This window comes from Croceicoccus sp. (assembly GCF_983967925.1).
Map to the genome: position 1 here is coordinate 1 of NZ_CFETID010000011.1, position 56672 is coordinate 56672.

Annotated in this window: 54 protein-coding genes (1 of these 54 running past the window's edge); 26 read left to right on the plus strand and 28 right to left on the minus strand. The window is 66.6% G+C overall.

Features of this window, described 5'->3' with window-relative positions; translation table 11 throughout:
- The first annotated feature begins 219 nt into the window (after positions 1 to 219).
- From AC4FIJ_RS07895 to miaB, 4 genes are all read left to right on the plus strand, one after another.
- Positions 220 to 648, plus strand: coding sequence for a Ros/MucR family transcriptional regulator (locus tag AC4FIJ_RS07895; protein ID WP_490336169.1), 429 nt, complete (start codon positions 220 to 222; stop codon positions 646 to 648).
- 191 nt (positions 649 to 839) lie between these two features.
- Entirely contained in the window at positions 840 to 1259 is a 420-nt protein-coding gene (locus AC4FIJ_RS07900) for a Fur family transcriptional regulator (RefSeq protein WP_490336170.1), read from the plus strand.
- A gap of 6 nt (positions 1260 to 1265) precedes the next feature.
- Positions 1266 to 2015, plus strand: coding sequence for a lysophospholipid acyltransferase family protein (locus AC4FIJ_RS07905; RefSeq protein WP_490336171.1), 750 nt, complete (start codon positions 1266 to 1268; stop codon positions 2013 to 2015).
- A gap of 11 nt (positions 2016 to 2026) precedes the next feature.
- Positions 2027 to 3361: a tRNA (N6-isopentenyl adenosine(37)-C2)-methylthiotransferase MiaB gene (miaB, locus tag AC4FIJ_RS07910; protein ID WP_490336172.1), complete on the plus strand. Its 1335-nt coding sequence runs from the start codon at positions 2027 to 2029 to the stop codon at positions 3359 to 3361.
- On the opposite strand, the gene AC4FIJ_RS07915 is transcribed toward miaB, so the two are convergent.
- Complete coding sequence (locus AC4FIJ_RS07915; RefSeq protein WP_490336173.1) at positions 3358 to 3945, minus strand: hypothetical protein; 588 nt, start codon at positions 3943 to 3945, stop codon at positions 3358 to 3360. The genes miaB and AC4FIJ_RS07915 overlap by 4 nt on opposite strands.
- A 95-nt stretch (positions 3946 to 4040) precedes the next feature.
- Here AC4FIJ_RS07915 and AC4FIJ_RS07920 point away from each other — a divergent pair, with 95 nt between their 5' ends.
- The 5 genes from AC4FIJ_RS07920 (at position 4041) to AC4FIJ_RS07940 (ending at position 8624) form a co-directional block, all read left to right on the plus strand.
- Positions 4041 to 4997, plus strand: coding sequence for a hypothetical protein (locus tag AC4FIJ_RS07920; protein ID WP_490336174.1), 957 nt, complete (start codon positions 4041 to 4043; stop codon positions 4995 to 4997).
- A gap of 229 nt (positions 4998 to 5226) precedes the next feature.
- Positions 5227 to 6210 (plus strand): PhoH family protein, encoded by a 984-nt coding sequence (locus AC4FIJ_RS07925; RefSeq protein ID WP_490336258.1) that lies wholly within the window; start codon positions 5227 to 5229, stop codon positions 6208 to 6210.
- A 24-nt stretch (positions 6211 to 6234) separates the two neighbouring features.
- Entirely contained in the window at positions 6235 to 6738 is a 504-nt protein-coding gene (gene ybeY, locus AC4FIJ_RS07930) for an rRNA maturation RNase YbeY (protein ID WP_490336175.1), read from the plus strand.
- A 60-nt stretch (positions 6739 to 6798) separates the two neighbouring features.
- A complete protein-coding gene (locus AC4FIJ_RS07935; protein WP_490336176.1) occupies positions 6799 to 7737 on the plus strand; it encodes a hemolysin family protein in 939 nt (312 codons plus the stop codon).
- Positions 7737 to 8624 (plus strand): LysR substrate-binding domain-containing protein, encoded by an 888-nt coding sequence (locus tag AC4FIJ_RS07940; RefSeq protein WP_490336177.1) that lies wholly within the window; start codon positions 7737 to 7739, stop codon positions 8622 to 8624. Before AC4FIJ_RS07935 ends, AC4FIJ_RS07940 begins: the two co-directional genes overlap by 1 nt.
- A gap of 249 nt (positions 8625 to 8873) precedes the next feature.
- Here the strand turns inward: AC4FIJ_RS07940 and AC4FIJ_RS07945 are convergent, their stop codons facing one another.
- The gene (locus AC4FIJ_RS07945; protein WP_490336178.1) at positions 8874 to 9155 is read right to left on the minus strand and encodes a hypothetical protein; all 282 of its coding nucleotides are present in this window, start codon (positions 9153 to 9155) and stop codon (positions 8874 to 8876) included.
- A gap of 109 nt (positions 9156 to 9264) precedes the next feature.
- Positions 9265 to 9729, minus strand: a complete 465-nt coding sequence (locus tag AC4FIJ_RS07950; protein WP_490336179.1) for a peptidylprolyl isomerase — start codon at positions 9727 to 9729, stop codon at positions 9265 to 9267.
- Between the two features lie 247 nt (positions 9730 to 9976).
- Between AC4FIJ_RS07950 and mgtE the strand changes: the two genes are divergently transcribed.
- Positions 9977 to 11452: a magnesium transporter gene (mgtE, locus tag AC4FIJ_RS07955; RefSeq protein WP_490336180.1), complete on the plus strand. Its 1476-nt coding sequence runs from the start codon at positions 9977 to 9979 to the stop codon at positions 11450 to 11452.
- 39 nt (positions 11453 to 11491) lie between these two features.
- Positions 11492 to 11884: a DUF1489 family protein gene (locus AC4FIJ_RS07960; RefSeq protein WP_490336259.1), complete on the plus strand. Its 393-nt coding sequence runs from the start codon at positions 11492 to 11494 to the stop codon at positions 11882 to 11884.
- Positions 11885 to 12410: 526 nt separating this feature from the next.
- Here AC4FIJ_RS07960 and nudC read toward each other — a convergent pair.
- The gene (gene nudC / locus AC4FIJ_RS07965) at positions 12411 to 13340 is read right to left on the minus strand and encodes an NAD(+) diphosphatase (RefSeq protein WP_490336181.1); all 930 of its coding nucleotides are present in this window, start codon (positions 13338 to 13340) and stop codon (positions 12411 to 12413) included.
- Positions 13341 to 13463: 123 nt separating this feature from the next.
- Positions 13464 to 14540, minus strand: coding sequence for an A/G-specific adenine glycosylase (locus AC4FIJ_RS07970; RefSeq protein ID WP_490336182.1), 1077 nt, complete (start codon positions 14538 to 14540; stop codon positions 13464 to 13466).
- Positions 14541 to 14572: 32 nt separating this feature from the next.
- Between AC4FIJ_RS07970 and AC4FIJ_RS07975 the strand changes: the two genes are divergently transcribed.
- The 6 genes from AC4FIJ_RS07975 to AC4FIJ_RS08000 all read left to right on the plus strand — a co-directional run bounded on the left by AC4FIJ_RS07975 (position 14573) and on the right by AC4FIJ_RS08000 (position 22229).
- On the plus strand, positions 14573 to 15130 hold the full coding sequence (locus AC4FIJ_RS07975; RefSeq protein WP_490336183.1) for a DUF721 domain-containing protein: 558 nt from the start codon (positions 14573 to 14575) through the stop codon (positions 15128 to 15130).
- Positions 15131 to 15150: 20 nt separating this feature from the next.
- Positions 15151 to 15864 carry a DsbA family protein gene (locus AC4FIJ_RS07980; protein ID WP_490336184.1) on the plus strand — a complete coding sequence of 238 codons (714 nt, stop codon included), beginning with the start codon at positions 15151 to 15153 and terminating at the stop codon, positions 15862 to 15864.
- Positions 15865 to 16039: 175 nt separating this feature from the next.
- Positions 16040 to 16786, plus strand: coding sequence for a thioredoxin domain-containing protein (locus tag AC4FIJ_RS07985; RefSeq protein WP_490336185.1), 747 nt, complete (start codon positions 16040 to 16042; stop codon positions 16784 to 16786).
- Between the two features lie 28 nt (positions 16787 to 16814).
- Complete coding sequence (locus AC4FIJ_RS07990) at positions 16815 to 20246, plus strand: AAA family ATPase (protein ID WP_490336186.1); 3432 nt, start codon at positions 16815 to 16817, stop codon at positions 20244 to 20246.
- The gene (locus tag AC4FIJ_RS07995; protein WP_490336187.1) at positions 20246 to 20713 is read left to right on the plus strand and encodes a PH domain-containing protein; all 468 of its coding nucleotides are present in this window, start codon (positions 20246 to 20248) and stop codon (positions 20711 to 20713) included. Before AC4FIJ_RS07990 ends, AC4FIJ_RS07995 begins: the two co-directional genes overlap by 1 nt.
- Positions 20706 to 22229 carry a PH domain-containing protein gene (locus tag AC4FIJ_RS08000; protein WP_490336188.1) on the plus strand — a complete coding sequence of 508 codons (1524 nt, stop codon included), beginning with the start codon at positions 20706 to 20708 and terminating at the stop codon, positions 22227 to 22229. Before AC4FIJ_RS07995 ends, AC4FIJ_RS08000 begins: the two co-directional genes overlap by 8 nt.
- 4 nt (positions 22230 to 22233) lie before the next feature.
- Here the strand turns inward: AC4FIJ_RS08000 and ftsA are convergent, their stop codons facing one another.
- The 19 genes from ftsA to ccmA form a co-directional block, all read right to left on the minus strand.
- Positions 22234 to 23499: a cell division protein FtsA gene (gene ftsA / locus AC4FIJ_RS08005; RefSeq protein WP_490336189.1), complete on the minus strand. Its 1266-nt coding sequence runs from the start codon at positions 23497 to 23499 to the stop codon at positions 22234 to 22236.
- 5 nt (positions 23500 to 23504) lie between these two features.
- Positions 23505 to 24482: a cell division protein FtsQ/DivIB gene (locus AC4FIJ_RS08010; protein WP_490336190.1), complete on the minus strand. Its 978-nt coding sequence runs from the start codon at positions 24480 to 24482 to the stop codon at positions 23505 to 23507.
- Complete coding sequence (gene murB, locus AC4FIJ_RS08015) at positions 24479 to 25435, minus strand: UDP-N-acetylmuramate dehydrogenase (RefSeq protein WP_490336191.1); 957 nt, start codon at positions 25433 to 25435, stop codon at positions 24479 to 24481. The genes AC4FIJ_RS08010 and murB overlap by 4 nt, the downstream gene beginning before the upstream one ends.
- On the minus strand, positions 25435 to 26877 hold the full coding sequence (murC, locus tag AC4FIJ_RS08020; RefSeq protein WP_490336192.1) for a UDP-N-acetylmuramate--L-alanine ligase: 1443 nt from the start codon (positions 26875 to 26877) through the stop codon (positions 25435 to 25437). Before murC ends, murB begins: the two co-directional genes overlap by 1 nt.
- Positions 26874 to 28094, minus strand: a complete 1221-nt coding sequence (murG, locus tag AC4FIJ_RS08025; protein WP_490336193.1) for an undecaprenyldiphospho-muramoylpentapeptide beta-N-acetylglucosaminyltransferase — start codon at positions 28092 to 28094, stop codon at positions 26874 to 26876. The genes murC and murG overlap by 4 nt, the downstream gene beginning before the upstream one ends.
- On the minus strand, positions 28091 to 29311 hold the full coding sequence (locus AC4FIJ_RS08030) for an FtsW/RodA/SpoVE family cell cycle protein (RefSeq protein WP_490336194.1): 1221 nt from the start codon (positions 29309 to 29311) through the stop codon (positions 28091 to 28093). The genes murG and AC4FIJ_RS08030 overlap by 4 nt, the downstream gene beginning before the upstream one ends.
- Complete coding sequence (gene murD / locus AC4FIJ_RS08035; protein WP_490336195.1) at positions 29308 to 30705, minus strand: UDP-N-acetylmuramoyl-L-alanine--D-glutamate ligase; 1398 nt, start codon at positions 30703 to 30705, stop codon at positions 29308 to 29310. Before murD ends, AC4FIJ_RS08030 begins: the two co-directional genes overlap by 4 nt.
- A complete protein-coding gene (gene mraY, locus AC4FIJ_RS08040; protein ID WP_490336196.1) occupies positions 30702 to 31763 on the minus strand; it encodes a phospho-N-acetylmuramoyl-pentapeptide-transferase in 1062 nt (353 codons plus the stop codon). The genes murD and mraY overlap by 4 nt, the downstream gene beginning before the upstream one ends.
- A gap of 141 nt (positions 31764 to 31904) precedes the next feature.
- Positions 31905 to 32942 (minus strand): hypothetical protein, encoded by a 1038-nt coding sequence (locus AC4FIJ_RS08045; RefSeq protein WP_490336197.1) that lies wholly within the window; start codon positions 32940 to 32942, stop codon positions 31905 to 31907.
- On the minus strand, positions 32939 to 34420 hold the full coding sequence (locus tag AC4FIJ_RS08050; RefSeq protein ID WP_490336198.1) for a UDP-N-acetylmuramoyl-L-alanyl-D-glutamate--2,6-diaminopimelate ligase: 1482 nt from the start codon (positions 34418 to 34420) through the stop codon (positions 32939 to 32941). The genes AC4FIJ_RS08045 and AC4FIJ_RS08050 overlap by 4 nt, the downstream gene beginning before the upstream one ends.
- A complete protein-coding gene (locus AC4FIJ_RS08055) occupies positions 34420 to 36063 on the minus strand; it encodes a peptidoglycan D,D-transpeptidase FtsI family protein (protein WP_490336260.1) in 1644 nt (547 codons plus the stop codon). Before AC4FIJ_RS08055 ends, AC4FIJ_RS08050 begins: the two co-directional genes overlap by 1 nt.
- A 164-nt stretch (positions 36064 to 36227) precedes the next feature.
- On the minus strand, positions 36228 to 36926 hold the full coding sequence (locus tag AC4FIJ_RS08060) for a hypothetical protein (protein ID WP_490336199.1): 699 nt from the start codon (positions 36924 to 36926) through the stop codon (positions 36228 to 36230).
- Entirely contained in the window at positions 36923 to 37891 is a 969-nt protein-coding gene (gene rsmH / locus AC4FIJ_RS08065; RefSeq protein ID WP_490336200.1) for a 16S rRNA (cytosine(1402)-N(4))-methyltransferase RsmH, read from the minus strand. Before rsmH ends, AC4FIJ_RS08060 begins: the two co-directional genes overlap by 4 nt.
- Positions 37888 to 38409 carry a division/cell wall cluster transcriptional repressor MraZ gene (locus AC4FIJ_RS08070; protein ID WP_490336201.1) on the minus strand — a complete coding sequence of 174 codons (522 nt, stop codon included), beginning with the start codon at positions 38407 to 38409 and terminating at the stop codon, positions 37888 to 37890. The genes rsmH and AC4FIJ_RS08070 overlap by 4 nt, the downstream gene beginning before the upstream one ends.
- A gap of 368 nt (positions 38410 to 38777) precedes the next feature.
- Positions 38778 to 39527: an ABC transporter gene (locus tag AC4FIJ_RS08075; protein WP_490336202.1), complete on the minus strand. Its 750-nt coding sequence runs from the start codon at positions 39525 to 39527 to the stop codon at positions 38778 to 38780.
- Between the two features lie 4 nt (positions 39528 to 39531).
- Positions 39532 to 39891 carry a hypothetical protein gene (locus AC4FIJ_RS08080; RefSeq protein WP_490336203.1) on the minus strand — a complete coding sequence of 120 codons (360 nt, stop codon included), beginning with the start codon at positions 39889 to 39891 and terminating at the stop codon, positions 39532 to 39534.
- Positions 39892 to 39895: 4 nt separating this feature from the next.
- On the minus strand, positions 39896 to 40897 hold the full coding sequence (locus tag AC4FIJ_RS08085) for a cysteine synthase A (protein WP_490336204.1): 1002 nt from the start codon (positions 40895 to 40897) through the stop codon (positions 39896 to 39898).
- 80 nt (positions 40898 to 40977) lie between these two features.
- Entirely contained in the window at positions 40978 to 41631 is a 654-nt protein-coding gene (locus AC4FIJ_RS08090) for a heme exporter protein CcmB (protein WP_490336261.1), read from the minus strand.
- Positions 41632 to 41636: 5 nt separating this feature from the next.
- Positions 41637 to 42227, minus strand: a complete 591-nt coding sequence (gene ccmA, locus AC4FIJ_RS08095) for a heme ABC exporter ATP-binding protein CcmA (protein ID WP_490336205.1) — start codon at positions 42225 to 42227, stop codon at positions 41637 to 41639.
- Between the two features lie 75 nt (positions 42228 to 42302).
- Here ccmA and AC4FIJ_RS08100 point away from each other — a divergent pair, with 75 nt between their 5' ends.
- Positions 42303 to 42596, plus strand: a complete 294-nt coding sequence (locus AC4FIJ_RS08100; protein WP_490336206.1) for a 4a-hydroxytetrahydrobiopterin dehydratase — start codon at positions 42303 to 42305, stop codon at positions 42594 to 42596.
- Here the strand turns inward: AC4FIJ_RS08100 and AC4FIJ_RS08105 are convergent.
- Positions 42593 to 43210, minus strand: coding sequence for a DNA-3-methyladenine glycosylase family protein (locus tag AC4FIJ_RS08105; RefSeq protein ID WP_490336207.1), 618 nt, complete (start codon positions 43208 to 43210; stop codon positions 42593 to 42595). The two genes, AC4FIJ_RS08100 and AC4FIJ_RS08105, sit on opposite strands and share 4 nt — an antisense overlap.
- Positions 43211 to 43380: 170 nt before the next feature.
- On the opposite strand from AC4FIJ_RS08105, the gene AC4FIJ_RS08110 reads away from it, so the two are divergent.
- Positions 43381 to 43698: a 2Fe-2S iron-sulfur cluster-binding protein gene (locus AC4FIJ_RS08110; RefSeq protein ID WP_490336208.1), complete on the plus strand. Its 318-nt coding sequence runs from the start codon at positions 43381 to 43383 to the stop codon at positions 43696 to 43698.
- Between the two features lie 135 nt (positions 43699 to 43833).
- Here AC4FIJ_RS08110 and map read toward each other — a convergent pair whose 3' ends face one another.
- Both map and AC4FIJ_RS08120 read right to left on the minus strand, forming a co-directional pair.
- A complete protein-coding gene (gene map, locus AC4FIJ_RS08115) occupies positions 43834 to 44664 on the minus strand; it encodes a type I methionyl aminopeptidase (RefSeq protein WP_490336209.1) in 831 nt (276 codons plus the stop codon).
- 61 nt (positions 44665 to 44725) lie between these two features.
- Positions 44726 to 45529: a DUF4163 domain-containing protein gene (locus tag AC4FIJ_RS08120; RefSeq protein ID WP_490336210.1), complete on the minus strand. Its 804-nt coding sequence runs from the start codon at positions 45527 to 45529 to the stop codon at positions 44726 to 44728.
- 132 nt (positions 45530 to 45661) lie between these two features.
- Between AC4FIJ_RS08120 and AC4FIJ_RS08125 the strand changes: the two genes are divergently transcribed.
- From AC4FIJ_RS08125 to AC4FIJ_RS08155, 7 genes are all read left to right on the plus strand, one after another.
- Positions 45662 to 47059, plus strand: coding sequence for a leucyl aminopeptidase family protein (locus tag AC4FIJ_RS08125; protein ID WP_490336211.1), 1398 nt, complete (start codon positions 45662 to 45664; stop codon positions 47057 to 47059).
- 124 nt (positions 47060 to 47183) lie between these two features.
- The gene (locus AC4FIJ_RS08130; RefSeq protein ID WP_490336212.1) at positions 47184 to 47549 is read left to right on the plus strand and encodes an SH3 domain-containing protein; all 366 of its coding nucleotides are present in this window, start codon (positions 47184 to 47186) and stop codon (positions 47547 to 47549) included.
- 26 nt (positions 47550 to 47575) lie between these two features.
- Entirely contained in the window at positions 47576 to 48520 is a 945-nt protein-coding gene (gene argC / locus AC4FIJ_RS08135; RefSeq protein WP_490336213.1) for an N-acetyl-gamma-glutamyl-phosphate reductase, read from the plus strand.
- Between the two features lie 268 nt (positions 48521 to 48788).
- Positions 48789 to 49127 carry a P-II family nitrogen regulator gene (locus tag AC4FIJ_RS08140; RefSeq protein WP_490336214.1) on the plus strand — a complete coding sequence of 113 codons (339 nt, stop codon included), beginning with the start codon at positions 48789 to 48791 and terminating at the stop codon, positions 49125 to 49127.
- An 85-nt stretch (positions 49128 to 49212) separates the two neighbouring features.
- Positions 49213 to 50622, plus strand: a complete 1410-nt coding sequence (glnA, locus tag AC4FIJ_RS08145) for a type I glutamate--ammonia ligase (RefSeq protein ID WP_490336215.1) — start codon at positions 49213 to 49215, stop codon at positions 50620 to 50622.
- A gap of 204 nt (positions 50623 to 50826) precedes the next feature.
- On the plus strand, positions 50827 to 51963 hold the full coding sequence (locus tag AC4FIJ_RS08150) for a hypothetical protein (protein WP_490336216.1): 1137 nt from the start codon (positions 50827 to 50829) through the stop codon (positions 51961 to 51963).
- Between the two features lie 13 nt (positions 51964 to 51976).
- A complete protein-coding gene (locus tag AC4FIJ_RS08155; RefSeq protein ID WP_490336217.1) occupies positions 51977 to 52522 on the plus strand; it encodes a fasciclin domain-containing protein in 546 nt (181 codons plus the stop codon).
- Between the two features lie 44 nt (positions 52523 to 52566).
- Here the strand turns inward: AC4FIJ_RS08155 and AC4FIJ_RS08160 are convergent, their stop codons facing one another.
- On the minus strand, positions 52567 to 56672 hold the 3' portion of the coding sequence (locus AC4FIJ_RS08160) for a translocation/assembly module TamB domain-containing protein (protein WP_490336218.1). 82 nt of this gene lie beyond the right edge of the window; the window shows 4106 of its 4188 coding nt (coding positions 83-4188); the start codon falls outside the window, past its right edge; the stop codon is at positions 52567 to 52569.

Here is a 56672-nt window from a genome sequence, read left to right on the forward strand (position 1 = left end):
TTTCGTCGCCTCGGGAATCCCCAAAATGAGTCAGCCTCAGCGCAGGCTGGTATAATTGCATTTACCTGCATTTTTCAAATTTTAAATAGGGATTTTTTCACGGATTTATCTGAAGAATAGTTGTAATTTAATATATGATGCATAATAGGTCGCCTGCCGCCGGTGGCTTTCGGGGTGGCCCACCTGGCGAAGAAGAACCGTATTGAAAGGATAATATTCATGGATAATCCCGCCCCCGACGTGAACGAGACATTGATTACACTTACGTCGGATATCGTGGCCGCCCACGTCAGCAACAACAACGTGCAGGTTGGCGACGTTCCTTCGCTGATCAGCAATGTCTATGCCGCGCTGGCCGGTCTTGGCGATGCACGCCAGGAACAGGAAGAGCCGCCGGAACCCGCCGTGTCGATCCGCGCTTCGGTCAAGCCCGACTACATCGTCTGCCTTGAAGACGGCAAGAAGCTGAAGATGCTCAAGCGTCACCTGATGACGCATTACAACATGACCCCCGAGGATTATCGCCAGCGCTGGAACCTTCCCGCCGATTATCCGATGGTCGCCCCCAACTATGCGGAAAAGCGCCGCGAACTGGCCAAGAAGATCGGTCTGGGACGCAAGCCCGGCGCACGCCGCAAAAAGGCCTGAACTGGCCCTGGGCCAACGGCCCGGCATCCCCTGCGAAATATCCGGCCTGTCCATATCCCCCATCCCCGAAACAGGCCGGATCGCACACACCGGTTCAGGGCGGTTGCGTTGACGCTGACGCGGTCTATGATCGCGGCGAAGCGGCGCAGCCGCCCTTTCCGTTTCAACCTGTTATCCAAGGCTTCAACCCCGTGCCCAACCCGATCGACATCGAAGCGATCTGCGCCGAACGCGGACTTCGCATCACCGAACAGCGCCGCGTCATTGCCAAGGTGCTGTCCGAAAGCACCGACCATCCCGATGTCGAGAAACTGCACGAGCGCGCCTCTGCCGTCGATCCGGGCATTTCCATCGCCACGGTCTATCGCACCGTCCGCCTGTTCGAAGAGGCGGGCATCCTCGACCGACACGATTTCGGCGATGGCCGCGCCCGGTACGAAGCGTCTCCCGAAGCGCATCACGATCATCTGATCGATGTCGAAACCGGCAAGGTCGTCGAATTCGTCGACCCCGAGCTGGAGGCGTTGCAGCGCCAGATCGCGGAAAAGCTGGGCTTTCGTCTCGTCGATCACCGCATGGAGCTTTACGGCGTCCGCCTCGACCGGGACTGATCGCCGGTGACCAAAGACGGCTGGGGCTGGCGCGCGCCGGTCAGGCTGGCGGCCATGGCCATCTGGCTGGCCGCCTGCGTCACCGCCTATTACCTGCTGGCCCTGCTGCCGGGGCGCAATCCGGTGCCGCCGGTGTTCCTGGCGGGTCTGGCCTTCATCGCCGGGGTCGACATCCGCATCGAGGGAACCGCGCCCCGCCGCGCGATGCTGCTCGCCAATCATGTCAGCTGGATCGACATCCCGGCGCTGGCGGCGACCGCGCGTTCCGCCTTTGTCGCGCATGACGGGCTGCAGGGTCATCCCGTGCTGCGCAGATTGTGCGAGATGAACGACACCGTGTTCATCGCCCGTTCCCAAAGGCACACGGTATCGCGGCAGGTCGACCAGATCCGCGCCGCGATCGACGAATGCGACGTGCTGACCCTGTTTCCCGAAGGCACCACCGGACCCGGCACCGCCCTGCTGCCGATCAAGAGCAGCCTGCTGTCCGCCATCGACCCGCCGCCGCCCGACGTGCCGGTGGTCCCCGTGCTGCTCCATTACGCGCAGGCCGCCGACATCGCATGGGTGGGCGACGAGCCGGGCGTGGACAATTTCCTGCAGATATTGCGCCGCGCCCGCCCCGTCGAACTGACGGTGCATTTCCTCCGCCCGCTGGAGGGCGAGGAACTGGCCGGACGCAAGGCGATGGCGGCCGCGGTGGAGCAGCGGCTGGCGGCAGCCTTGGGACTCGCAAACAAGGCGACAAAGGCGTAAGGGCGCGCCCCATGACTTCCCTTTCCGAACCCAAGACCTATCGCATCAAAAGCTTTGGCTGCCAGATGAACGTCTATGATGGCGAGCGCATGGCCGAATTGCTGGGCGCGCAGGGCATGTCCGCTGCCCCCGAAGGCGGCGATGCCGACCTTGTCGTGCTGAACACCTGCCACATTCGCGAAAAGGCGGCGGAGAAGGTCTATTCCGACATCGGCCGCTTGCGGCGCGAGGATGGCTCCGCCCCGCTGATCGCGGTCGCGGGCTGCGTCGCGCAGGCCGAGGGCGAGGAGATCATGGCGCGAAGCCCCGACGTGAAGATGGTCGTCGGCCCGCAGGCCTATCACCGCCTGCCCGGCATGATCGAAAAGGCCCGCCGCGGCGAGCGCGTGACCGACACCGACATGCCCGCCAACGCCAAATTCGGCGCGCTGCCGGGCCGCACAAAGCGCGCCCCTTCGGCGTTCCTGACCGTGCAGGAAGGCTGCGACAAGTTCTGCACCTATTGCGTGGTGCCCTATACGCGCGGCGCGGAGACCAGCCGGCCCTTTGTCGATCTGGTCGAGGAAGCAAAGCGGCTGGTGGATGCTGGCGCGCGCGAGATCACGCTGCTGGGCCAGAACGTCAATGCGTGGGACGGCGAGGACGACAAGGGCCGTGCTGTCGGGCTTGACGGGCTGATCCGCGCTTTGGCCGCGCTGCCGGATTTGCAGCGCATCCGCTATACCACCAGCCATCCGAACGACATGAGCGACGCGCTGATCGCCGCGCATGGCGAGATCGACAAGCTGATGCCCTATCTCCATCTGCCGGTGCAGTCGGGCAGCAATCGCGTGCTGGCCGCCATGAACCGCAGCCACAGCGCGGAAAGCTATGTCGAACTGATCGAACGGTTCCGCAGCGCGCGGCCCGATATCGCGATCAGCGGCGATTTCATCGTCGGCTTTCCCGGCGAAACCGATGCGGAGTTCGAGGATACGCTGAAGATGGTCGATACCATCCGCTATGCCGCCGCGTTCAGCTTCAAATATTCGCCGCGCCCCGGCACCCCTGCCGCGACCATGGAAAACCAGATCGCCAAGGAAGTGATGGACGAGCGGCTACAGCGGCTTCAGGCAGCGCTGCAGCGCGACAGCCTGTCCTTCAACCAGAGTTCGGTCGGCAAGACTTGCGAGGTTCTGGTCGAGCGCAAGGGCCGCAAGCCGGGCCAGTGGCTGGGCAAGACCCCGTGGCTGCAATCGGCATGGTTCGCATCCGATCCGGACAGGGCCAATGCCGCGATCGGCGATCTGGTAAAGGTCGAACTGCTGGCCGCCGGACCCAATTCGCTGGAAGCGCGGGTCCTCTAGTCGCCGCCGGTGTCGAGGGGGCGCATGGAATCCCATGCGTCCTCGGCAATCAGGATCTCGCCCATCGGGCCCTGCGCCACCTCGTCCTCTATCGTCGCGGGCGGCACGGTGGGGTTCGACGGATAGGCGTTTCCGTCGAAGCGCATTACGGCATGGCCGCTCTCACCCCCGCCGCCGCCGATGCGGACACCGATGTCGCGCCAGCCCTCGCTGCTGCTATCGAGCACGGTGACCGGCAGGTTCGAGACGCTGGCATCCATGCGCACCGCAAAACCGTCGCCTTCGGGCTGCAGCACCAGCGTGTTGCATCCGCCCGTTCCGCACAGCATCGGCCCGCTGACATAGGCGACGATCTCGTCCACGCCGTCGCCGTTCAGATCGACCGGCGCGGTGGCGACCGAAACCTCGCCGTCTCCGGCAAAGCGCTGCGCGAGAAAGGCATCGACCTGTGCGGTGTCCGGCGCTGCAGCTTCGGCCACATCCGCCGTATCCGCAGGCGCGGCGCTATCGTCGGCGGGCGGCGATCCGCAAGCGGCTACGCCCAGCAGCAGAAGGGCGGCGAAGGGGGCAGTGTTCATACGCATGAGCATCTCCATGGCGCTTGCGGCGCGAAAGCCGACATGCGAACGAGCATGCCGAAGGAGTAACCGCCCTGCAACGCCGACGTCATTTCCGCCGCATGGTGCTGAATAGAGCCGCTTTCGCCGTGCCGGTCATGCTGCTGGCAAGCGGCTGCGATGCCGCGCCCGAACGCGATCCCGCCGCCGAACCGCTTCCCCTGACCGCGCCCGCCGACGCAGAGGAGATGTCCGATACGCCGCCCAACCCTGACGGGTTGCAGCTTGCCCCCGGCTTTGCGCCCCTGCCATTCGGCCTGGCGGGCACGGGCTGGCTGGTTACCGCGGTCGACGGCGTGCCGACCGCCGATCTGCAGGACGACGTGGCCACCGTGCATTTCGGCCAGTCCTATCTGCGCTGGCTGGGCTGCGACCAGATGGAGGCGCTTTACATCCCTCTCACCCGCAGCTTTGCGCTGGGACAGGTGGAGCGCAAGACCAGCACTTGCGGCGACAGCAAGGTGGATGCGGCGCTCGCCTCTGTGCTGGCGGACAAGCCGCTGATCGGACGTAACCGCGAGGGCAAGATCATGCTGGCGGGCCGGGACCACAATCTCACGCTCAGCCAGATCGACAGCGGGCCAAAGGACCCCAAGGCCCCGCCGCTCGACGCAGCGCCGTTCGAGATCATGTCGCCCGGCGCGCCCGATGGCCGCCCGGTCCTGTCGCTGCATGATGGGCGCTTCGCCATCTGGATGGATTGCCCCGCCGCGATCTCGGGCAGCCTGCGTCTGGTCGAGGGACGGCTGCGCACCGGCAATGTGCAGGTGAAGGAATGCGAGACGTTCCGCTCTGCCGCACGTCAGGAACTGGCCGATTTCTTCCGCGCCTCACCCGCGGTGGCGCGCGGACGCAGCGGCGAATTGCTGATGAGCGACGGCGAAACCGTGATCGCGGCGCGGCAATGCGGGCCGCAGTCCTCTGCCTGCCGCCGTACCGCCGCCGCCATTCACGCGGATGAGGCGGTAGAGAACTCTCCGGGCGGCGAACAGGGATCGGTGGATATCCCCTTGCGCTGATCGCGGCGCGGCTTGCCTAAGGGCGCGGCGATCCTATCTTGAACCTTGCAACAGGCCGGTTTTCGTCGCAGTCCGAGTCGGGCCCGGCCTCCGGTCGTGACAAGGAGCACGAGTGAGCCGCAAGAACGCGCGCGTTGCCGCACCCACGGCACCCACGGGCAACTGGCCCGACCGCACCGGACCGACTGGCGACCGAACGGCGAATGCCGCGACCCGCGCCCGGACCGAGATGGAATTCCCCGATGCCGAGATGCTTGGCGCCTTGTTCGGGCAATTCGATCGCAATCTCGTACAGATAGAGGACCGCCTCGGCGTCTATATCTCGGCGCGCGGCAATCGCGTGCAGATCGAGGGGAGCGAGGAAGCCGTCGCCCGCACCCGCGACGTGCTGGCGGGCATGCAGCAGCAGCTTTTGTCAGGCTTCGAACTCGATGCGGGCGCAGTCGATGCGCTGATCGCGATGAGCAGCGAGCCTACGCTGGACGGAATCGTCACCGGCAAGGACGATAACGGGCTTGGCGGCGGGCTGAACCGCAATGGCCGCCCGCAGATCATGATCCGCACCCGCAAGAAGACCATCGCCCCGCGTTCCAAGGCGCAGGAAGCCTATATGCAGGCGCTGGTCAGCAACGATGTCATCTTTGCGCTGGGTCCGGCGGGGACGGGCAAGACCTATCTGGCGGTGGCGCAGGCGGTCGCGCAGTTGATAACCGGCAGCGTGCAGCGCCTGATCCTCTCGCGCCCCGCGGTCGAGGCGGGCGAGAAGCTGGGCTTTCTGCCCGGCGACATGAAGGACAAGGTCGATCCCTATCTGCGCCCGCTGTATGACGCATTGTTCGACTGCATGCCGCCCGAACAGGTCGAACGCCGGCTGGCGAGCGGCGAGATCGAGATCGCGCCCATCGCCTTCATGCGCGGCCGCACCCTGGCCGACGCCTTCGTCATTCTGGACGAGGCGCAGAACACCACGCGCGAGCAGATGAAGATGTTCCTCACCCGGTTCGGCCAGAACAGCCGGATGGTGGTGTGCGGCGACCCCAAGCAGGTCGATATTCCGGGCGGCGACCGCCATTCGGGGCTGGCCGACGCGGTCGACCGGCTGGAAGGCGTGGACGGTATCGCGGTCAGCCGCTTCACCTCTGCCGATGTCGTGCGGCATCCGATCGTGGGGCGTATCGTCGATGCCTATGAGGGATCGGGCGTTGCGGGCTGACCGCTGCCGCGCCTGGGGATTCGCATGACCGCACCGACGCTGGAACTCGACGTATCGCCCGAATGGGGCGACGATGTGGACTGGGACAAGCTGACCCACCGCGCCGCCGAGGCCATCGGGGCCGAGGCGGCGGAGCTGGCCAATCCCGACATGCTGGTCAGCGTGGTCTTTGCCGACGATGCCGAGGTTCAGGTGCTCAACCGCCAGTGGCGGGCCAAGGACAAGCCCACGAATGTGCTGAGTTTTCCGATGCTCTCGCGCGAGGAAGTGCTGCGCGCGAGCGAGATGAAGAACGGCGGCGCGCCCGCCATGCTGGGCGATATCGTGCTGGCGCGCGAGACCTGCATGCGCGAGGCGGCGGAAAAATCAGTTGCACTTGCAGTTCATGCAACGCATCTGGTGATTCACGGATTGCTCCATCTCGCCGGTTACGACCACGAGACCGGGGCAGCCGAGGCCGAGGAGATGGAGGCACTCGAGGTTCGGGCACTCGCCCGGCTCGGGATTGCCGATCCCTATCTTTCGTGAAACTGGCCGCGCCCGGTCCCCCACCGGCCGGACATTGGTAAAGGGTTCGAAAGGCCGGTCATGGCCGAAAGCAGTCACAGTACCGACACCGGCTCTGCGGAGCCGGACAGGCGCCTTTTATGGCACCGAATCCGCGCTTTCTTCGATAGCGGCGACGGCGAGCAATCGCTGCGCGCGCAGATCGAGGAGGCCATCGACGAGCACGAGGAAGAGGAAGGCCGCGAAGGCCCCGCGCATGAGAACGGCGATCTGTCGCAGATCGAGCGGCAGATGCTGCGCAACCTGCTCCATTTCTCGGAAAAGGACGCCGACGACGTGTCGATCCCGCGCGGCGAGATCATCGCGATCGACCGCGCGGCAAGCTGGGACACGCTGGTCGCGACCTTTGCCGAGCACGGCCATTCGCGCCTGCCGGTCTATTCCGAAACGCTGGACCATGTGATCGGCATGATGCTGATCAAGGACGTGTTCCCCTTTCTGGCCGAAAACCGGGCGCCGCCCAAGGACTGGACGACTTTGATGCGCCAGCCGCTGTATGTGCCGCAGGCGCGCGGGGCGCTGGACGTGCTGGCCGACATGCGCTCGCGCCGGGTGCATCTGGCCATCGTGGTCGACGAATATTCGGGCACCGACGGCGTCATCACCATCGAGGATCTGGTCGAGGAAATCGTCGGCGACATCGAGGACGAGCACGACGACGCGCCGGTCGAACTGCTGGTGCCGATAGACGAAGGCATGTGGGACGCCGATGCGCGCGTTCAGCTGATCGACGTGGCGCGCCGCGTCGATCCGCAGCTTGCGGTGGTCGAGGAACAGGTCGACACGCTGGGCGGGCTTGCCTTCGTACTGGCGGAACGCGTGCCCGAAGTGGGCGAGGTGCTGGAACATGCCAGCGGATGGAAGCTGGAAGTGATCGCGGGCGACGAACGCCATGTCGAACGCATTCGTCTGCATCCGCCGGCGGACGAACCCGCCGCAGACGACGAAAGTGCCGATTGATGGCGACACGCCGCCTTCCCCCCCTCCGCTCGCTGGAGGCGTTCGTCCGTATCGTGCGGCTGGGTTCCGCCAAGGCGGCCGCCGCCGAACTGGCGCTCAGCCCGTCGGCCTTGTCGCGCCGCGTCACCGCGCTTGAGGATTATACGGGCCGCAAATTGTTCAATCGCGGCCACCAGACCATGAAGCTGACCGAAGAAGGGCAGGCCCTGTTCGACGCGGTCGCCCCCGCACTGGACGAGCTGGCCGAGCAGGTCGGGCGGCAGATGGCCGACAACAAGATCATGCGCCTGCGGCTCAACGTGCTGCCCCTGTTCGGCGAACAGCGGCTGATGCCGCGCCTGCCCGAGTTGCGGCAGCTGTATCCGGCGCTGCACATCGACATCGACAGCTCGCCCAATCCGATGGCACGGCTGGGGGAATCGATCGACGCGGCGATCGTGATCGCGGACCAGATCGATCCCAGGCTGCACGCAGTGCGGCTGGACCAGAACAAGGTGCACGCCATCGCCTCGCGCAAGACGGTGGACGAGCTGGGCACGGTGCCCGATCCAGCGCGGCTGGAGAAGATGAACTACCTTGTCCATTCGGACATGGATCTCAGTTTCAACGCATGGCGCGCGGCGGTCGGCATCGACACGCGCAAGGAGCCGCTGGTCGACCATTTCGATTCCGGCGCGCTGATCCTGGAAGGCGCGGCGCAGGGGCTGGGCATCGCGATCATGCACGGCGACCACCTTGCCCGCGCGCGCGACGAACGGCTGGCAAGGCTTTTTCCCGAGCTCGAGATCGAGAGCCCCTACAGCTTCTGGTTCGTCTGCCGCCCCAAGGCGCTGGAAACCCGCCCCGTGCGGATTTTCCATGACTGGCTGCAGAGTGCAAAACTGTAGCCCGCGAATTAGGGCGAGCATCGCGAAGCGAGCGGAGACCTAATTCGCCAGTGGCGAAAGTGCGGCCGGCGGCCGCGCGGGCCATCGGGCCCGCAGCGAGCCGTTCGACGTCACAGCCGCGGCTTTGCCGTGGCTGGGGCCAGCGCATCAATAACGAACAGAATTAATGAAGGTCGGCTATCGAGATCGTCGCGAGTTGCCTCGAACGGCGGGAATGGGGTGGGAAGCGGACATCGCGCAGGGGCTAGTCTATGCGAGCCGTCGTGAAACAACGAGCGCAGATATGAACGTGACCGGCAGGCTTAGCAAGCCCAGCAACATAAATGCGATCAGAGCAATTCCGTGCGGATCGTAGTTCCAGAGAGCAACGTAAATAGTCATCAAGAGCAATGGGAAGGTGAATGTTCCAACAAGCATTGCAAGAATGCTACTGGCTCCGAGCTTTCTAGCTGCAAGCAGCGCGAAGGCAGCCACAAGTGCAGCGAGCGCCAGTGCACATGCGATGAGGGGTATGTCGCCAGTGGTCATCATCGAGCGAAGTTACTGCCGCGCCAATTAGTTCGCAATCGGTCGTATCCGGAAAGCACAAAAAAGGGGCACCCAAAGGCGCCCCTCTTTCATACACTACTGACGGCTCGAATTACGAAACGGTAGCCTTGACGATCTTGCCCGGATTGGCCGGCGGCTCGCCCTTGGGCAGTGCGTCGACGTGGTCCATGCCTTCCTCGACCTCGCCCCAGACGGTGTACTGGCGGTCGAGGAAGCGGGCATCGTCAAAGCAGATGAAAAACTGCGAATTGGCGCTGTGCGGCGCGGAGGTGCGCGCCATCGAGCAGACGCCGCGCGTGTGCGGGTGGTCGTTGAACTCGGCCTTCAGGTCGGGCTTGTCCGAACCGCCCATGCCGGTGCCGTTGGGGCAGCCGCCCTGCGCCATGAAGCCGGGGATGACGCGGTGAAACTTCACGCCGTCGTAGAAGCCTTCATTGGCCAGTTCCTTGATGCGCTCGACATGGCCGGGGGCAAGGTCGGGGCGCAGCTTGATCACGACGTCGCCGGTTTCGCCATTGCCGGTGTCGAGCGTGAGGGTGAGTTTATCCTCGGACATGGAATCTCCTTTGTCGCTCCTGTCGGCGGAGCGTTTCTGCGGGGTCGCAACCGCATATAGGGTATCGGCGGCATATGTCACGCCTGCGACTGTCCACCTCTGCCCACAGCCTATGCCGCCCTGCCCACAGGCTTATGCCGCGCTTTCCCACAGCGTGATCCACAGACTCTTCCACAAGCCGTCCACAATGGGGAAACCCAAGTTTCCCGGTTGATTTCGCGGTGCAGCATCCTAGACACCGGCACTGATGGACCGCGACGATCTCCACCCCTCCAGAGAGCATGACGCCGAACAGGCGACGCTGGAGGATATCATCGCCGCGGAAGAGGCCGAGCGGGTCAGCGACGCCGAGGAAGCCCGCGCCGAACGGCTGGACGAGGACGACCGGCTGAAGCCCGAATTCGTCGAGGCGGTGCGCGAGGCGTTGCAGGACGACGCCGAGACCGACGTCCGCGACCTTGTCGAGCCGCTCCATCCCGCCGACATCGCCGATCTTTTCGAAATCCTGCCGCGCGAGGACCGCCCCGCCCTCGCCCGCGGCATCGCCGATCTGATGAGCGGCGAAGTCATTTCGGAAATGAACGATTACGTTCGCGACGATCTGCTGGAATCGCTGCCGCCCGACGCGGTCGCGGGCATTGCCGAACAGCTGGAAACCGACGACGCCGTCGCGCTGATCGAGGATCTGGACGCCAGCGACCAGGCCGCCGTCCTTGCCGAGATGGAGCCCGAGGACCGCGCCGCCATCGAAAGCGCGCTGTCCTTTCCCGAGGAATCCGCGGGCCGCCTGATGCAGCGCGATCTGGTCGCGGTGCCCGAACATATCACCATCGGCGACCTGATCGACTACATGCGCGAGAACGCGGACCTTACCACCGAGTTCTGGGAGGTCTTTGTCGTCGATCCCGCGCATCGGCCGCTGGGCACCTGCCAGCTGTCGTGGATCCTGCGCACCCCGCGCAGCGTGCCCATCGCCGACGTGATGAAGCGCGACCAGACGCTGATCCCCGCCGATCTGGATCAGGAAGAGGTTGCGCTGCGCTTTCAGAAATACGCGCTGATCTCCGCCGCCGTGGTGGACAAGAGCGGCCGCCTGATCGGCCAGATCACCGCCGACGACGTCGCGCATATCATTCAGGAAGAGGCGGGCGAGGATACGCTGCTGCTGTCGGGCGCGGGCGAAGGCGACATCAACGAGCCGATCCGCACCTCCTATTCGCAGCGCGTGCGCTGGCTGATCGCCAATCTGGGCACGGCGCTGGTCGCCTCGCTGATTATCGCGGCGTTCGGCGCGGCGATCGAGCAATTGGTGGCGCTGGCGATCCTGATGCCCGTCGTCGCCAGCATCGGCGGCAATGCGGGCACGCAGACCATGGCGGTGTCGGTGCGCGCGCTGGCGATGAACCAGCTGACGCGGTCGAACACCAGCCGCGTGATCTGGCGCGAGATGCGCGTCGCCCTGCTCAACGGCATCACCGTGGCGGCGCTGATCGGCGCGGCGACGGCGGTGATCTTCACTCCGATGCTGGGCGGGGTGATCGCGGCGGCGGTGGTGGTCAATATCATCACGGCGGGCATGGCGGGCGTGCTGGTGCCGGTGATCTTCGACCGGCTGGATCAGGACCCTGCGGTCGCGTCATCGGTGTTCGTGACGATGATCACCGATTCGATGGGGTTTTTCGCCTTCCTCGGCCTTGCCGTCGCGTCGGGTCTGGTCGGCTGAATTCTTGAGTAGCCGCGCCGGCCCCCTATCTTGGGTTTGATGCCCCTTCACCTGACCAAGATCGCTTTCGGCGCGCAAAGCTATGACGATATCGAGCGCTGGTTCGCCAATCGCCCGCGCCTGTCGCTGAACACGCGTTATTGCCCGAAGCGGGTGGACGAGCTGGAGGGCGGCTCGCTCTACTGGATCCACGAACATGCGCTGGTGGCGCGCAGCCCGATCACCGGGTTCGAGCAGCAGGACAATGGCCGCTGGTGGATCCACCTCGCGCCCGAACTGATCCGCGTCCAGACCCGCCCCCGCCGCGCGCATCAGGGCTGGCGATACCTGAAGGACGAGGACGCGCCCGCCGATCTGGCCGAGGGCGAGGAGCCGGGCGACGTGCTGCCCGGCAGGCTGCTGGGGCAGTTGACCAAGCTGGGATTAGTGTGAGGCGGAGGGATTAGGCTGAAGGACGGGAATGTCGTGGTAAGCAGACACGCCGGTTTTCATTACGTGCGACACTAGGCCGGTCTTTGCACAATCATCATACTTTAATCCATGCATCTGGTGCTCTGCACAGCAATTGTTTCTCAGCGAGGTCGGCAGTTGCGAATATCCCGCTCACCACCCGATCCTCCATCCAATAAGGCTGTGAACCGTCGGGGAGCCGGCTGCCATCGTGAACGATCTGAAAAAACCCGTCCTCACGCTTGCGGATAGAATATCGTATCTCCCCTTTCGAGGAGACGAATTTCCGGACTGGGTCACCTGCGTAGCTCACTGAAGATTCATACGATGTAGTCGGCGCGTCCGCTATCCGGATTTTCAGTCTGGCAGTCTGACTGGTGGAAAGTGGGCCTTCTCGCGAAGGACTGGTTTCAAAAATCGCGACAGAAGGCTACCGTTTCTCAGCCCATTTCACCGCCCCGACGGCCTATCCCAGCCAGTCGCACAGCAAGCGCCTGCCAAACCCGCTCTACGCCGCCAGCCGGTCCAGCCAGTCGCGCAGCAAGTTATAAGCGATGGCGTGGCGCGGCGGTGGTTCGAATGTCTTGCCGGGCAGGTTCTCCATCGCAGCGAACACTTCGGCGCGCGTCGCCCAGAATGCATCGGCCAGTTCGGTGCGGTCGATGGCCAGCGCCGGGTGATCGGTCATGGCATGACATCCGATCATCAGCTGCGAGGGAAACGGCCATGCCTGGCTGAAGCGATAGCGGACCGAGTGGACCTTCAGCCCCGCTTCTTCCAGCACTTCGCGCTGCACCGCCTGTTCGATGGTCTCCCCCGGCTCGATGAAGCCGGCCAGCGCCGAATACATCCCCTCCGGCCAGCCCAGCCCGCGGCCCAGCAGGACCAGCCGCTCGCCATCCTTTGTGACATGTTCGACCGTCATGATCGCCACCGGATCGGTGCGCGGAAAATGCGAGGCGCGGCACGCGCTGTCGGTGCAGTCGCGCTGCCAGCCGCCCTTGCCCTGCACCGTCATCGACCCGCAGCGCGAGCAGTAACGATGCGTCGCATGCCAGTTGGCAAGGCTGCGCGCGGCGGAAAATGTCGCGAAATCCTGCGGATTCAGCAGGCCCGCCCTTTGCCACGCCTTGCCGCGCAGTTCGTCGGCGGTATGGCTGCGCGGAACCGCGGCGAAACAGGCGCGGTCGCTGTCGAGGCCGAGGAACAGCAGCTCGGCCCCCGACGATGCGTCGTCCAGCATGTCCCACAGGAGCAATCCCTCGTCCGTGACCACGGGATCGCAGCCTTCCATGCGCAGCACCAGCGCGCGGTCGCCCATCAGCGCCGACAGCGCATCGGGATCGGCGCGTATATGGTCGGCCCGGTCGATCCTCCGCGAACGCCGCCGGTCGCCGTTTCCATCCGTTTCAACCGCGCCCGTCGCACCGTCGATCATGCACGTTCCCCTTGGGTGAAATCCCTTTGTCGCAAGGGCCTAGACTGCCCGGTGCGTGTTTTGCAAACCCTGCCTGCAAAGACGGCCTGCAAAGCCAGCCCGCAAATGCTGCGCCAGCTTTCCCTACCAATCGGTTTCCTGCATCGCCCTGACTGCATTGGCAAACAATGTCGGCAGCCCCGCCTCGCCCAGCTGCCCGACCGGCCACCATTCGCCGCCAAGCCCGTCGGCAGCGGAACCCGGTTCATCGCGCAGGGCCAGGACGGTCATGGTCAGCGCCGCATGCGTGAACACATGGCGCACGCACACGCCGGTATCGCGCCACTCGCCCCCAAACGGCGGAGACCCGTCACCGTCGCGCCGCGCGGTCCAGCCATCTGCGGGCAATCCGCGCATGCCCGCCAGCATGCCCTTGTCCGGACGCTGGACCAGCAGCACATGCCCGTCACGCTCGATCCAGAAGGCGGTGCCGGTCCTTTCGGGTCTGGGCTTTTTCGCGGGTTTCACCGGCAGGCTTGCGGCGATGCCTTCGGCCTGTGCCCGGCAATCGGCGCGCAAGGGGCAGATCAGGCATTTCGGATCGCGCGAGGTGCAGATCGAGGAGCCGAGATCCATCATCGCCTGCGCGAAATCGCCTGCCCGTGCGTCGGGGGTTATCGTGCCCGCCGCCGCGCGAATAGCCGGGCGCGACGCGGGCAGCGGCTGGGTTATGGCGAAGAGGCGGGACATCACCCGCTCGACATTGGCGTCGACCGCCACGGCGCGCTGGCCAAAGGCGATGGCCGCGATGGCCGCTGCCGTATAGGCCCCCACCCCCGGCAGCGCGCGGAGGCCCTCCTCGCTGTCGGGAAAGCGCCCGCCTGCCGCCGCCACGGCCCGCGCACAGGCGATCAGATTGCGCGCCCGTGCATAGTAACCAAGCCCGGCCCATGCGGCGAGAACGTCCGCCTCGGGCGCGGCGGCCAGCGCCTCGACATCGGGCCAGCGCGTGGTGAACGCCTCGAAATAGGGTTTCACCGCCGCGACCGTCGTTTGCTGCAGCATGATCTCGGACAGCCAGACGCGATAGGGGTCGGCGGGCCGGTTGCTGCCAGGCGGCACACGCCATGGCAGGCTGCGCGCATTCGCATCGTACCAACGCAGCAGATCCTGCGCGATCCGCGTTTGGTCAGCCGGTTTATTCTGCGGGGAACTGGTCACGACAGGGGGCCTATGGCATGGGCTGGCCGGTAATGGAAAGCGACTCCGACAAGCCTGCGAAGACCCGCGCCAAAAAGCCTGCGAAAGGGCCCAAGGCCTATGAACGCCCGCGCGGCGGGGCGGCGAAGCCGATCGGTGACCTGATGCCCCAGATCGGCCGCACCGCGTTCCGCCGCTTCGGCTTCGTGCAATCGAGCGTGGTGTCGCGCTGGGCCGAGATCGTGGGGCCGCACCATGCCCGCGTGTCCGCACCCGAATCGATCCGCTTCCCCCCCGGCGAGAAGGCAGGCGGGACGCTGCATCTGGTGGTGCTCCCCGCCCACGCACCGCTGATCCAGCATGTCATCCCAGAGGTGATCGAGCGGGTGAACCGCTTCTTCGGCTATAGCGCCGTGTCCAAGGTGAAGATCCGGCAGGGACAGGTTCAGCCCGCCGCAAGCATCGCGCAGGAAGGAAAGGCCAAGGCGCCGCCCTCGCTCAAGCCGATTCCGATGGAACTTGGCGATTCCCTGCGCGATATCGGCGATCCGGAACTGCGCACCGTGCTGGAATCGCTGGCGCGGTCGCTGGGCGGCAAGGGTGAGGCGTGATGACGAAAGAAGGTTTGGGGATGGCTTCGAGGATGATCGGGATGCGCGGCAAGTCAGGCTTTCGCATGATGGCGACCGCGCTGGCGGCGGCATGCGCGATGGCCGCGCTGCCCGGCAATGCCGCGGGACCGCAGGGCGTCACGCGCATCGACACGGGCGTCCACCGCATCGGCAAGGCCGAGGCACCGCTGACCCTGACCGAATATGTCAGCTATACCTGCCCGCATTGCGCGCATTTCGAACATGAGGCGGGCAAGGAGCTAATCGTCGCCTATGCCGCCACCGGCAAGGCGTCGGTGGTGGTGCGCAACATGGTGCGCGATCCGGCGGATCTGGCCGCCGCTCTGCTCACCAATTGCGGCGGGGACGACCGCTTCATCGCCAACCATGGCGCGGTGATGGGCGCGCAGGACGAGTGGCTGGGCAGACTGCGCGCGGCGACGCCGGCGCAGCGCGCCCGTTATGAAACCGGCAGTTTCGGATCGCGCATGCAGGCGCTGGCACGCGATGCGGGGCTGTACGACATCATGGTAAGGCGCGGCTATGAAAAGGCGCAGCTCGACCGCTGCCTTGCCGACGAGGCGAAGGCGCGGCAGCTGTCTGCCAATGCCGCTTCCTACCGCGCACAGGGGGTTTCGGGCACGCCCAGCTTTGCCATCGGCGATGTGCTGCTGGCAGGGACGCATGACTGGGCATCGCTGAAACCGCAGTTGGATGCGCGCATCGACCGCTGATTCGCGGCCTCTGACAGGCATTCGGCGGCGTTTCGATCCCTCTTTGCGCGTGAAAACCGTGCGAAACGCTTGGATCGGGTGCGGTGCTTGTGCAAAACCCGGCTGGCAAGCCGTACCCCTGCTTTCACTTGGCGCATGGCCTGCGCTAGATTTTCTTCAGATTGGAAAGACCCCGATGACGACAGCCTTTTCCCGACCGCTTCTGGCCCTGGCGCTGGCACCGCTTGCCGCGCTGGCCGCGTGCAATTCCGCCGATGAAGCGGCGACCGGATCTGTCGAAAGCGAACCGGTCGAGGCCGTCGCCGCACCCGAAGGGCAGAGCTGGTCGCAGATCGTGACGCAGACCGAGCAGGGCGGTTATCTGATGGGCAACCCGGACGCCCCAATCAAGCTGGTCGAATATGGCGCGCTGTCCTGTTCGCATTGCGCGGATTTCGCGGAAAACGCGGGTCCGGAACTACGCAGCGAGTATATCGACAGCGGGCGCGTCAGCTTTGAAACGCGCCTGGTGGTGCTGAACGCGATGGACGTTCCCGCTGGGCTGCTGGTGCAATGCTCCGCGCCCGAGGCGACGGTGGCGCTGGCCGACCAGTTCTGGGCCAACCAGGCTTCGTTCTTCGAGAACGCGCAGCAAGCGGGCGACGGCGCGTTCCAGCAGGCGTCGAGCCTGCCGCCCGAACAGCGTCTTGTCGCGATGGCCGAATTGTTCGGCATGGTCGATTTCTTCGCCTCGCGAGGCATTTCGCGCGATCAGGCGAACGCCTGCCTGACCGATCTGGATGCGGCGCAGGAATTCGTCGATAATTCGAACTCCTACGAAGTGACCTCCACCCCGACGCTGGAAATCAACGGCACGCGTCTGACCAGCGCGCCCACGTGGGAAGAGCTGGAGCCCGCCCTGCAGCGCGCGGGCGCCCGGTAATGGCGCCCGGCGGCGTCACTGTCTGCTGATGCAGTTTCGCCGCCTGCGCCTTTCCGGGTTCAAAAGCTTCGTCGAACCGGCGGAGCTGAGGATCGAGCCGGGGCTGACGGGCGTCGTCGGCCCCAACGGGTGCGGCAAGTCCAACCTTCTCGAAGCGATCCGCTGGGTCATGGGCGAAAGCTCGGCCAAGTCGATGCGCGGGTCGGGGATGGAGGACGTGATCTTCGCGGGCACCGCCAGCCGCCCGCCGCGCAGCTTTGCCGAAGTCTCGCTGCTGATCGACACCGCCGATGGCGACGAGATGGATGTCACCCGCCGGATCGAGCGGGGCGCGGGCAGCGCCTATCGCCTGAACGGCAGCGATGTGCGCGCCAAGGATATCGCGCTGATGTTCGCCGATGCCGCGACCGGCGCGCATAGCCCAGCGCTGGTGTCGCAAGGCAAGATCGCCGCCGTCATCGCCGCCAAGCCCGCAGAACGCCGCCAGATGCTGGAGGAGGCGGCGGGCATCTCGGGCCTGCACGTTCGGCGCAAGGATGCCGAGCAGAAATTGCGCGCGACCGAGGCGAACCTGGCGCGGCTGGAGGATCTGCTGGCGCAGCTCGACAGCCGGATGGGTGCGCTGCGGCGGCAGGCGAAAGCGGCGGAGAAATATCGCGAGCTGTCCGACCAGATCCGCGTGGCCGAGGCGCAAGTTTTGTTCGCCCGCTGGCGCGAGGCCGCTGCCGCCGCCGATGCGGCGCGCACGTTGGCAAAGGAGAGCGAGGCCGCGGTGACTGCGGCGCAGGCCGCGACCAGTGCCGCTGCCGAGGCGCAGCGCGAGAACGCGGTCCGTCTGGCGCAGACGCGCGAGGACATGGCCGACCGGCGCGACGATGTTTCGGCGCAGGCGAACCTCCTCACCATGCTGACCGGCAGGCTGGAAGCGGCGGAGGAAAAACTTGCCGATCTGGACCGGCAATATGCGCGGCTGAACAAGGATGAAGGCGACGCGGAGGAAAGCACCCGCAACGCTGCCGAGGCGATGGGGCGGCTGACCAAGGATATCGCGGCGGCCCAGAAGGCGCTGGCCGAGGACGAGGCTCGCCGCCCCCGGCTCGCCGCCGCACAGGACGATGCCGAACGCGCGGGCCGCGCCGCCGAACTGGCGCTGGCGCAGGCGACCGCCGATCAGGCAAGGGTCGAGGCCGACTGGCGCGTGGCCGAGGCCGCCGTGCAGCAGGCCGAAAACACGCTATCGCGCGCCGAGCGCGAGCTGGAGCGCAGCGAAGCCGAACGCGACGCTCTGGGCAGCGAGGACGAGGCCCGCGACGCCCTGCGCGCCGCCGAGACCCGCTGCGAACGGGCCAGTGCGGCGCGAAGCGAGGCGCGTACCACCATAGACGAGGCGCGGATCGCGCGTGATGCCGCCAGCGCCCGCCGCGATTCCAGCGCCAGCGCACTATCCTCTGCGCGTGCGGAACTGGCGGGCGTGGAGCGCGAGCACGACGCCTTGCTGCGCGACCGCACCGCGCGGGAAAAGGCCGACAAGGGCGCCAAGGGCCGCAGGCGCGCGATCGATGCGGTCAAGGCCGCGCCCGGTTACGAACGCGCGCTCGCCGCAGCCTTGGGGCGCGACGGGGCGGCACTGCTCGCCGCGCCTGCCGATGGCGAGGAAGGGCGGTTCTGGACGGGTTCGGCGGTGCCCAAGCCGCATACCGAGAGCCTTGCCGCCCATGTCACCGATGCGCCGGAGGAATTGCGGGCGCGTCTCGCGCTGGTGCGCGTGGCCGACGCGGATAGCGGACAGGCCCTTGCCCCGGGCGAGTGGCTGGTGACGCGGGCGGGTTCGCTGCGGCGCTGGGACGGCTTCGTGGTGCGCGGCGAGGGTGCGGCGGAAGCGGCGATGCTGGAGGCGGCGAACCGGCTGGATGCGCTGGCGGCACGGCTGCCCGAATTGCGCGATGCCTTGACGAAAGCGGAGCAGGAGCAGGCCGAAGCCAGCGCCGCCTTCGAACGCGCGCGCGAAGCCAATGCCGAGGCCGAACGCGCGATGACGGCGGCAGCGGACGAGGAACGATCGGCCCTGATGGCGCGGGGACAGGCCGAATCCGCGCTCGACCGCCTGCTGCGCGCCCGCGCCGAACTGGCCGAGCGCGTGAAAGAGCTGGCGGGCCGCGTCGCCGCCGCGAAGGACGAACTGGCCGACGCCGCCGCGCAGCGCGAAGCTCTCCCCGATCCGACCGCCCAGCGGCAGGCCAGCGAAGCGGCGCGCACCCGCAACGATGCGGCGCGCACAAGGCTGCAGCAGGCGATGGCCGAACATGCCGCGCTGGAACAGGCCCTGGCCGTCGGGCAGGAGCGCATCAATGCCATGCGCACCGACATGCGCGGCTGGGAAGGACGATCGGGCGATGCGGCGAGGCGGCTGGCCGAAACCGCCCGGCGGCGCGAGGAGATCGAGGAAGAGCGCGCCGTCACCGCCGCCCGGCCCGAGGCTTTGCAACGCGAGATCGAGCAGGCCAGCGCCGCGCGTGACCGGCTGACCGCCGAGTTGGACAAGGCGCAGGCCGCGCATGGCGAAGCTGAAGCCGCCGCGCGTGAGGCTGATGCCGCCTTCGCCGCCGCCAACGAAACGCTGGCCGCAGCGCGTGAGGCCCGCGCCGGGGCCGCCGCCCGCGCCGAGAACGAGGAAGCGCGCCGCGGCGAATTCGCGCGCGCCAGCGGCGAACGCTTCCACTGCCCGCCCCCTCTGCTGCCCGAACGGATCGGTTTCGACGGCGCCGAAGCCGCCAGCCTCTCCGCCGAACGCCATGCGCAGCAATTGGAGAGCCTGAGCGCGTCGCGCGAACGGCTAGGCCCGGTCAATCTGGTCGCTGCCGACGAGCTGGCCGAAGCCGAGGCCGAGCATGGATCGAGCGCCGCCGAGCAGGCCGAACTCGCCGAGGCGGTGCACCGGCTGCGCGGCTCCATCGGCAGCCTCAACCGCGAGGGGCGCGAACGGCTGCGCGCAGCCTTCGACGCGGTGGACGAGCATTTCCGCTCGCTGTTCGCCACGCTGTTCGGCGGCGGACAGGCGCATCTGGCACTGGTCGACAGCGACGATCCGCTGGAGGCGGGGCTGGAGATCTATGCCCAGCCGCCGGGCAAGAAGCTGCAATCGCTGACGCTGCTGTCGGGCGGCGAACAGGCGCTGACCGCGGTGGCGCTGATCTTCGCGCTGTTCCTGACCAATCCGGCGCCGATCTGCGTTCTGGACGAGGTCGATGCGCCGCTCGACGATGCCAATATCGAACGCTTCTGCGACCTGCTTGAGGTGATGGTCCAGCAGACGCAGACGCGTTACCTGATCGTGACGCATAACGCCGTCACGATGAGCCGGATGCACCGGCTGTTCGGTGTCACCATGGTCGAACAAGGCGTCTCGCGCCTCGTCAGCGTGGATCTTGGGGGAGCAGAGGAATTGCTGGCAGCGGAATGATGACCGACGAACTGACACAACTTCACCCGTCGCACCGCACGGCGATGATGATCGAGGGCGCTTTCGTCGCGGTGCCGCTGCTGGTCGCGGGCATCGTGCTTGAAATCGTCGGCCTGCTGCCGACCGGCGTCGTCATCGTGCCCGCCGCGCTGGTGGCGCTATGGTGCCTTGGCTGGGCGCCGATGCGCCGCTATCGGCACAAGGGTTTTGCTCTGGCGGAGGACCGGCTGCGCGTGGTCAAGGGCTGGCTGTTCCACCGCGATACGGTGGTGCCGTTCGGGCGGGTTCAGCATATCGACGTGATTCGCGGTCCGGTCGAACGCATGCTGGGCCTGTCGACGCTGGTGCTGCATACCGCCGGTTCGCACAACAGCTCGGTCGCGCTGCCCGGCCTGCTGGACAGCGATGCGCAGTCGATGCGCGAAGTCATCCGCAGCCATATCACCCGCGAGACGGAAGGTGTCTGATCCGCGCGGCGAAGCACCGCGCCGGACCGAATTGCTGGGCCTTGTGCCGTCGGTGACCAAGGGTCTGGCGCAGGCAGTATTCGCGGTGATCGCGGTTGCGGTCGGCGCGCGGGAAATCAGCTCCAACGCGTTCCTCATGGTCACGATCGCCGTGCTGATCGTCGGCAGCGCGCTGGCGGCCGCTTTTGTGCGGTGGTGGCGCACCGAATATCGCGTCGGCGCCGATGACATCAGGCTGGAAACCGGCCTTCTGTCGCGTGAAGCGCGTTCGGTGCCCTATGAGCGGATACAGGATGTCAGCATCGCCGAACCGCTGCTGGCGCGCCTGCTGGGGCTGGTGTCGGTGACTTTCGAGACGGGCGCGGGCGGCAAGGACGAGATCGAACTTGCCTATGTCACTCGTGCGGAAGGCGAGCGGCTGCGCGCTGTCGTGCGCCGCCAGCGCGAGACGCCGGTCGAGACAGGGGCCGCTGGGGCCGTAGCGCCCGCCGACGCCGCCGAAGAACCGTCCGAGACATTATTCGCGATGGATCTGGGGCGGGTCGTGCATTTCGGCCTGTTCGAATTCTCGCTGGTGGTGCTGGGCGTGATCGGGGCGGCGCTGCAGCAACTCGATTTCCTGCTGCCCTTCGACATATGGAGCGCGGATTTCTGGACCGATTTATTCGCCGTCCAGACCGACACGCTGCGGCACTGGGGTTTTGCCGCGCAAATATTCGGTGCGGTTCTCGCGGCGGTTTCGCTGCTGGTGCTGGGAGTGGTGACCGGAGTCGTGCGCACGGTTTTGCGCGATTACGATTTCCGGCTGGAACGGACCGAGCGCGGATTTCGCCGCCGCCGCGGTCTGCTCAATCGCACCGATGTGGTGATGCCGGTTCACCGCGTCCAGGCGGGCGTGCTGGCGACCGGGCTGGTGCGCCGCCGGTTTGGCTGGCACTCGCTGAAATTCGTCAGCCTTGCCAATGATGCGAAATCGGCCAGTCACGATGTCGTCCCCTTCGCCCAACCGGACGAGATCGCGCCCGTCGCGCGCGCCGCAAGCATCGCCCTGCCGGGTCCGGACACGCGCTGGCATCGGCCCAGCAGGCGGCCCTGGACCGACAGCTTCGTGTTTTTCGCCGCCGCGCTGACCGCGGCGGGCATGGTCATGGCCATCGCGGATGTGCCGTGGTGGCCCGCTCCGTTGGTGGCGATTCCGGTGGCGGGCGTGCTTCACGCGCTGCACTGGCTCCGCCATGGCTGGGCGATGGACGACGGGCAATTGTTCGTCCGCACCGGGCTGCTGGCACCGGTCGTGACCTCCGCCCCCGCGATCAAGCTTCAGAGCGTGGAAATCGCGCGCGGCCCGCTGGGCAGGCTGCGCGGTTACGTCGCGCTGAAATGCGGGCTGGCCGGCGGCAGGCTGGAAATCGACGGATTGATGCACGACACGGCAGAGGCGCTGCGCCAGTCCATCCTGGCCGAGATCGCGCGCGTGGACTTCTCGCGCCTCAACACCCCTGCGGTAAAGCGCTGATCCGTCAGAAATATTCGCGAATGGCGCGCATCAGCCGCGCGGGCATGGTCATGCGCGCGAACCGGCTGGCGCTCTGCCATCCGCCCGCGCTGGTGCGAATATCCAGCGGGTCGGCGGCGGCATAGAGGATCAGGCCGGACAGGCTGGCGAAGCCGGGGGTCGCATGCGCTTCGGGCAGGCCGCTCATCTTCGGGGCCGCGCCGGTGCGGACGGGTTTCGCCAGCGATTGCTGCATGTAATCGGCTAGCCCCGCCAGTTCGCCGCCGCCGCCGGTCAGCACGATCTGCCGCCCGTTGCCGCCGCGCCCGGTGACGAAGCCCAGCGACTTCAGCGTCGCCGCCACGTCCTGCGTCCAGCGCGCCAGCTGGCTGTTGATGACCGCCACCAGATCGGCACGCAAAATTGTCTCCGCGCTTTCCGCGCCATTGCCTAGGGGAATACGCTCGCGGTGGTCGGTCGGGCTGGCGATGGCCGAGCCATAGACGCATTTCAGCCGCTCGGCCTGCGTGCGGCGCACTCCGAAGGCGCTCGCAATGGCATCGGTGATGTCGCCCGAGCCATAGGGCAGCACCGACATGCCGACCAGAATGCCGCCGACATGGACCGAGACATGCGTCACCTCCGCCCCGAAATCGACCATGGCGACGCCCAGCTCGCGCTCTTCGTCCGACAAGCAGGCGTGACCGGTGGCGATGCCGGCTCCAACGACGCCCTCGACGTTCAGATGCGCGTTCTGGACCGCTTCCATCAGATTGCGCAAAGGCCCGGTCTCGGCCTCCATGACATGGACTGCGACCGCCAGCCTCTCGGCATGAAGCCCGCGCGGATTGCCCACGCCATGCGCGCCATCCAGGATGTAATGCGCGGGCTGCGCATGCAGCACCACGCGCGGCGCGCCGGCGGGCGGAATGATCTGTTCGCGCGCGTCGGACATCAGATATTCGATGTCGTCCTGATCGATGCGGCGGCCGCCAACCTCAAGGTCGATCTCGCGGATTTCGGACATCAGGCCCGCATTGCCGCAGCCGATCCATACCGATTCCACCTGCGTATCGGCGGCGCGTTCGGCGCGTTCGATGGCGTCGCGGATGGCATGGGTCGCCGCGTCCATGTCGGTGACATATCCGCGCCGGATGCCGTCGGCGGCGCGGTGCCCGCTGCCCAGCACGACCAGCTCGCCATCCGCGGTCAGCCCCGCGATCATCGCGGCGATGCGGAACGATCCGATGTCGACCGCCCCGATGATCTTTTCAATACGCGTTGCAGCCATCCGACCTACCCCCCGATTTCCTCGCCCGATTCCTGGGCAGCCGCGGCCTGCGCGGCCTCGCGCTCAAGCCGCTTGCGCTGTGCTTCCATCTCGGCTTCCTCTGCCGCGCGGCCGGGCACGCGCATATAGATGCGGTCGTCGGCGCGCATGTCGAACACCGACACCTTGCCGCCCAGCAGGCGGTTCATTCCGTCGAGCCGTGCGAAAGAGACCAGCGCATCGGACGATTCCTCGTCCCCCTCGGGCAAGGCCACGACCTGCCCGGTCTTGAACGTCAGGTTCCAGCGGCGATTGCCGACCCACTCGGCGGCGCGCACCTGCGGCTTGAGCGCGGGGGCGGCATCGAGCAGTTCGGACAGTTCGACCGCCCGGTCCGCCGCGCCGTCGCCTGACAGCACCAGCATCTTTTCCGCCTCCCCGCGCTTGACGGGTTCGAGGCGGTGGCCCGACGGGTCGATCAGCACATATTCCTCGCCCTCGCGCAGGACGGCGTGGGGGCGGCGTTCGACGATGTCGATCACCAGCGTATCGGGAAGCTGCCGAGAGACGCGCGCATCGGACACCCACGGCAATTGCAGCAGATCCTCGCGCAGCACGTCGACATCCATCAGCGGCATGGGCACCTGCTGAACGGCCACGGCGCGTTCGTAGATCGCCTGCCGGTCCATCCGGTCGACGCCGCGCACCTCGACCTTGCGCACGGTGAAGCCCGCATCGTCCGCCATGCCGCCGACGCGGTCGCGCACGGCCTCGGGCAGGCCGGCATAGATCGCCAGCGCCACCAGCGAGACCGCAGCGAGCGCGATGAAGACGCCGATGAAGAATTTCTGCAGCCCGGTCTCGGAAATCGGCACCTTGTTCCATGCCGCGCCGACCGCGCCGCCGGTCTTCTGCTTCGCACCGCGAACCGCGCGCGCCTTGCCCTTGGCAGCGGTGGCGCGGCGCACGCCCTTGCCGCCGCGCTTGATGGTGGTCGCGCTCATTGTCCGGCCTCTTCAGCGGTCAGGCCGACGCGGCGAATTTCCCATTCGAGTTCGATGCCGCTGTTCTCGCGCACGCGGCGGCGTACCTCTTCGCCCAGCGCCTCGATATCGGCGCTGGCGGCGTTGCCGTTGTTGATGAGGAAATTGGTGTGCTTCTCGCTCACCTGCGCGTCGCCGATGGCAAGGCCGCGGCAGCCTGCGCGGTCGACCAGCTCCCACGCGCTGTGCCCCGGCGGGTTCTTGAAGGTCGAGCCGCCCGTCTTCGTGCGCAGCGGCTGAGAGGCTTCGCGCGCGGCGGTGATGCGGTCCATCTCGGCCTGGATCGCGGCGGGATCGCCCTTGCTGCCGCGCATGGTGGCGCTGGTGACGATCGCGCCGCCGGGCAGAGCCGAGTGGCGATAGCTGTATTGCAGATCGTCCAGCGTGAATACGCGCCGTTCGCCGCTGCGCAGCACGACTTCGGCCTCGACCAATATGTCCTTCACCTCACGCCCATAGGCGCCGCCGTTCATGCGCACGAAGCCGCCGACCGAACCGGGGATCGACTTCAGGAACTCAAGCCCCGCGATGCCGTGATCGCGCGCGCTGGAACTGGCGAGCACGCCCGATGTGCCGCCGCCCAGCTTCAGCGTCAGATCATCCAGCCGTTCGACATCGGCAAAACCCTTGCCCAGCCGGACGACGACGCCGTTCACGCCGCCGTCGCGAATGATCAGGTTGGACCCCAGCCCCAGCCCCATCACCGGCACCCAATCGGGCAGCGCGGACAGGAACACGGCGAGATCATCGGCATCGGCGGGTTCGAACAGCAGTTCGGCGGGGCCGCCGGTCTTGAACCATGTCAGCTTGGCCAGCGGCGCATGCGCGGTCAGCCGCCCGCGCGGTTCGGGCACGCTGATCGAGCCGCCGCGCAGCGCGAATTGCAGTTCGCCGGTGTGGGGCTTGCTGGCCATCACGGGGTGCGGCTCCGCCTTTGCGACACCTCGTTCGCGAGATCGGCGGCCCAGCGCGTGATGTCGCCCGCGCCAAGGCACACGACGATGTCGCCCGGCTCGACCACTGGGGCGAGCGTGTCGGCGAGCGCGTCGGCATCCTCGACGATGCCGGTGTGGCGGTGGCCGCGCTCTTTCAGGCCTGCGACCAGCGCCTCGGCGCTTGCCCCTTCGATCGGCTGTTCGCCCGCGGGATAGACCGGGGTGACGAACACGATATCGGCGTCGTTGAACGCGCTCTGGAAATCTTCCATGTGATCGCGCAGGCGCGAATAGCGGTGCGGCTGCGCGACGGCGATGACGCGGTGGCGCGCGCCTTCGCGGGCAGCAGACAGCACGGCGCGGATCTCGACCGGGTGGTGGCCGTAATCGTCGATGACGATGGCGGGGTCCCCGCCCTCGAACGCGATCTCGCCCACTTTGGTAAAACGCCGCCGCACGCCGCCGAACCGCGCGAACCCTTCGCGGACGGTGTCGGACGGGCACTGCATCTCAACCGCGACGGCGACGGCGGCCAATGCGTTCAGCACGTTGTGGCGGCCCGGCATGGGCAGTTCGATCCCGTCGATCCGCACCAGCGATCCGTCACGCTGGCGCAGTACCGCGTCAAAGCGGTTGCCGCCCAGGATCGGCGTTACGTTCTCCGCCCGCACATCGGCCTGCGCCGAAAAACCGTAGGTCACGGTACGGCGGTCGCGGATCTTGGGCAGGATCGCCTGCACCTCAGGGTGGTCAAGGCACAGCACCGCCGCGCCGTAGAAGGGCACGTTCTCGACGAATTCGACGAAGGCGTCCTTCACCGCGTCGAAACTGCCGTAATGGTCGAGATGTTCGGGATCGATATTGGTCACGACCGCGATCGTGCCGTCGAGCCGCAGGAAGCTGCCGTCGCTCTCGTCGGCCTCGACCACCATCCAGTCGCTTTCGCCCACGCGCGCGTTTGAGCCATAGCTTTCGATGATCCCGCCATTGATCACGGTCGGATCGACGCCGCCCGCATCCAGCAGCGCCGCGATCATCGAGGTGGTGGTGGTCTTGCCATGCGTTCCCGCGACCGCGACCGTGCGCTTCAGGCGCATCAGCTCGGCCAGCATCTCGGCGCGGCGGACGACGGGGATGCGCGCCTCGAGCGCGGCGACCACTTCGGGATTGTCGCGGCGCACGGCGGTCGAGATGACCAGCACGGCGACGCCTTCGACATTCTCCGCCTTTTGCCCGATGGTCACCGGGATGCCGCGCGCGCGCAGGTTCTCCACCACCGGGCTTTCGCGCAGATCGCTGCCCTGCACGCGGTAGCCGAGATTGTGCATCACCTCGGCAATGCCCGACATGCCAATGCCGCCGATGCCCGCGAAATGGATGACGCCGATGTCCAGCAGCGGATCGGAGATGAGCGCCTTCATCGCCGCTCCTCCATCGACCTGGGCGCAACCTTGGTGGCGGCGGGTGCGGCGGATTTGGCCATTGCGGGCTGTGACTTCTCCATGCGGATCACGTCCATCATGGGCGTGCCGCCAAAGCTTTCGACCAGATCCGCAAGATCGCGCGCCGCATCCGGGCGGCCGCAGATCCACGAACGATGCGCCGCATTGGCCAGCGTTTCGGGTTCCTCCGCCATCGCCGTCATCTGCGCGGCCAGCGCCTCTGGCGTGAAGTCGGGTTCGGGAATGGCGCGCGCGCCGCCCGCCTCGGCCATTTCGCGGGCGTTGGCGGTCTGGTGGTCGTCCATCGCGATGGCCAGCGGGATCAGGATCGCGGGTCGGCCCACCGCGGTCAGCTCGGCAATGGTCGAGGCGCCCGCGCGGCCCACGAACAGATGCGCATCGGCCAGACGCTCTGCCATGTCCTCGAAATAGGTGCCCAGTTCGGCGGGGATACCGCTGTCGGCATAGGCGGCGCGCACCTGCTCGATATCCTCGGGACGGCATTGCTGCGTCACCTGCAGGCGGTGGCGCAGATCCTCGGGCAATTGGGCAAAGCCTGCCGGGACCACGCGGCTGAGAATGCGCGCGCCCTGGCTGCCGCCGGTCACCAATACGCGCAGCAGGCCCTCCTTGAAGAACGGCGGGAAAGGCCGGTCGCGCAGCGCCAGCACTTCCTGCCGCACGGGATTGCCGATCAGATGGATCCGGTCCGCCGCCTTGGCGGGCATGCGGTCGATCTTTTCATAGGCGGTCGCGATGGCCGCCGCGCTGCCGGCGAAAAAGCGGTTCACCCGGCCCAGCACCGCGTTCTGTTCGTGGATCACGAAGGGCACGCCCGCCGCCTTTGCCGCCAGCATGGTGGGCATCGCGGGATAGCCGCCGAAACCGACGACGCAGGCGGGCTCCATCTCGCGCATGATGCGCAGCGCCATGCGGCGGCCCTTGCGGATCGCGTTGAGGCCGCGGATCTTGCCGACAATGCCGCCGTCCATGCGTCCGGCGGGCAGGACGAAGGCCTCCATGCCCGCTGGCTTGCCGGGAATCGCCTCGCCCCGCGTGTCGGTGACCAGCGCAACCTTGTGACCGCGCGCGATCAGCTCGATCGCCAGCGCGAAGGCGGGGATCATGTGGCCGCCGGTGCCCCCGGCTGCCAGAATATAGTGGCGGGTCGCGCGCGGCGCGGCCTGCTTCGTCATCGTCTCATACCTCCATGGCCGACGGGCAGGCCGTCGCGCGTCAGGAACGGATTGCGCCGCGTCACCGCCAGCAGCAGGCCAACGGTCAGGCACAATGCGATCATGGACGAGCCGCCATAGCTGATCAGCGGAAGGGTCATGCCCTTGGAGGGGAACAGTTGCAGGTTCACCGCGATATTGATGAACGCTTGCCCGCCCAGCAAGGACGCAAGGCCGGTGCCCGCAAGGATCGTGAACAGGTCTTCCTCGTCCTTCAGGCGCCACAGCACGCGCACGACCAATGCGCAATAGAGAAGCGCGATGGCGCTGACCGCCAGCAGGCCGAATTCCTCGCCGATCACGGAGAGGATATAGTCGGTATGCGCCTCGGGCAGCGAATTCTTGCGCGAGCCCATCCACAGGCCCTGCCCGAACCATCCGCCCGAAAGCATCGTGCGGCGGGCGAGATCGACCTGGCTATAGGCCTCGCTTCCGCCCAGAAACGCGTCGATGCGGTGGCGCGCATTGTCATAGAAGAAATAGGCCGCGATCACGATCGAGAAGATCAGCCCGACCGCGATGCCGATGCGCTGCACCGGCAGGCCCGCCGTGATGACGAGGACGAGGCACACGCCCGCCAGCAGCATCGCGGTGCCGAAATCAGGCTGGAGCATCAGCAGCCCGACCGAGGCGAGCAGTACGCCAAAGCAGATGCCGATCACCGGGATCTGCGGATCGCGTACCCGCCACGACAGGATCCACGCCAGCAGGATGGTATAGGCCGGCTTGTAGAATTCCGACGGCTGGAACGAAGCGCCCAGATTGATCCAGCGCCTTGCGCCATTGATTTCGTGCCCGACGAAAGGCGTCACGATCAGCAGCAGGAACATGCCGCCCGCCAGCAGGATCGCGCCGCGCCGCGCATTTTCGCGTGAGAGCATCGACGATCCGAACATCACCGCCAGCCCCATCGTCAGCCATGCCAGGTGCTGCTTGAAGAACATCAGCTCGTCCAGCGTCTTGGCCGCGGTGGACAGGCGGTGCGCGCTGGCCGCCGAGCCTGCGGCGACGCCGACGATGCCGATGCCCATCAGCGTGAGGACGAGGATCAGGATCACGCGGTCGATCTCGCGCCACCAGATCGTCAGATCGTGGATCCGGCCCTTGCGGCGGCGCGGCGTGCGCGCAACAATATGGACGCCGTCCGCGCCGCGTTCGAAATGGGGTGCAACGCTCATGGATTGGCCTCCCCGGGATCGCTGCCTTCGGCCAGCATGGCGACAAGGCTGGCAAAGGCCTCGCCCCGTTTCTCGTAATCGCGGAACTGGTCGAAACTGGCGCAGGCGGGCGACAGCAGCACCACGTCGCCGGGCCGGGCGGCGGCGGCGGCGGCACGCACGGCCTCGCCCATCATCTCGGACCGCTGTACGGGCACGCGGCCTTCCAGCAGGCGGGTGAACATGGGCCCTGCCTCGCCGATGGTATAGGCGGCGGCGACATTGCCCAGCATCGCCTCGCACTCGGCCAGCGTGTCGCCCTTGGGCAGCCCGCCGACGATCCAGTGCACGCGCGGGCGGCCTTCACGCGGCGGGAACGCGGCAAGCGCGGGCGCGGTGGAGGCGGGATTGGTCGCCTTGGAATCGTTGACGAAGGCGACACCGCCGACTTCGCCCACCTGTTCCATGCGGTGCGGCAGGCCGCGAAAGCTCTTCAGCCCCTCGACGATCGCCGCTTCCTCGACCCCGAAGCGGCGCGCGATGGCCACGGCGGCGGCGGCATTGCCGCGATTATGCGGACCCTGCAGCGAGGGCCAGTCGGCGGGCGTGCCGGGCAGGGTCACATCCTCGATCACCACGGGCGAGCGATGCGACAGCGCCCGCGCGACCGACGGGAGCGACAGGCTGGCGCGGTCGACCAGCGCCATGGCGCGCGCTTCCTGCATGCCGAACAAGCGTACCTTGCTCTCGGTATAGGCCTCGAAACTGCCGTCATAGCGGTCGAGATGATCGGGCGAGACATTGAGGATGGCCGCAGCCTCGCACGACAGGCTGGCGGTGATGTCGATCTGATAGCTCGACAGTTCGAACACATAGATCGCGGGGCCCTTGTCATTGGGCTGCAGCGCGTCGGTCGACAGAACGGGAATGCCGATATTGCCGCCCAGCCGGGTCGAGAAACCGGCGGTCTTCAGCAGATGATGCAGCAGCGCGCAGGTCGTCGACTTGCCATTGGTGCCGGTGATGCCCGCCACCTTGTGCGGCGGCAAGGCGCTGCGGGCCTGCGCGAAGAGTTCGATATCGCCGATGATGGCGACGCCGGTCGCGCGCGCCACCTCTGTAATCGGATGACGGTTGAGCGGGACGCCTGGCGACACCACGATCCCGTCGAACCCGGCGACCGAGAAGCGGTCGATCTCGGCCACGCGCAGCAGGCCGCGGCAGTCCCCGGCGATCTGTTCGGCCAGGCGGCGGGCCTCAGGGTCGCGGTCCCAGGCGAGCACGCGCGCACCCGCGTCGCAAAGCGCGCGGATCGAGGCCATGCCGGTGCGCGCCAGCCCCAGAACGGCGTAGTTGCGCCCCGCGAATATGCCGGGCGGCAATATGCCCGAAGGGGGAGAGGCGCCGCCGGTCATCGCACCTTCAATGTCGCAAGGCCGATCACGGCAAGCACGATCGCCACGATCCAGAAGCGCACGACCACGGTGGATTCGGCCCAGCCCTTCTGCTCGAAATGGTGATGGATCGGGGCCATGCGGAACACGCGCTTGCCGGTCCGCTTGTACCAGAACACCTGCACGATGACCGACACCGCCTCCAGCACGAAGAGGCCGCCGACGATGGCCAGCACCACTTCGTGATGCGCGGCGACCGCGATGGTGCCGAGTGCGCCGCCCAGTGCCAGCGAACCGGTGTCGCCCATGAACACGGCGGCGGGCGGCGCGTTGAACCACAGGAACGCAAGCCCCGCCCCGATGATGGCGGCGCATAATATGGCAAGCTCGCCCGCTCCCTCGACATAAGGAATGCCGAGATATTCCGAATAATCGGCGCGGCCGACCAGATAGGCGATGATCGCGAACGTGCCGCTGGCGATGATGACCGGCATGATGGCCAGCCCGTCGAGCCCGTCGGTCAGGTTCACCGCATTGCCCGCGCCCACGATGACGAAGGCGGCGAAGATGTAATAGAACGGCCCCAGCGGCACGCCAAAGCCGACGAAGGGCAGGTAAAGCGTCGTTTCGCGCACCACCAGCCAGGCGGCGAGGCCCGCGATCAGGAATTCGCCCGCCAGCCGGACCTTGCCCGACACGCCCTTGTGGCTGGCCTTGCGGACCTTGTCATAATCGTCGAGGAAACCGATCAGACCGAAACCCAGCGTGACCGCGATGCAGGCCCACACCGCCCAGTTGGTCAGGTCCATCCACAGGAACATCGAAACCGACACCGCCGCCATGATCAGCAGCCCGCCCATGGTGGGCGTGCCGCGCTTGGCCAGATGCGTCTGCGGGCCGTCCAGCCGGATCGGCTGACCCTTGCCCTGCCGCACGCGCAGCAGATCGATGAAACGCGGGCCGATCATCAGCCCGATCGCCAGCGCCGTCAGCAGGCAAGCGCCCGCGCGAAAGCTCTGGTATCGGACGAGATTGGCCAGCCCTTCGAATTCGAGCCACTGGGCGATCAGGTACAGCATTCGCGCTCCTCAGGCACCGCGATATTGTTGCGGCTACGCAGCCATAGGCAATGGGCCATGCCAACGGCCATGTGAAGCGCCCCCCTCAGCATTTCCCCACCTGAACGAGAGCCGAACCGGCGACCCGCGCAGGCCGGACGATCAGACCGCCACGGCGAGCGGCGCCTCTTCCTCTTCCACGTGGCCGCAAAGCGCCAGCGCAGCCGCGCCGAGCGACGCGCCGCACGCGCGCATCGCGCCCATGATCGCCAGCGAGTCGAGGACGTCGGCATCCTCGAACAGGCCTTCGGACAGCGACCAGCACATCGCACGGCCCATCATGTCGGCGGTGACGAGGGTGGTTCCATCCTCCATCGTCACCGTGTCGATCAGGCGAATATCGGCGCTGGGCTTCCGGCCATAGCCATAGACCTGCGCGCCCGCGTCCAGGGCGGCCGCGCGCCATGCGGCGAAGTCGCAGCTGTCGGCAGGCAGCACGGCGGCACCGCCCTGCTGCAGCGTGGCGGAAATCGCTTCGCCGACGGCGTGATCGAGATGGCTGCCCGACACGAACAGATGGGGGCGCAGCGCGCGCGCATCGTCGGCATTGTCGAGCGTGAACAGGGCATGGTTGCGGTCCGCCGCCAGCGTGCACAGCGACGCCGCCATGCCGAGATCCGCGTCGGCGATCCACGCCATGCCGCGGCTTGCGCGGTCGAGCGCGTCATGCAGCACGACATCGATCATCGAACCCGCGCCGAACCCGGCCAGCGCGGTCATCGTGGCGCGCGACCGATTGCGCGAGGCACGCGCGATGCGTGCGAGCGCCATGTGCAGATCGTCGACCAGCACATGCGGTCCGCGCAGCTTGTGAACCGACAGGCAGCCCGCCGCGCCGTTCTGCAGCGCGGCCATGGCATCGACCTCGCCCTGCGCGACATAGAGCGAGCCGCGCTGCACCTCGCCGGGCGCGAATGCGACGTGATTGGCCGCGAAATCGCCATGCACCGTGCCGTCCGCCGCCATCGCCAGCGTATGGGCGCGCCACAAGGGGCGCTCGCCGCCCGCATCGCTTTCCTCGATAATGGCCATGCGGGTCGCGTCCGGAACGGGCCGGATCGTTTTCAGAGCAGGGCTCTTCTGGACCGGACTTTTCAGGGCGGCGGTCTTGAGGACGGACTTCATCTGAGTTCCACTCATGCTGCACACTCTCTTGCTACGGTGACGTCGTCGAAGGGGTGGACGCGGGTGGCTTCGCCGCGTCCATAAATCTGGCCCTGTTCGTGGCCCTTGCCGGCGATCAGGACGATATCGCCCTTGCCGGCCTGCTGCATCGCGGCGGCGATGGCTTCGCGCCGGCCTGCGATTTCGCTGATGTTGCTGGCGCCTTCCGCCCCGACCATGACGGCGGTGCGGATATGCGCAGGATCCTCGCCGCGCGGGTTGTCGTCGGTGACGATGGCGATATCGGCCTCGCGCGCGGCGATCGCGCCCATCGGGCCGCGCTTGCCGGTGTCGCGGTCGCCGCCCGCGCCGAACACGACGATCAGGCGGCCGTTCGCGCCGACGTGGGGGCGAAGCGCGGCGACGGCGGCCTGCAACGCTTCGGGCGTATGGGCGTAATCGACATAGGCGGGCGCGCCCGCGCGGTTGATCGCGGCGCGTTCAAGCCGTCCGCGCACCGGCTGCAGCCGCGACATCGCGTCGAACACCTGCGCCGCGGCAGGCCCGGACGCATCGGCGGTGGCGAGGACGAGGCCCGCGGCGGTCAATGCATTGGCCGCCTGATAGGCACCGATCAGCGGCAGCCTGACCTTGTAGTCCGCGCCGCCATAGGTAAGCGCCAGTTCCTGGCCCAGTTCGGTCGGATGGCGTCCATTCAGCCGGATACCCGCTTCGTCGGCACGATTGCCGACCGTCAGAACGGAAAGGCCGCGCGCCTGCGCCCGCTCGATCGCCGCATCGCTGCGCGGATCGTCGGACCAGATCACCGCGTGGCCGCCGTCCGAGACGACCTCGTCGAACAGCCGCATCTTGGCGGCGAAATAATCTTCCATGTCGGCGTGGTAGTCGAGGTGGTCGCGCGACAGATTGGTGAAGGCCCCCGCCGCGACCCTCAGCCCCTCGTTCCGGAATTGCGAGAGGCCGTGGCTCGACGCTTCATAGGCGACATGGGTCACGCCTTCGCGCGCAAGCCCGGTCATGTTCGACAGGAAGGTCACGATGTCGGGCGTGGTGAGGCCGGTCGACACGCTCTCGTCCGGGGTGGTGACGCCCAGCGTGCCGATGCTGGCGGCCGAAAACCCGCACATGCGCCAGATCTGGCGCGTCATCTCCACGGTCGAGGTCTTGCCATTGGTGCCGGTGACCGCGACGATGGTGGCGGGCACGGGCACGAAGAACTGCGCCGCCATGCGCGCAAAGGCGCGGCGGGGCATCGGGTCGGCTACATGGAGCGCGCCCTCGACCTTCGCATCGGGCCGGGCGACGACGGCGACCGCACCGCTTTCGACCGCGGCGGGAATGAAATCCTCGCCATTGACGCTGGCGCCCTGGAACGCGCCGAACACGGTACCGGGGGCGACCTTGCGGTGGTCGATGGCGAAACCGGTGACGGGCGCGTCCGCCGCGCCGCCCGCATCCAGCCCCGCGCGTTCGAGAATGGCGGAGAGGCGCATCAGTGCCCGCCCTTCCCGACCAGCGGACGCAGGTCCGTCAGGTCGATATCGCGGCTGTCGTCGGGAAAGACGCCCAGCATCGGGCCAATGCGCGGCACGACATTGCCGACGACCATCGCCGAATTCCACGCCGCGGTGCGCTGGTATGAGGTCGCGGCGGTGCCCTGAGGCTCGTCCATCATCGCGACGATCACATAGCGCGGATTGTCCATCGGGAACGCGCTGGCAAAGGTGGTGACGAGCGAGGTGCGCTTGTACCCGCCCGCGCCCGGCTTTTCCGCGCTGCCCGTCTTGCCGCCGATGCGAAAGCCCGGTGCGTCGGCCTTGCGGCCCGTGCCGTCGGTGACGATCATGCGCAGCATCTGGCGCATGCGCGCGCTGGTCGCCTCCTTGAACACGCGCCGGCCCTGCGGCACTTCGCCTGCGCCCAGCTTCTTCAGCGTGGCCGGACGCCAGATCCCGCCATTCACCATCGCGGCATAGGCGCTGGCGAGGTGCAGCGGCGTCACCGCGACACCGTGGCCATAGGACACGGTCATGGTGGTCAGGCGCGGCCATTCGCCCGAACGCCAGATCGGGAAACCGCGCGCGGGCAGTTCGATATAGGGCCGCTCGTTAAAGCCCAGATCTTCCATCTTGGCCTTCATGCGCGCCGACCCAAGCTCGTCCGCGATCTGCGCGGTGCCGATGTTGGACGAATGCATCAGGATCTCGGGCACGTTGAGCGATGCGCCGAGGCTGTGGCTGTCGCGGATCGAGAAGCGGCCTACGCGCAGCGGTGCGCCCGTCGGCCATCGGCGAGCCAGATTGCCGATGGTGCCCGCATCGATCGCAGCAGCGACGGTCAGCGGCTTGAACGTGGAACCGAGTTCGTAGACCTGGTTGGTCACGCGGTTGAACATCAGCTCCATGCCGCGTTCGTCGATATGGTTGGGATCAAAGGTCGGCAGCGAGGCGAGCGCGACGACTTCGCCGGTGTCCACGTCCATGATGATCCCGCCCGCGCCCTTGGCCTGCGCCAGGCCCATCACGCGGTACAGCTCGTCCTCAAGCGCAGCCTGCACCCGCGCATCGATGGCCAGCGCCACCGGCGCGCCGCGCGTGGCGGGGTCGGTCAGCGTCTTGTCGAACACTTCCTCCATGCCGACATGGCCGTTCCCGTCCGCGCCGACATAGCCCAGCACATGCGCCGCCAGCGTGCCTTCGGGGTAATAGCGGCTGGGTTCGGCGGGGGGATTGAGCGCCGGTTCGCCGATGGCATGCACGCGATTGGCCTGTTCGGGCAGGATGCGGCGGCGCAAATACTGGCCCTTCCCGCTGGCGAGGCGGCGGGTCAGGTCCGCTTCGTCCATGTCGGGAAAGATCCTGACCAGCTCGGCCGCGATCTCGCTGGCCGGACGGGTCAGCGGTTCGCCGCCTTCCATCGCCTTGGGATTGAACCACAGCGCATAGCTCTTGAAATCGCGGGCGAGCGGGATGCCGTTGCGGTCGGTGATCTCGCCCCTGTCGGGCACCAGCAGGCTGGAACCGTTCGCATGGGCGGTGTCGGCTTCGAACAGGCCCAGCATGCCGACGCGCAGCACCAGCACGGCGGTCGCGGCGGCGAAGATGAAGGCGATGGCGATGACGCGCATCCGCGCCATCTTCAGCGTTTCGGCGCGCAGGTTATAGCGGCGCGCGGGCGGCGGGGGCGCGAAGTCGTATTCGCCCGTACCAGCGGCAGGCGCAGCCGATCCGCCCAGCGCGCGAACGGCCGCGCCCCGCAGATCGGGCAGGTTGGCAGAGGGAAAGAGCGGCAGCGTGGCCATCAGTTGGACTGCGCTCCGGCCTGGGCGACGACATTGTTGAAGTCGAAGCTTTCGGCGAACTGGCTGGCCGACCGCGGTGCGGGTTCGGGCGCGAGGCGGCGCGCGATCTCGGCGCGTTCGCCCGCGCTCAGCCGCGCAGGTGCGTCGGGGCGCGCGGCGGGAGACTTGGAGGCGCCGGGTGCGGCAGCGGCAAGGCGCACAGGTTCGTCGCGACCGGCCAGCGGCTTGGCGACGCGTTCGCTTGGGGGCGCGGCCTTCTCGTCGCGCGCGACCAGCTGGCGCATCATCTGCGGTGCGCTACGCTCTGCCGAAGCCAGCCTTGCGCCGTCGGATGAAGACGCCTGCGCGGCATCCGAGGCATCGGCCAGCAGCACCTCACCCGCACCCGATGGCGCGAGTTCGACGGGCTTGCCCAGCGCCGCCAGCTGTGTGCCGTCGGCGATGAACTGGCTGGCGTCGGGCGCGCGATATCCGAAGTCGACCTCGTTCCAGCGGGCGAGCTGTTGCTGCCGCGCGCGGGTCTGGAATTCGGTTTCCAGGGTCGCGATCTCTTCCTGCACAAAAGTGATCTGCCGCTCGGTATCGGCGATGTCGCTCTTCACCGCGGTGACCTGCAGCATCAGCGCGAAACAGATGACGCCCGACACGCCCAGCACACCAGTCCAGAGGACGGAGTGGAAACGGTTGCGGTTGGTCATGCGAAGACCCTTTCGGATTCGGGACGAGCGGGAGCGGCCGTGCGCACGGCAGCGCGCAGCACAGCGGAACGGGAGCGCGGGTTGCGCGCGATTTCGGATTCGGTGGCGCGCACGGCACGCATCGGCTTTTCGAAAGCGGCCTGTCCGGACGACCGCAGATCGGGCAGATGGCGCGACGGCGCAGCACCGCTATTAGACGCATCGCGCAGGAAACGCTTTACCATGCGGTCTTCAAGACTGTGGAAAGTCACGACCGCCAGCCGCCCGCCTTCGCGCAGCAGGTCTTCCGCCGCGCCGAGGCCGGCGGCCAGCTCGTCGAGCTCGCCGTTCACATGGATGCGAATCGCCTGGAAGCTGCGGGTCGCGGGGTCCTTGGGCATATGCGGCTTGTGCCCCAGCGCCTTGCGCACGACCTGCGCCAGCTGGCCGGTCGTTTCCAGCGGGCGGGCCGCGACGATGGCGCGGGCGACGCGGCGCGACTGCCGCTCTTCACCATATTGGTAAAGCACGTCGGCGATGGTGCCTTCGTCGGCATTGTTGACGAAATCGGCGGCGCTCTCGCCCTCGCGGCTCATCCGCATGTCGAGCGGGCCGTCGAGCGAGAAGGCGAAACCGCGCTCTGCCCGGTCCAGCTGCATCGACGACACGCCGATGTCCATCACCACGCCATCGACTCGCGACACGCCCGCATCGGCCATCGCGGCGGTCATCTCGGAAAAGCGGCGCGGGTGGAGCACGAGGCGCGGATCCTCGCCCGCCAGTTCCGGCCATGCATCGGCATTGTCGCGAACGGCTTCGATCGCAGTGGGATCACGATCGAAGCCGTGCACGGTCGCGCCCGCATCGAGCAGGGCGCGCGTGTAACCACCGGCGCCGAACGTGGCGTCGATGATGATATCGCCGGGCCGAGGGGAGAGCGCGGCGAGAACCTCTTCGAGAAGGACGGGAACATGCGGGGCGGTCACTTGCTGCCTCCGCTCTTGCCGCGGCCCTTAGCGGGCTTGGCGGCATCGGCCATCATGGCGCGGCAGGCGGCCTTGGCGGCTTCCCATTCGGGGCCCATGGCGAACAGCTTTTCCGGGTTCCAGATGGTGAAGAAGGCGCCGCCGCCCTGAAAGAACAGCTGGTCGTCCAGCCCGCCAAGCTCGACCATGAAATCGGGCAGGATGAAGCGGCCCGAATCGTCGAAGGGCACTTCCTGGAAACCGAACAGCTGGGCAGAGCGGGTGTCGCGGTCGAAGGGGCGGCCGGCCTGATAGGCACGATCTTCCTCGCGGTCGAGCTCTTCCTCAAGCCGGTCGAGGCGGGAGAGGCCGAAGCCGGTCAGGCAGTCGAAACGGTCATGCTTGGCGACGCAGAGCACGCGCTGGTCTTCGGAACTTTCGCGGATGACCTTGCGGAAGCTTGGCGGCAGGACGAACCGGCCTTTTTCGCCGCGAAGCGAAAAGCCCTGTCCCCTGTAAATGAATGGCCTTGAAGCCACCGGCGTACCCCCGCGAAATCCCTGCAAGCCCCCGGAAGATCGCGAGACACAGCCCTCCCTGCACCGGGGCGCACGTTACCGTGGCCCGGCGCACCCCCTAGGCGCGGCAAACGAAACATCCGATTGAATGACTCGGTCTTACCCCGGCTTGATCGGGGATGGAAGGGGAAATTACGGGAAATCGCGTTCAGAAGCGATCAAACGGTGGAAATCCGCCATGCCTCGTGCGCTGTGGGGAGCGCGCTTCATGCGTCTCCAGCGGCTCATAAACCGCGGAATCAGGTGATTTCCATGGCTGTCCCGTCTTTTCCCCGGGGTTTGGGACGATCCGTCCCGTCATTTCCCCGGTTTGCACCGGATCGGACGGATCAAGACTGGCCGGAGGCGTCCGCGAATGCGGTGTCGAGTAAGCGGTCGAGCGCCTGCGGGCCGCCGTTCAGCGCATGATCGACATCCTCGACCAGCGCCGCATCGGCGACGACGGTGACGCGGCCTTCGCCGATGTCGCACCGGGCGATCAGCGCATTTTCGCTGAGGGTGCAGGTGCTTTGATGGCCCTGACCGGTCAGGCGCAGCCCGCCCGTCATGCGCACGGGAAGCGCCAGATCGCCCTGCGACACGCGCATTTCCGGGGATTGCGCGGGATCGAAGGTCAGCTCCATGCCCCAGCGCGCGAGGATCGGCGACAACAGGGCGACCGGCTGCGGCGCGCGCGCATCGCCCAGCGCATAGTCGCTATGCGCGGTCAGCATCGGGTCGGCGAGCAGCAGGACATCGCCCCCTTCGCGCACCCAGTCATCCAGCGCAACATTCTCCTCGCCCGAGAGCGCGCGCGGCTGCGCCAATAGCAGGCGGGACCGGCCCGAAAGCTGCGTGAGGCGGTCGACCGGGACCAGGCGATATCGCTGCTCAAGCCGGTCCTTCACCCAGTTTCCCGCATTATCCCCGGACAGCATCGAACCGATGTCGCCTTCCGCCCACAGGATCGGCAGGCTGGTCATGACGGCCAGTTCGGGCTGCGCCTTTTCGACCGGATCGGCCACTTGCGCAGGCTGTCCCTTGCATCCCGCCAGCGCCATCGCGGCCGAGAGCAGCACGCCATGCACCAGTCGAGGCAAGAGCCTATTGATCGATCGCCTCGGCATCGGCGGGGCCCTTGGCGGGCGGGTTGTCGGAAACCATCTGTTCTGCGGGAAGATCGGGAACGACGACCTCTTCCTGCGGCAATTCGGGAACGACGCCGGCATCGACCAGCGGATCGCCGGCCTTGCCCTCGGGCTCGGCCGCCGCGGTGGGCTTGGCCGGATCCTCGGCCTGCCGTGCCTGCTGCATGATCGTGCTGGCCAGCCCGACCACCAGCACCATGGCGGCAAGCCCACCCATGCCGACCTGAAGCCGCTGCACCGCCTGCGCCCGCGTGCCGCGCAGGTCGGGCGGCGGCGGTTCGGCGGCTTGCGAGGATTCGTAACCGAAGGTCGGCATGGCCTTAGCGGTCCAGCCAGGGGAAGACGGGCAGGCCCTTTTCGCGCAGCCAGTCGGGATTGTAGAGCGTGGAGAGATAGCGAAATCCGGTGTCGCACAGGATCGTGGCAACCCGCGCGGGCCGGCCCAGTTTCGCCGTCAGCTCCTGCCCCAGCCGCACCGCGCCTGCCACGTTAATGCCCGAAGACAGGCCCAGCGCCAGCCCTTCCTCGGCCAGCAGGCGGCGCACCCATTCGAGGCCTTCCTCGTCCGAGATGCGATATTGCGTGTCGACCGGCGCATCTTCCAGATTGGCGGTGATGCGGCCCTGCCCGATACCCTCGGCGACCGAATTGCCTTCCGACTTCAACTCGCCGTGAGCGTAATATTCATAAAGCGCCGCGCCGTAAGGGTCCGACAGCGCGATGGCGACATTCTCGTCAAAGGCCTTCAGCCCCATGCCCACGCCCGCCAGCGTACCGCCGGTGCCGACCGCGCAGGTAAAGCCATCGACGCGGCCGTCCATCTGGTCCCAGATCTCGGGCGCGGTGGTTTCGATGTGCGCGCGGCGATTGGCGATATTGTCGAACTGGTTGGCCCAGACGGCGCCCTCCGTCTCCTCGGCAATGCGGCGCGAGGTGTGGACGAAATGAGCCGGGCTGGCGAACTTGGTCGGCGGAACGGTGACCAGTTCCGCGCCCAGCGCGCGCAGGGTCGCCATCTTTTCCTGCGACTGGTTGTCGGGCATGACGATGATCGTCTTGTACCCGCGTGCATTGGCGACCAGCGCGATGCCGATGCCGGTGTTGCCCGCGGTCCCCTCGACCACCGTGCCGCCGGGCTTCAGTTCGCCCCGTTCTTCCGCGTCGCGGATGATGCCCAGCGCCGCCCGGTCCTTGACCGAAGCGCCGGGGTTGGCGAACTCGCACTTGCCGAAGATATCGCAGCCGGCAGCCTCGCTCGGCCCCTTGAGGCGGACGAGCGGGGTGTTGCCGATCAGGGAGACGGTGTCAGGGATCGTTTTCATCGTGCGTATCCAGTTAGGGTCGCACCGGGCGAAGGGCAAACAAGAATTGCTTTGGCGGCACTGCGATACGTGCTTTCGCCCTATTCCCGCGCCGCCCGGATCGCCGCGCCCGCGGCAAAAGGCGCGACCGCGACCAGCAGCAGGCTGACCGCGCCCGCCAGCGCGGTGCCGCCCTCTCCGTTCTGCTGCAATCCGCCCGCGCCGAAGATCAGGATCGGCACTGCCATGGGCAGCAGAAGCAGCCCGGCCAGCGCCGCGCCGCCGCGCAGGCCCGCGGTCAGCGCCGCGATCATCACCCCCAGCGCCGCCAGCCCCGGCGTTCCCGCCAGCAGGCCCAGCTCGATCCGCCAGAGCTGATCCGCCGACAAATCGAACAACGCCGCCGCGGGCAGCGCCGCCAGCATCAGCAAGGGCGCGAAGGTCAGCCAGTGCGCCGCGATGCGCGCGGCCATGATCCACTCCTCGGCCATGCCGCGCAGCGCCCACTGGTCGAAAAAGCCCTGCTCAAGATCGGGCTCCACCAGCCGGTCGAGCGGCAATATGCTGGCGAGCAGCGCTGCGACCCACACGATGCCGCCCCCGGTGCGCGCCAGCATGGAAGCGTCTGGCCCGATGGCGAAGGGCAGCAGGATCGCCACCGACAGGAAGAACAGCACCGGCAGCAGCGCGCCGCCGCGCCGTCCGCCGCCTGTCAGCAACATCGCAAGATCGCGCCGCAGGATCGCAAGCCACATCGACGTCACGCCGCGAAATCCGTGATGTCGAGCCTGTGCCCGCCGGGTAGCGCGATAGGCTGGTGCGAGGCGGCGATGCAGATCCCGCCCTGTTTGCAATGGCGCGCGGCCAGCCGTTCGACCATGGCGACCGACGCGGAATCGAGCCCGTTCAGCGGCTCGTCCAGCAGCCAGATCGGGGCATGGCCCGCGATGGTGCGGGCGAGCGCGGCGCGCTTCCTCTGCCCGGTCGAGAGGTAGCGGACCGGGACGTCGAGCAGGTCTGCCACCCCTGTCGCGCGCGCCACCTCTGCCATGCGATCCGCCGGCACACGGTCGCAGCGCGCCCAGAAATCGAGAGCGCGGCCCAACGGCAGATGCGCTTCCAGTGCGTGACGCTCGTCCAGCAGGGCGGTCTGCCCCTCGCGCCGGATGTCGCCCGACAGCGGGCGCAGCAATCCGGCCAGTATGCGCATCAGGCTGGACTTGCCGACACCGTTCGGACCGGTCAGTTGCAGCGCCTCTCCGCCAGAAAGCCGCAGCGACAGCCCCGCGAACAGCATCCGGTCGCCGCGCACGCAGGACAGGCGCTCGGCGATGATCGATGGCTGTGTCATGGGCGCGGCGGGTTCCATCGCTTCGGCTCCTATGCGAGAGGACCGGTTTCGCCAAGCATGATGGAGCCGAACGCCATGGTCGACCGACTGACCGACACCGAAATCAGCGCCGCCCTGAATGGACTGACCGACTGGCAATTGCGCGAGGACGGGCTGGCGATCACGCGCACCTTGAAGTTCGGCGATTTCGCCGAGGCCTTCGGTTTCATGAGCCGGATCGCGATCCTTGCCGAGAAGGCGGATCATCATCCCGAATGGTTCAACGTCTATAACAAGGTGGACATCACGCTGACCACGCATGACGCCAAGGGCCTGTCGCAGCGCGACGTCGATCTGGCGCGGCAAATCGACGCGGCCGCCGGGGCCTAGAGCGTGGCGCTGTTATAGGTGTGCCACGCGAATATCGCCGCCGCGCCGCGATAGGGGCGCCACGGTTCGGCGATGGCGCGGGTTTCCTTTTCGCTCGGCCGTTCGGGCAGATCGGCCAGCCGCCCGACGGCGATCTGCACGGCAAGGTCACCCGCCGGCCAGATATCGGGACGGCCTTCGGCGAACAGCAGATAGATTTCCGCCGACCAGCGCCCGATCCCCTTGATGCGCGTCAGCTGCGCGATGGCGTCCTCGTCGTCCTGCGGCAGCGAATCGAGATCGAGCTCGCCGCTTTCGACCAGTTCGCACAATGATCGCACATAGCCCTGCTTTTGCCGCGACAGGCCGCAGGCCCGCAATTCGTCGAAACCGGATGCCAGCAAGGCGGCGGGCGGAATGTCCTGGCCCAGATGGGCGGTGAGCTTGTTCCAGACCGAATCGGCAGAGGCGACCGACACCTGCTGCCCCAGTATGGTGCGCAGCAATGTGCGATAACCGGTCGGGCGGATGCGCTCTTCGGGATAGCCGTGGGTTTCGAGCGCCTGCGCCCAGCGCGGATTGCGGGCGGCGATCGCGTCGAGGCCCTCACGAATTTCGGCGATTTTCAGTCCCACGTTCTGTCCCGTTCCTTTTGCCGCGCATCGCACAATAGCCATGCTGCGCCTGCGCAGACTTGCGTTTTCATGCCGCAGCCTTTAGCGACGCGCGACGATAAGGTCGCCTGACCCTGTCCGACGCAAGAAAATTAGATCCATCACAGCCAATCAGGGAATTTCCGCTTCATATGCCCAGCATCATCGTAGTGAACCGCGAAGGTGAAGAACGCAGCGTGGAGGCGGATGTTGGCCTTAGCGTGATGGAAGTGATCCGCGACAACGGTTTCGATGAATTGCTGGCGCTGTGCGGCGGTTGCTGCTCGTGCGCGACCTGCCACGTCTTCGTCGACGACGGCTTCAAGGGCAAGCTGCCCGAGATGTCCGAGGATGAGGACGATCTTCTCGACAGTTCGGACCACCGCAAGGACAATTCGCGCCTTTCGTGCCAGATTCCCGTGACCGCGGATCTCGACGGCATGAAAGTCCAGATCGCTCCGGAAGATTGATCAGCTAACAGTTCGGCGCGTCCGCCAATCGCGGATGCAGCCCATCGGTTGGAGAGGAAGCCCCGGCACACGTAAGATGTGTCGGGGCGGATTTTTATGTGGGTCCGGCGCGCCGATGAGCCGCCATCGGACTCTTCAGTCGCGATAGGGCGGTGCGTTGAGGCCCTGCGGGCTGAGCGTGAAGATCTCGCACCCGTCATCGGTAATGCCGATCGAATGTTCGAACTGCGCCGACAGCGACCGGTCGCGCGTCACCGCCGTCCAGCCATCGTCCAGCAGCTTTACCGCCGGCTTGCCCAGATTGATCATCGGTTCGATCGTGAAGAACATGCCCGGTTTCAGTTCGGGCCCGGTGTTGGGACGGCCCGCGTGCACCACTTCCGGCGCATCGTGGAACAGGCGGCCAAGTCCGTGTCCGCAGAAATCGCGCACCACGCCGTAACGCTGCCGTTCGGCATGCCGCTGGATCGCCGATCCGATATCGCCCAGCCTTACGCCGGGCCGCGCCAGATCGATCCCGATCTGCAGGCATTCATAGGTCACCTGCACCAGCTTCTTAGCCTTGAGCGGAACGTCGCCCGCCAGATACATCCGGCTGGTGTCGCCGTGCCAGCCGTCGAGCAGCGGGGTCACGTCGATGTTGAGGATGTCGCCGTCCTTGACCTGACGGTCGCCCGGAATGCCGTGGCACACGACATGATTGATCGAGATGCAGCAGCTATGCGTATAGCCGCGATAGCCCAGCGTCGCGGGTACCGCGCCCGCGTCCAGCGTCATTTCGCGCACCTTGCGGTCGATCTGTTCGGTGGTGACGCCGGGCTGCACCACGTCCACCATCTCGTCCAGGATCTGCGCGGCCAGTCGCCCGGCCTTGCGCATGCCTTCGAAGCCCGCCGCGCCATGCAGCTTGATCGTGCCGTCACGCGGCAGCATGTCGGATTCGTCTACGGTCATATATTCGGTCATGACGACCCATGTAACGATTTCACCCCCGCTTTGCGAGGGGCTCCCACAAGTCGGGCCGAAATCAAGTCGCGGGCGTGAAGAAGCGCTGGTATTCGGGCCTGATCGCATCGATCAGCCCCGCATCGACGGGCAGCGTGACCTCATACGCACCCTCGGCATAAGGGCCCGCATTATAGGGCGGGACGAGGAAGCCGACCCGGTCGAACGATTCGCCCGAACTCGACCCGAATATCAGCGTGCTGTTGGCCGAGGGCGCGATGCAATCGCTGAAGCTGTCGTCGCTGCGCGTGACGGGGCCGCCGCGTTTCTTGGCGCGCTGGCGGTCAAGCTCTTCGCAGAACCGGGCCTGCACCGCCCGGTCGAGCGCGCCTTCCGACTGGAGCATCGCGGTCGGTTTCAGGGCCTTGCCGTCCTGCCGGTCCCAGACCAGCGAATCCGACACGCTCATGCCATGGGCGCCGCCTGAGTAGGTATAGATATCGGCGGACAGGGACAGGAAACGCGGCAGATCGGTGACGACCTGCCATTCCTTGTCATAGGCATTGGGGGGCGCGTCGAAACCCTGCGCCTCGCCTTCGCGCTGCCATGCCTCGGCCTCCTGCTTCAGCCGGGCCAGACTTTCGGCGCGTTCATTGGCAAGCCGCTCGGCCAGCGGCGGGATCGCGCTGACCTTGGCGGGCCAGGAATAGCCGAATTGATAGTCATCGGTCTTGTCTTCGAACGAAACGGCCTTTGCGGCAGTTTCCGCTTGTGGCGGCGCAGGCGGGGTCGATGCAGCGGAATCCGACTGCACCGTTTCGGCCGGTTCGACGCCCTGGTTGCACCCTGCCGCCATGGCCAGCGGCGCGAGGCATAGAAGCAACATGGATCGTTTGCGCGTGACCATCATCCCCAATTCCCCCCGATTTCCGGTTCAGATCATGTCCCCGAACGTCTTTTGCCAAATCCTGCGGATTTTGCTCGCTCTTCGGGGCAGCAGCGCGTTACAGGCACAAGCATGACCGAAAAGACTGCGCTGATCCAGCCCGATCGCGGACAGGACGCGATCCCCATCCATCTCGTGAACAAGGACGGTTTCGACGACTGGGCCAAGGGCCTGTCGGGCCCGCAGCGCGCCGCGCTGAAGGCGCAGGGCTTTACCGGCAAGGGGTACCAGACCGCCATCGTCCCCGACAGCGACGGGACCGGCCCCGGCTGGTTCGCGGTCGGCGGCGTCGCCAATCCCGATGAGCTGTCCAGCTGGTGCATGGCCAAGCTGGCCGAGAAGCTGCCTGCGGGCACCTATCGCCGCGCGGGTGGCGATCCCGGCCCCGCGCTGTTCGGCTGGCAGACCGCGCAATATCGCTTCACCCGCTACCGCGAGGACAAGGACGCCGAAGGGCCGCGCATCCTGCTGACGGGCGAGGTCGCGCTGATCGACGAAGCCATCGCCGAGGCCGAGGCGGCCAATCTGGTGCGCGACATGGTCAACACGCCTGCCGAGGACATGGGTCCGGAAGCGATCGAGGCGCAGGTGACGGCCATCGCCAAGGCTTTCGACGCCGAGGTCAGCGTGACCCGCGGCGATGCGCTGGAAAAAGAATTTCCGATGGTGCACGCGGTCGGCCGCGCGGCGGCGCGCGCCCATGCGCCGCGGCTGATCGAACTGCACTGGGGACCCAAGGACGCGCCGCGCATCGCCGTGGTCGGCAAGGGCGTGACCTTCGATTCGGGCGGACTCGACGTGAAGAGCAGCGCGGGCATGCTGCTGATGAAGAAGGACATGGGCGGATCGGCCCATGCGCTCGCACTGGCAAAGCTGATCATGGAGCGCGGGCTGAAGGTCCGGCTGCATCTTGTGATTCCGACGGTCGAGAATGCAATTTCGGGCAATGCGTTTCGCCCCGGCGACGTGCTCGATTCGCGCAAGGGCCTGTCGGTCGAGATCACCAATACCGACGCCGAGGGCCGGCTGATCCTGGGCGACGCGCTGACCCGCGCCAGCGAGGAGAAGCCGGAATTCATCATCGACTTCGCCACGCTCACCGGCGCGGCACGCGTGGCGCTCGGCCCCGATCTGCCTGCATTGTTCACGCGCCGCGACGAGACGTCTGACGAGCTGATCGCGGCGGGCAAGGCGCATGACGACAGCGTGTGGCGGCTCCCGCTTGAGGAGACCTATCGCGACATGCTGAAGAGCGACATCGCCGATATCGCCAATTCGGCCAGCGGCGGCTTTGCCGGGGCGACGACGGCGGCGCTGTTCCTCGACCGCTTTGTCGGTGACGACATCGAATGGGCGCATTTCGACACATTCGCATGGCGTCCCGCCGCCAAGCCGGGCCGGCCCAAGGGCGGCGCATCGCTGGGCCTGCGGGCGGCATGGCATATGCTGAAGGCACGCTATTCGCGCTGACCGCAAGGCGAAGGGTCTGTCGGCGAGGATAGTGCGGAACTTGCCCTAAGGGCACCGCGCGTCTAAGCGCCCGTCATAGCGCCATGGCGCAATGACCCATCGCCACCATGACTGATCGACTGCCTTGACCGATAACGCCGCCACCGTTCCTGCCGGACAATCCTTCGCCCTATCCGGCGTCAGCACGCGCTTTGACCCGGTGCATATGCCGGTGCGCGGCGATCTTGCGCATGTGCGTCTGGCCGGCAAGGTGTTCGTGCCGCATTACGCGGTGCCGATGCCGCACCGCGCGACGCAGGCGACACCCGTATTTGCGCAGTCCGCGCAGCATGCCGATCCCGTCGGCGCACTGGTTGCGAACGGCGTGTTCGACGTGCTCGACATGGCGGGCGACTGGGCGTGGGGCGTGATCGCGGGCGAGCCCGGTGATGGGCTTGAGTTCGGGCCGGTCGGCTATGTCCCGCTCGCCCTGCTGAAGCCCTGCGCATGACGCCCCCAGGAATGACGCACCCAAGCATGACAAACGTTTTCATCGACGGTGCCGCCGGCACCACCGGCCTTGAGATTGCCGAGCGGCTGTCTGGCCGTGAAGAGCTGTCGCTGATCATCCTGCCCGAGGACCGGCGCAAGGACGATGCCGCCCGCGCCGAGGCGCTGAACGATTGCGACATCGCGGTGCTGTGTCTGCCCGACGATGCGGCGCGCGCGGCGGTGGCGATGATCCGCAACGATCGCACGCGCGTGATCGATGCATCGACCGCGCACCGCGTCGCGCCGGGCTGGACCTATGGTTTCCCGGAACTGGTGGGCCATGACAAGGTGGCGCAGGCGCGCTTCGTCGCCAATCCCGGCTGCTATCCCACCGGTTTCCTCGCGCTGATCGCGCCGCTGGTGCGCGCGGGACTGCTGCCTGCCGACTGGCCCTACATGGTCAATGCGGTGTCGGGCTATTCGGGCGGCGGCAAGGCGCTGATCGAGCATTTCGAGGGCGCGAAGCAGGACGGCAAATCCATCGCCTTTCGCGCCTATGGCCTTTCCATGGGGCACAAGCATGTTGCCGAGATGAAGGCGCTGGCGGGGCTTGCCCACGAGCCGCTGTTCGCCCCCGCCGTGGTCGACGCCTATCGCGGCATGGTGGTCGAGGTGCCGCTTCCGATCGGTGCGATGCCGGGTGCGGTGGATCCCGATGCCTTGCGCAGCGCCTTGGCGGAATTCTATGCGGGCAGCTCGCTGGTGAACGTATCGCCGGATACGCCTGCAGAGCTTTTGCTGCACGCCGATACGCCTGCCAGCGATTGCCTCGACCTCTTCGTATTCGGATCGGCGGACGGATCGCAGGCGCGGCTGATCGCGCGGCTCGACAATCTGGGCAAGGGTGCGGGCGGTGCGGCGGTGCAGAACCTCAACCTGATGGCGGGCCTTCCCGAAACGCAGGGACTGCGGCTGAGTCCGCCGGGCTGAAAACGCGCCTATCGAATTGGCACTGCCCAAAAAACGGGCACGGCTTGCATAAGCGTTGAACAGCGGCGGGCACCCTCGGCAATGATCTTGCGTGTGCAGACGCAAAAACCCTTGTGAATCGTTAATCCGCCCCTTTCGCAGGCCTTTTTCAGCGCCTAGTCTTTCGCTTCGACATCGGCGCGATTCTTCGCGGCTGCCGCGCGTGACAGGTGGCCGGTGCATGCGCCGAACGGACAGAACGAATTATGCGGGGGCTCAGGCTGACAGCGTGAAAAAGGTCGAGGCGATTATCAAGCCGTTCAAGCTGGACGAGGTGAAGGAAGCGCTCCACGAGGTGGGCGTCTCCGGCATCACCGTGACAGAGGCGAAGGGTTTCGGACGACAGAAAGGCCACACCGAACTCTATCGCGGCGCCGAATATGTCGTCGACTTTCTCCCCAAGGTGAAACTGGAAGTCGTCGTTCCCAGCGAGACGGTGGACCGCGTGATCGAGGCGATCGTGAACGCCGCCCAGACCGGCCGCATCGGCGATGGCAAGATCTTCGTCTCGCCGATCGAAACCGCGATCCGCATCCGCACCGGCGAACAGAACGCCGACGCGATCTGATTTTCCCCGCTCCCGGCGACCGGGGGCAAACATTACCGCAAATAGCCCGGCACTGGACGCCGGGTCTTCCATGAAAGGGATCAAAATGGCCTCTGCAAAGGACATCCTGAAAAGGATCAAGGACGAGGAGATCGAATGGGTCGATCTGCGCTTCACCGACCCCAAGGGCAAGTGGCAGCACCTCCAGATGCTCGCCGCCCCGTTGGACGAGGACGCGCTTGAGCAGGGTCTGATGTTCGACGGTTCGTCGATCGAGGGCTGGAAGGCCATCAACGAATCGGACATGATCCTCAAGCCCGATCTCGACGCGTGCTATGTCGATCCGTTCTCGGCGACCCCGATGCTGGTGCTGTTCTGCGACATCGTCGAACCCTCCACCGGTGAGCTGTACATGCGAGACCCGCGCTCGACCGCCAAGCGCGCCGAGGCTTTCCTGAAGTCGAGCGGCATCGGCGACACCGTCTATGTCGGCCCCGAGCCCGAGTTCTTCATGTTCGACGACGTGCGTTTCTATGACGGCTACGACGGTTCGGGCTTCAAGATCGACGACATCGAGCTGCCCGGCAACACCAACAAGGAATACGAAGCCGGCAATCTGGGCCACCGCCCGCGCGCCAAGGGCGGCTATTTCCCCGTGCCGCCGGTCGACAGCTGCATGGACATCCGCGCCGAAATGGTCTCGACCATGGTGGAAATGGGCCTGCCCATGGACAAGCACCACCACGAGGTCGCCTCGGCCCAGCACGAGCTTGGCATCACCTTCGGCACGCTGACGCAGACCGCGGACCGCGTGCAGATCTACAAGTATGTCGTGCAGATGGTCGCGCAGGCCTATGGCAAGACTGCGACCTTCATGCCCAAGCCGATCAAGGCCGACAACGGCAGCGGCATGCACACCCACATGTCGATCTGGGACAATGGCAAGCCGACCTTCGCGGGCAATGGCTATGCCGGCCTTTCGGACAACTGCCTGTATTACATCGGCGGCGTCATCAAGCATGCCAAGGCGCTGAATGCCTTCACCAACCCGACCACCAACAGCTACAAGCGTCTGGTGCCGGGCTTCGAGGCACCCGTGCTGCTCGCATATTCGGCGCGCAACCGGTCGGCTTCGTGCCGTATTCCTTACGGTGCGGGTGAAAAGGCGAAGCGCGTCGAGTTCCGCTTCCCCGATCCGCTGGCGAACCCCTATCTGTCGTTCGCCGCGCTGCTGATGGCGGGCATCGACGGGATCAAGAACAAGATCCACCCGGGCGAGGCCATGGACAAGAACCTCTATGACCTGCCCCCGGCAGAGCTGGCCGAGGTTCCGACCGTCTGCGGTTCGCTGCGCGAAGCGCTGATGTCGCTGGAAGCCGATCACGAGTTCCTGCTGGAAGGCGGCGTCTTCTCGAAGGACCAGATCGACGCCTATTGCGAGCTGAAGTGGGAAGAAGTCCTGCGCTTTGAAACCACGCCCAGCCCGGTCGAATACGACATGTACTACAGCGCCTGATACGCTGCATGACATAGCCGGGTGCGCCCGGCGGATTGGGGCGCGGAAGATTCGATCTTCCGCGCCCTTTTCGTGTTCCGACGGGTCCGTGCATGAATGTGCCGTCTTGCAACACCATCCCGCGACCCCGCCCTGCCTGCCCGATCGAAAGGAACGGCTGCGAACCCAAAGCGTTGCTGTCAAAAGCAATTCGCAGGTAAACATATGATAAGCTCTATCTCGTCCCGGGTGCTTGCCCGCGGAGTCGCCGGCGGCATCGCCGCGCTGGCTCTGGCAGCGACTGGTGCGCTCGCGCAGCCCGAAGGAAAGGGCCAAGGCGGCGGCAACGGTAATGGCAATGGCGGTCCGCCGGCGCAGGCGCGCAGTCCTGACAAGGGACCCGGTGGCAATGGCAACGCCGGCAATGGAGCCGCACGGAAAGGTCCGGTCGAAAGGGACCAGCCAGGCAATGGCGCCCGAAACGGTAATGGCAATGGCAATGGCAATGGCAATGGTCAGGGTCAGGGCCAGCGCGGCAATGGCAATGGCAATGGCAATGGCAATGATGTCGCGCCCGGTCAGGCGAAGGCCGCAAATCTCGACATGCGTGGCAACGGCAATCGTGCGAATTCAGCCGGTCCGAAGGTCAATAACGGCAACGGCAACGGCGCGCAGGCGCAACGCTTCCCGGCCCAGCGGGGCAACAACGGCAACGGCAATCGCAACACCCGGATCCGCTATGGCGACGATCCCGCCACGCTGATCTTCGCACGCAACGACCGCCTTATCCGCGATCGCGGCATACTCGACGGGTGCCCGCCCGGCCTTGCCAAGAAACTTAATGGCTGCACCCCGCCCGGTCTGGACCGGCGCGATCCCTATCGCTTCGACGACAGCGGATGGTGGGGGCTGCCCGGCCTGTCGGACGGACGCTATCGCTATTACGGCGGCAATCTCGTCCGGCTGTCCGAGGCGGGGTCGATCCTCGGCTATTACCCGCTGCTGGGCGGGGCGCTTTCGGTCGGCAATGCATGGCCAAGCTGGTATGACGAGGACCCCCTGCCCCGCTACACGCAGGATTATTACAGCCTTGGCCCCAGCTATCGCTATGCCGACAATGTGATCTATCGCACCGATCCGCAGACCGACGCGATCACCTCGATCGCGGCGCTGCTGACCGGAAGCGATTTCCGGATCGGGCAGCCGATGCCCTCGGGCTATGAGGTCTATAATGTGCCCTATGGATATAGAGATCGCTATCGCGACGGGCCCGATGCACGCTATCGCTATAGCGACGGATACGTCTATCAGGTCGATCCAACCACTCAGCTTATCGTCGCGGCCATCGAGTTACTGGCCTGAGAGAGGAAGCATAATGCATAACCGGACAGTTCAACGATGCGCCCTGCTGCTTGCGCTAGCCGTGCCGGCCGGGGCCTGTTCGGATTCAGGTCCCGACGAGGCCGAGGCATCGGTCGGCAATGAAACGCTGGCGGCCGCGCTGGCGGACGGCGACGATACCGGCGCGATGAGCGAGGCTTTGCAGGAGACCGGCCTTGCCCAGATCTTCGACGGCAGCGCGGCCTATACCGTTCTGGCGCCCAGCGATGCATCGATCGATGCGATTGCCGGCCTTGGCGACATGCCCGAAGTGGATCGAAATGCCGTGCTTGCAGCCATATTGCGCGAACATGTGCTGCCCGGCGCACTGACGCCCGAGGATATCGAGAACGCGATCGAGGTGCAGGACGGGCAGGTGTCGATCCAGACCATGGGCGACGGCATGATGCGCTTTGCGATGCAGGGCGACCGCCTGACCGTCACCGACGACAATGGCCGCACGGCGACCGTGAGCGGCGCACCGGTACTGGCCAGCAATGGCGTGGTCATTCCCATCGACGCGGTGCTGAAACAGCCCTGAACGAATTGGCCTGACGGAACCGGCCTGAGTGGGTATCGGGCCCGTCAGTAATCCTTGCTGATCTCGGCCGTGACCGCGTTGTAATTCAGCGAGGACACGGTCGCCAGCAGGGACAGCCAGCTGGTGACGCGGAACTCCAGTTCCGTCGCGCTGTAACCCTTGCCGTCGGTGACCAGCTCTACATAGAGATTGCGGCCGATATATTCGCCCACCGCGACGCTGGTGCCGCGTCCCAGCGCCTCGTCCGCGCCAATCACGCGCAGCCGGTCGACCCCGATCGCGCTGCGCAATTCGTTGATCGGGTCCAGACCGCCCCCGCCGCCGCTCTGGAACGCAGCCAGCGCCGCGCCCAGTTGCAGCGCTTCGGGCGCGGAGATGTTGGCGACCGAATCGCCGAACAGCAGGCGCGACAGCACCTCCTCTTCGGGTAGCGCGGGTACGGACGAGAAGCTGATTTCGGGCGAAAAAGCGGTGCCCTGGATCAGGATCGTCGCATTGATGTCGTTGACGTCGGCCTCCGCCTCGACATCGAGGCGCGGGTCGGGCGGGTTTTCGCCGGAAAAGCTGATGCGTCCGCGCGCAAGGTCGAAGCGCTTGCCCGCGAACTGGTATCCGCCGCGGACGAGGTCGGCCTGGCCGAACAGGATCGGCTCATTCGTATTGCCGCGCAGCCGCACATCGACGCCCCATTCACTGTCGAGGCCCATGCCCTTGACGGTAAAGCGATTTTTCGCCTGCACGTCGATCAGATAGCGCCACGGCGTGCCCGCCGCTTGGCGCGTCTGTCGGTCGGCCGGGAGGTTGATCTCGCGCCGCGGGATGCTGGGCAGACGTTCCACCTCGCTAGCGCGGCCCAGTCTCCACCGGCCCGAGATCATGTCGAGACGGCCTGCGACCGTCCCGACATTGTCACGCGCGACGATACGGAGCGGGCCGCTGACCACCGCGGCCATGTCGTCGCGGTTCAGCACGCGCGCATTGTTCGCCGCCAGCCTGATGTCCATGCCTACCCCGGTACTGAAGACGCGCGACAGATCGACCGATCCGCTGCCCCTGACGGTGCCGCTGCCCGCCGTTCCGCTGAAACGCGGCAGGCGCAGCACCGAACCGTCGAACGTGCCCAGCACCGATATGTCGGTCACATCGGTGCCCGTCAGCGTGCTCTGCAGCCGCAATCCGTCGCCGCGCAGGGTGCCGCGGATCTGCGGATCGGCGAGCGTTCCGCGCATGTCGCCCGCGATGCGCACATCGCCCGTCACATCGAACAGCTCGACCGCCGTCAATCGCCAGAGTGCATCGGCGGGGCCGCCATAGCGCAATTGCGCGAACAGCGATCCGGCGCGAAGCCGTTCGAGCAGCGTGCCTTCCGCCGGCAGGCCGGAAATGCGCGCCTGCAGCCGTCCGTGCCGGCTTGCGTCCTCGCGAATGACGGTTCGCATCTCGATATCGTCGGGCGTCAGCTGAGCGACCATGGCAAGGTCGACCGGGCGCGAGGTCAGGACCAGCCCGGATCGCGTCAGATCGTCGAACAGCAGCCGCGCGCGGCCGGTCGCGGGCGTGCCGGGTGCATCGCTGAAATCGACGATGCCCGACACCTTGCCGCCAATGTCGAGGTTCGAGACGAACAGATTCGCGACGTCGAGCGGCATGTCGACGACGCGGACATGCACCTCCGTGCCTCCGCCAAAGCGGCCCTCGGCCTGGATCTTGCCGCCGGCAAACTCGATCTGGCTACGCTGCAGCGCCCAGCCGCTTTCGTCGCGCAGCACGACGAGGGCACGCGGCATGGAAATGCGCCGCCCGCCATAACGGCCACGTCCGGCCACCTCGATCCTGTCGTTCGAGACATCGCCCGCCAGCCGCATGAAGAACCGGCTCCCCCGCCGCCCGGCGACCAGCGCCCTGAAGGTGCCTTCGCCGTTCTCCAGCCTTCCCTCGGCAGCAAGGCGTCCGACGAACAACTGCCCGCGTCCGATACCCTGCGCGTTGATCCCGCCGTCGATGGTGACGCTCTCACCCAGCACGCCCTGCGCCTTGATATGCGCCAGCCGCACGGTAATCGGTTCCTCGCCCTCGAACCTTGCGTTGCGCAGCACGATATCGGCGTCGATCCCCTGCCCCGCCTGCTGCGGCGACAAGGCGACCGTGCCGGTCACCCCGCCGCCCTCCAGCGCCAGATCGCCCGCTAGACCGCCTTCTTCGGCCAGCAGTTCGCCCGACATCACCGTATCGCTGAGCGTAAAGCGGTTGACCGAGATGCGCAGCGGCTCGTCCTCCGCGGCGACAAGGCCGAAATTGCCCGCGAACGGCCCCAGCATTGACTGGCCCTCGGTATCGATCAGGAACCCGTCCTCGCTGGGCGCGATGGCGATGCGCATGTCGGTCACGCCGCCTGCCGGGAGGGGATCGGACAGAACGAGTTCCGCGCGCGGCCCCTCGCCATCCAGCGTTCCGTCGATGGTGAAGGGGCCGAAATTCTCATGCCGCCCCTCGCCCGCAAGCTGCACGGTGCCGTCGAGAGCGCGTTCGCCCGAAAGCGTCAGGTCCAGCAAGGGCGCGTCGATCCTTGCGCTGCGGATCAGCAGGGGTGCGGACGATGCCATCGACAGATCCGCGCTGAATGAGATCGGCGCGCCGATATAGGTCTCGACCGTGGCATTGGTGACGCGGGTCACGCGCCCGTCGACCTTTGCGGTCAGTTGCCAGCCCTGCCCGCTCGTCAGCAGCAGGTCGGCCTGCGCGCGCGCATTTGCGCTACCCAGCCCTTGCAGCATGACGCCATTGGCGATGAGCGGACCGCTCAGCCGATAGCGGCCCCGCCGGACATCGCCATCAAGCGCCAGCCGCGCGCCGAGCCCCGAGGAATCGAACACCATATCGGGCGCGACCAGCCTGCCGTTCGCATAGGTCAGCGTCGCCGCAAGCCGCGCGCCGCGCAGCCGCGGATCGACGAAGGCGCTGCCGCTGCTGATCTCGCGCGCGGTGGCGCGGACCGGCAGTTGCAGGCGCGAGCCGTTCCAGTTGCCATTGCCCGTCGCGTTCAGCCCAGCCACGCTGGCCGGGCCGGATGTCAGCCGCGCGGCATCGAGCGTATAGGCGATGGCCAGATCGTCGCGGAACTGCCCCTCAAGCCCCAGGCGCGCCTGCAGACCCTGCGTGCGCAGATCGCCGCCAAGGATCGCCGGATCGGTCGCGCGCACAAGCGCACCGAAATCCGTCAGGCGATTGGCGTTCAGGTCGATCGCACCTCTTGCCAGAACTTCCGCCCCCGCGCCGACCAGCACATAGCGCCCGTCGATCACGCTGTCCTGAAACGTGCCGCGCGCATTGACGTTCAGCACGTCGCCCACCGCCCTTTGCGCGATTCCTGACAGATAGCCGTCGGGCCGAACCTGCCCCAGCAGGCCATAGATCTCGCCCTGCTTGGTCAGCGTCATGGCGGCGAAATTATCCTCACCCTGACGGACGCGGCCATAACCCTTCCAGTCGCTCCACCGGCCCTTGCCGCCGATATGGACCTGCAGGTCCTCCTCTGCCCCCGTCATGCCCGCCAGCAATCCGCCCGCCGGCGCATTGTAATGGACGAGCAGATTGAGCCGGTCGTCGCTTTCGTCGGCATCCAGCGTTGCGATCAGGCGGTCCTCGCCCCCCAGCCTTCCGAACAGGTCGATCTTGGCGCGTCCGTCGGTGATGTCGGCGCGGCCGAGCAGGTCGATCTTGCGTTCGGTCCCCGCGATGCTTTCGTCGACGCGCAGATCCTCTATCTGCAGGCGGTCGATGCGGATGTCGAAATTCGGCAGGATCGGCGCATCGGGATCACCGGGATTGAGCTTTGGCATGCGCAACAGATGGCCGCGCCTTGCGATCAGCCTGCGTACGTCCAGCCCGCTGGTAAACCAGTGCAGCGGCCGCCAGTCGAGCTCGACCTCGGGCACGCGCAGAAACTCGCCCTGCGGATCGGACAGGACGACATCGGTCAGCTCCGCCTCGCGAAGCAGAGAGCCCTCGATCCGGCCGATGCGGATGCGCAGCCCCGATGCGGGGGCATAGGAGGCAAGACTGTTGGCGATGAAGCGGTGCCCGATCGGGCTGTCGATCAGCACCGCGCCCAGCCCGAGCAGGCCTATCAATGCGATCAGCCCCGCCGCGA

Bases quoted from the DNA above. Each gene is read 5' to 3' on its own strand.
- AC4FIJ_RS07895 (WP_490336169.1), top strand. From the start codon at position 220: ATGGATAATCCCGCCCCCGACGTGAACGAGACATTGATTACACTTACG.
- miaB (WP_490336172.1), top strand. From the start codon at position 2,027: ATGACTTCCCTTTCCGAACCCAAGACCTATCGCATCAAAAGCTTTGGC.
- AC4FIJ_RS07915 (WP_490336173.1), bottom strand. From the start codon at position 3,945: ATGCGTATGAACACTGCCCCCTTCGCCGCCCTTCTGCTGCTGGGCGTA.
- AC4FIJ_RS07920 (WP_490336174.1), top strand. From the start codon at position 4,041: ATGGTGCTGAATAGAGCCGCTTTCGCCGTGCCGGTCATGCTGCTGGCA.
- AC4FIJ_RS07925 (WP_490336258.1), top strand. From the start codon at position 5,227: ATGGAATTCCCCGATGCCGAGATGCTTGGCGCCTTGTTCGGGCAATTC.
- ybeY (WP_490336175.1), top strand. From the start codon at position 6,235: ATGACCGCACCGACGCTGGAACTCGACGTATCGCCCGAATGGGGCGAC.
- AC4FIJ_RS07935 (WP_490336176.1), top strand. From the start codon at position 6,799: ATGGCCGAAAGCAGTCACAGTACCGACACCGGCTCTGCGGAGCCGGAC.
- AC4FIJ_RS07940 (WP_490336177.1), top strand. From the start codon at position 7,737: ATGGCGACACGCCGCCTTCCCCCCCTCCGCTCGCTGGAGGCGTTCGTC.
- AC4FIJ_RS07945 (WP_490336178.1), bottom strand. From the start codon at position 9,155: ATGATGACCACTGGCGACATACCCCTCATCGCATGTGCACTGGCGCTC.
- AC4FIJ_RS07950 (WP_490336179.1), bottom strand. From the start codon at position 9,729: ATGTCCGAGGATAAACTCACCCTCACGCTCGACACCGGCAATGGCGAA.
- mgtE (WP_490336180.1), top strand. From the start codon at position 9,977: ATGGACCGCGACGATCTCCACCCCTCCAGAGAGCATGACGCCGAACAG.
- AC4FIJ_RS07960 (WP_490336259.1), top strand. From the start codon at position 11,492: ATGCCCCTTCACCTGACCAAGATCGCTTTCGGCGCGCAAAGCTATGAC.
- nudC (WP_490336181.1), bottom strand. From the start codon at position 13,340: ATGATCGACGGTGCGACGGGCGCGGTTGAAACGGATGGAAACGGCGAC.
- AC4FIJ_RS07975 (WP_490336183.1), top strand. From the start codon at position 14,573: ATGGAAAGCGACTCCGACAAGCCTGCGAAGACCCGCGCCAAAAAGCCT.
- AC4FIJ_RS07980 (WP_490336184.1), top strand. From the start codon at position 15,151: ATGGCTTCGAGGATGATCGGGATGCGCGGCAAGTCAGGCTTTCGCATG.
- AC4FIJ_RS07985 (WP_490336185.1), top strand. From the start codon at position 16,040: ATGACGACAGCCTTTTCCCGACCGCTTCTGGCCCTGGCGCTGGCACCG.
- AC4FIJ_RS07990 (WP_490336186.1), top strand. From the start codon at position 16,815: ATGCAGTTTCGCCGCCTGCGCCTTTCCGGGTTCAAAAGCTTCGTCGAA.
- AC4FIJ_RS07995 (WP_490336187.1), top strand. From the start codon at position 20,246: ATGACCGACGAACTGACACAACTTCACCCGTCGCACCGCACGGCGATG.
- ftsA (WP_490336189.1), bottom strand. From the start codon at position 23,499: ATGGCTGCAACGCGTATTGAAAAGATCATCGGGGCGGTCGACATCGGA.
- AC4FIJ_RS08010 (WP_490336190.1), bottom strand. From the start codon at position 24,482: ATGAGCGCGACCACCATCAAGCGCGGCGGCAAGGGCGTGCGCCGCGCC.
- murB (WP_490336191.1), bottom strand. From the start codon at position 25,435: ATGGCCAGCAAGCCCCACACCGGCGAACTGCAATTCGCGCTGCGCGGC.
- murC (WP_490336192.1), bottom strand. From the start codon at position 26,877: ATGAAGGCGCTCATCTCCGATCCGCTGCTGGACATCGGCGTCATCCAT.
- murG (WP_490336193.1), bottom strand. From the start codon at position 28,094: ATGACGAAGCAGGCCGCGCCGCGCGCGACCCGCCACTATATTCTGGCA.
- AC4FIJ_RS08030 (WP_490336194.1), bottom strand. From the start codon at position 29,311: ATGAGCGTTGCACCCCATTTCGAACGCGGCGCGGACGGCGTCCATATT.
- murD (WP_490336195.1), bottom strand. From the start codon at position 30,705: ATGACCGGCGGCGCCTCTCCCCCTTCGGGCATATTGCCGCCCGGCATA.
- mraY (WP_490336196.1), bottom strand. From the start codon at position 31,763: ATGCTGTACCTGATCGCCCAGTGGCTCGAATTCGAAGGGCTGGCCAAT.
- AC4FIJ_RS08045 (WP_490336197.1), bottom strand. From the start codon at position 32,942: ATGAGTGGAACTCAGATGAAGTCCGTCCTCAAGACCGCCGCCCTGAAA.
- AC4FIJ_RS08050 (WP_490336198.1), bottom strand. From the start codon at position 34,420: ATGCGCCTCTCCGCCATTCTCGAACGCGCGGGGCTGGATGCGGGCGGC.
- AC4FIJ_RS08055 (WP_490336260.1), bottom strand. From the start codon at position 36,063: ATGGCGCGGATGCGCGTCATCGCCATCGCCTTCATCTTCGCCGCCGCG.
- AC4FIJ_RS08060 (WP_490336199.1), bottom strand. From the start codon at position 36,926: ATGACCAACCGCAACCGTTTCCACTCCGTCCTCTGGACTGGTGTGCTG.
- AC4FIJ_RS08080 (WP_490336203.1), bottom strand. From the start codon at position 39,891: ATGCCGACCTTCGGTTACGAATCCTCGCAAGCCGCCGAACCGCCGCCG.
- AC4FIJ_RS08085 (WP_490336204.1), bottom strand. From the start codon at position 40,897: ATGAAAACGATCCCTGACACCGTCTCCCTGATCGGCAACACCCCGCTC.
- AC4FIJ_RS08090 (WP_490336261.1), bottom strand. From the start codon at position 41,631: ATGTGGCTTGCGATCCTGCGGCGCGATCTTGCGATGTTGCTGACAGGC.
- ccmA (WP_490336205.1), bottom strand. From the start codon at position 42,227: ATGACACAGCCATCGATCATCGCCGAGCGCCTGTCCTGCGTGCGCGGC.
- AC4FIJ_RS08100 (WP_490336206.1), top strand. From the start codon at position 42,303: ATGGTCGACCGACTGACCGACACCGAAATCAGCGCCGCCCTGAATGGA.
- AC4FIJ_RS08110 (WP_490336208.1), top strand. From the start codon at position 43,381: ATGCCCAGCATCATCGTAGTGAACCGCGAAGGTGAAGAACGCAGCGTG.
- map (WP_490336209.1), bottom strand. From the start codon at position 44,664: ATGACCGAATATATGACCGTAGACGAATCCGACATGCTGCCGCGTGAC.
- AC4FIJ_RS08120 (WP_490336210.1), bottom strand. From the start codon at position 45,529: ATGTTGCTTCTATGCCTCGCGCCGCTGGCCATGGCGGCAGGGTGCAAC.
- AC4FIJ_RS08125 (WP_490336211.1), top strand. From the start codon at position 45,662: ATGACCGAAAAGACTGCGCTGATCCAGCCCGATCGCGGACAGGACGCG.
- argC (WP_490336213.1), top strand. From the start codon at position 47,576: ATGACAAACGTTTTCATCGACGGTGCCGCCGGCACCACCGGCCTTGAG.
- glnA (WP_490336215.1), top strand. From the start codon at position 49,213: ATGGCCTCTGCAAAGGACATCCTGAAAAGGATCAAGGACGAGGAGATC.
- AC4FIJ_RS08150 (WP_490336216.1), top strand. From the start codon at position 50,827: ATGATAAGCTCTATCTCGTCCCGGGTGCTTGCCCGCGGAGTCGCCGGC.
- AC4FIJ_RS08155 (WP_490336217.1), top strand. From the start codon at position 51,977: ATGCATAACCGGACAGTTCAACGATGCGCCCTGCTGCTTGCGCTAGCC.